Annotated in this window: 60 protein-coding genes, 1 other RNA gene and 2 pseudogenes (2 of these 63 cut by a window edge); 32 read left to right on the forward strand and 31 right to left on the reverse strand. The window is 72.5% G+C overall.

Going from position 1 to position 55,822, the window contains the following annotated elements; translation table 11 throughout:
* On the reverse strand, positions 1 to 1,009 hold the 5' portion of the coding sequence (locus tag EV386_RS09535) for a substrate-binding domain-containing protein (RefSeq protein WP_130414444.1). 83 nt of this gene lie to the left of the window's left edge; the window shows 1,009 of its 1,092 coding nt (coding positions 1-1,009); its start codon is at positions 1,007 to 1,009; its stop codon lies beyond the left edge, outside the window.
* A 291-nt stretch (positions 1,010 to 1,300) separates the two neighbouring features.
* On the opposite strand from EV386_RS09535, the gene EV386_RS09540 reads away from it, so the two are divergent.
* Genes EV386_RS09540 through EV386_RS09550 form a run of 3 tightly spaced genes read left to right on the forward strand, consistent with a single transcriptional unit; the run spans position 1,301 to position 4,381 of the window.
* A complete protein-coding gene (locus EV386_RS09540) occupies positions 1,301 to 2,575 on the forward strand; it encodes an ABC transporter substrate-binding protein (protein ID WP_165399885.1) in 1,275 nt (424 codons plus the stop codon).
* Between the two features lie 6 nt (positions 2,576 to 2,581).
* Complete coding sequence (locus tag EV386_RS09545; protein ID WP_130414448.1) at positions 2,582 to 3,478, forward strand: carbohydrate ABC transporter permease; 897 nt, start codon at positions 2,582 to 2,584, stop codon at positions 3,476 to 3,478.
* Positions 3,479 to 3,496: 18 nt separating this feature from the next.
* A complete protein-coding gene (locus tag EV386_RS09550; protein ID WP_130414450.1) occupies positions 3,497 to 4,381 on the forward strand; it encodes a carbohydrate ABC transporter permease in 885 nt (294 codons plus the stop codon).
* A gap of 9 nt (positions 4,382 to 4,390) precedes the next feature.
* Here EV386_RS09550 and trxA read toward each other — a convergent pair whose 3' ends face one another.
* Positions 4,391 to 4,762, reverse strand: coding sequence for a thioredoxin (gene trxA, locus EV386_RS09555; protein WP_130414452.1), 372 nt, complete (start codon positions 4,760 to 4,762; stop codon positions 4,391 to 4,393).
* A 77-nt stretch (positions 4,763 to 4,839) separates the two neighbouring features.
* Here trxA and EV386_RS09560 point away from each other — a divergent pair, with 77 nt between their 5' ends.
* Positions 4,840 to 5,412, forward strand: coding sequence for an NUDIX hydrolase family protein (locus EV386_RS09560; protein ID WP_130414454.1), 573 nt, complete (start codon positions 4,840 to 4,842; stop codon positions 5,410 to 5,412).
* A gap of 12 nt (positions 5,413 to 5,424) precedes the next feature.
* On the opposite strand, the gene EV386_RS09565 is transcribed toward EV386_RS09560, so the two are convergent.
* Positions 5,425 to 7,224, reverse strand: a complete 1,800-nt coding sequence (locus EV386_RS09565) for an ATP-binding cassette domain-containing protein (protein WP_130414456.1) — start codon at positions 7,222 to 7,224, stop codon at positions 5,425 to 5,427.
* A 40-nt stretch (positions 7,225 to 7,264) separates the two neighbouring features.
* Here EV386_RS09565 and rph point away from each other — a divergent pair, with 40 nt between their 5' ends.
* A complete protein-coding gene (rph, locus tag EV386_RS09570; protein WP_130414458.1) occupies positions 7,265 to 8,038 on the forward strand; it encodes a ribonuclease PH in 774 nt (257 codons plus the stop codon).
* Positions 8,035 to 8,706 (forward strand): RdgB/HAM1 family non-canonical purine NTP pyrophosphatase, encoded by a 672-nt coding sequence (gene rdgB / locus EV386_RS09575; RefSeq protein ID WP_130414460.1) that lies wholly within the window; start codon positions 8,035 to 8,037, stop codon positions 8,704 to 8,706. The genes rph and rdgB overlap by 4 nt, the downstream gene beginning before the upstream one ends.
* A gap of 609 nt (positions 8,707 to 9,315) precedes the next feature.
* Here rdgB and EV386_RS09580 read toward each other — a convergent pair.
* The 5 genes from EV386_RS09580 to clpS are packed head-to-tail and all read right to left on the reverse strand — an operon-like array spanning position 9,316 to position 12,489.
* Positions 9,316 to 9,720: a DUF3054 domain-containing protein gene (locus tag EV386_RS09580; RefSeq protein WP_130414462.1), complete on the reverse strand. Its 405-nt coding sequence runs from the start codon at positions 9,718 to 9,720 to the stop codon at positions 9,316 to 9,318.
* Complete coding sequence (locus EV386_RS09585; RefSeq protein ID WP_130414464.1) at positions 9,720 to 10,574, reverse strand: MBL fold metallo-hydrolase; 855 nt, start codon at positions 10,572 to 10,574, stop codon at positions 9,720 to 9,722. Before EV386_RS09585 ends, EV386_RS09580 begins: the two co-directional genes overlap by 1 nt.
* On the reverse strand, positions 10,571 to 11,392 hold the full coding sequence (gene murI / locus EV386_RS09590) for a glutamate racemase (protein ID WP_130414466.1): 822 nt from the start codon (positions 11,390 to 11,392) through the stop codon (positions 10,571 to 10,573). Before murI ends, EV386_RS09585 begins: the two co-directional genes overlap by 4 nt.
* 9 nt (positions 11,393 to 11,401) lie before the next feature.
* The gene (locus tag EV386_RS09595) at positions 11,402 to 12,175 is read right to left on the reverse strand and encodes a DUF2017 family protein (protein ID WP_130414468.1); all 774 of its coding nucleotides are present in this window, start codon (positions 12,173 to 12,175) and stop codon (positions 11,402 to 11,404) included.
* On the reverse strand, positions 12,172 to 12,489 hold the full coding sequence (gene clpS / locus EV386_RS09600) for an ATP-dependent Clp protease adapter ClpS (protein WP_130414470.1): 318 nt from the start codon (positions 12,487 to 12,489) through the stop codon (positions 12,172 to 12,174). Before clpS ends, EV386_RS09595 begins: the two co-directional genes overlap by 4 nt.
* Positions 12,490 to 12,574: 85 nt before the next feature.
* Between clpS and EV386_RS09605 the strand changes: the two genes are divergently transcribed.
* The 3 genes from EV386_RS09605 to EV386_RS09615 all read left to right on the forward strand — a co-directional run bounded on the left by EV386_RS09605 (position 12,575) and on the right by EV386_RS09615 (position 18,737).
* Complete coding sequence (locus EV386_RS09605; protein WP_130414472.1) at positions 12,575 to 14,776, forward strand: NTP transferase domain-containing protein; 2,202 nt, start codon at positions 12,575 to 12,577, stop codon at positions 14,774 to 14,776.
* Positions 14,773 to 17,241 (forward strand): glycoside hydrolase family 94 protein, encoded by a 2,469-nt coding sequence (locus EV386_RS09610; protein WP_130414474.1) that lies wholly within the window; start codon positions 14,773 to 14,775, stop codon positions 17,239 to 17,241. The genes EV386_RS09605 and EV386_RS09610 overlap by 4 nt, the downstream gene beginning before the upstream one ends.
* A 98-nt stretch (positions 17,242 to 17,339) precedes the next feature.
* Entirely contained in the window at positions 17,340 to 18,737 is a 1,398-nt protein-coding gene (locus EV386_RS09615) for a nicotinate phosphoribosyltransferase (protein WP_130414476.1), read from the forward strand.
* A 19-nt stretch (positions 18,738 to 18,756) separates the two neighbouring features.
* Here EV386_RS09615 and EV386_RS09620 read toward each other — a convergent pair whose 3' ends face one another.
* The 8 genes from EV386_RS09620 to EV386_RS09655 all read right to left on the reverse strand — a co-directional run bounded on the left by EV386_RS09620 (position 18,757) and on the right by EV386_RS09655 (position 27,349).
* On the reverse strand, positions 18,757 to 20,646 hold the full coding sequence (locus tag EV386_RS09620; protein ID WP_423218970.1) for a DEAD/DEAH box helicase: 1,890 nt from the start codon (positions 20,644 to 20,646) through the stop codon (positions 18,757 to 18,759).
* Positions 20,643 to 20,954, reverse strand: a complete 312-nt coding sequence (locus EV386_RS09625; protein WP_130414478.1) for a DUF3039 domain-containing protein — start codon at positions 20,952 to 20,954, stop codon at positions 20,643 to 20,645. Before EV386_RS09625 ends, EV386_RS09620 begins: the two co-directional genes overlap by 4 nt.
* Before the next feature lie 49 nt (positions 20,955 to 21,003).
* A complete protein-coding gene (gene nagB, locus EV386_RS09630) occupies positions 21,004 to 21,786 on the reverse strand; it encodes a glucosamine-6-phosphate deaminase (RefSeq protein ID WP_130414480.1) in 783 nt (260 codons plus the stop codon).
* 43 nt (positions 21,787 to 21,829) lie between these two features.
* Positions 21,830 to 22,864: an ROK family protein gene (locus tag EV386_RS09635; protein WP_130414481.1), complete on the reverse strand. Its 1,035-nt coding sequence runs from the start codon at positions 22,862 to 22,864 to the stop codon at positions 21,830 to 21,832.
* Between the two features lies 1 nt (position 22,865).
* On the reverse strand, positions 22,866 to 23,777 hold the full coding sequence (locus EV386_RS09640; protein WP_130414483.1) for a carbohydrate ABC transporter permease: 912 nt from the start codon (positions 23,775 to 23,777) through the stop codon (positions 22,866 to 22,868).
* Positions 23,774 to 24,697 carry a carbohydrate ABC transporter permease gene (locus EV386_RS09645; protein WP_130414485.1) on the reverse strand — a complete coding sequence of 308 codons (924 nt, stop codon included), beginning with the start codon at positions 24,695 to 24,697 and terminating at the stop codon, positions 23,774 to 23,776. The genes EV386_RS09640 and EV386_RS09645 overlap by 4 nt, the downstream gene beginning before the upstream one ends.
* Before the next feature lie 74 nt (positions 24,698 to 24,771).
* Entirely contained in the window at positions 24,772 to 26,055 is a 1,284-nt protein-coding gene (locus tag EV386_RS09650) for an extracellular solute-binding protein (protein ID WP_130414487.1), read from the reverse strand.
* 139 nt (positions 26,056 to 26,194) lie between these two features.
* Complete coding sequence (locus tag EV386_RS09655) at positions 26,195 to 27,349, reverse strand: ROK family transcriptional regulator (RefSeq protein WP_130414489.1); 1,155 nt, start codon at positions 27,347 to 27,349, stop codon at positions 26,195 to 26,197.
* A 296-nt stretch (positions 27,350 to 27,645) separates the two neighbouring features.
* On the opposite strand from EV386_RS09655, the gene EV386_RS09660 reads away from it, so the two are divergent.
* The gene (locus tag EV386_RS09660) at positions 27,646 to 28,800 is read left to right on the forward strand and encodes a hypothetical protein (RefSeq protein WP_130414491.1); all 1,155 of its coding nucleotides are present in this window, start codon (positions 27,646 to 27,648) and stop codon (positions 28,798 to 28,800) included.
* Between the two features lie 79 nt (positions 28,801 to 28,879).
* On the opposite strand, the gene ssrA is transcribed toward EV386_RS09660, so the two are convergent.
* The 15 genes and pseudogenes from ssrA to EV386_RS09735 form a co-directional block, all read right to left on the reverse strand.
* Positions 28,880 to 29,248: a transfer-messenger RNA gene (gene ssrA / locus EV386_RS09665) on the reverse strand.
* Between the two features lie 126 nt (positions 29,249 to 29,374).
* Entirely contained in the window at positions 29,375 to 29,881 is a 507-nt protein-coding gene (gene smpB, locus EV386_RS09670; RefSeq protein ID WP_207216608.1) for an SsrA-binding protein SmpB, read from the reverse strand.
* Between the two features lie 115 nt (positions 29,882 to 29,996).
* Positions 29,997 to 31,418 carry a M23 family metallopeptidase gene (locus EV386_RS09675; protein ID WP_242607902.1) on the reverse strand — a complete coding sequence of 474 codons (1,422 nt, stop codon included), beginning with the start codon at positions 31,416 to 31,418 and terminating at the stop codon, positions 29,997 to 29,999.
* Between the two features lies 1 nt (position 31,419).
* Positions 31,420 to 32,331 carry a permease-like cell division protein FtsX gene (ftsX, locus tag EV386_RS09680; protein ID WP_130414493.1) on the reverse strand — a complete coding sequence of 304 codons (912 nt, stop codon included), beginning with the start codon at positions 32,329 to 32,331 and terminating at the stop codon, positions 31,420 to 31,422.
* A 684-nt stretch (positions 32,332 to 33,015) separates the two neighbouring features.
* Positions 33,016 to 33,693 (reverse strand): annotated as a pseudogene (ftsE, locus tag EV386_RS09685) (cell division ATP-binding protein FtsE); the annotation flags it as partial.
* A gap of 95 nt (positions 33,694 to 33,788) precedes the next feature.
* Positions 33,789 to 34,316, reverse strand: a complete 528-nt coding sequence (locus tag EV386_RS09690; protein WP_130414503.1) for a pilus assembly protein TadG-related protein — start codon at positions 34,314 to 34,316, stop codon at positions 33,789 to 33,791.
* Positions 34,313 to 34,798: a pilus assembly protein gene (locus tag EV386_RS09695; RefSeq protein WP_130414505.1), complete on the reverse strand. Its 486-nt coding sequence runs from the start codon at positions 34,796 to 34,798 to the stop codon at positions 34,313 to 34,315. Before EV386_RS09695 ends, EV386_RS09690 begins: the two co-directional genes overlap by 4 nt.
* The gene (locus EV386_RS09700; RefSeq protein WP_242608082.1) at positions 34,795 to 35,145 is read right to left on the reverse strand and encodes a TadE/TadG family type IV pilus assembly protein; all 351 of its coding nucleotides are present in this window, start codon (positions 35,143 to 35,145) and stop codon (positions 34,795 to 34,797) included. The genes EV386_RS09695 and EV386_RS09700 overlap by 4 nt, the downstream gene beginning before the upstream one ends.
* Positions 35,146 to 35,228: 83 nt before the next feature.
* Positions 35,229 to 35,483, reverse strand: a complete 255-nt coding sequence (locus EV386_RS09705; protein ID WP_130414508.1) for a hypothetical protein — start codon at positions 35,481 to 35,483, stop codon at positions 35,229 to 35,231.
* 28 nt (positions 35,484 to 35,511) lie between these two features.
* The gene (locus EV386_RS09710; RefSeq protein ID WP_130416862.1) at positions 35,512 to 36,450 is read right to left on the reverse strand and encodes a type II secretion system F family protein; all 939 of its coding nucleotides are present in this window, start codon (positions 36,448 to 36,450) and stop codon (positions 35,512 to 35,514) included.
* 11 nt (positions 36,451 to 36,461) lie between these two features.
* Positions 36,462 to 37,319 carry a type II secretion system F family protein gene (locus tag EV386_RS09715; protein ID WP_130414510.1) on the reverse strand — a complete coding sequence of 286 codons (858 nt, stop codon included), beginning with the start codon at positions 37,317 to 37,319 and terminating at the stop codon, positions 36,462 to 36,464.
* 1 nt (position 37,320) lies between these two features.
* Positions 37,321 to 38,118, reverse strand: a pseudogene (locus EV386_RS09720) (TadA family conjugal transfer-associated ATPase); the annotation flags it as partial.
* Positions 38,119 to 38,143: 25 nt separating this feature from the next.
* A complete protein-coding gene (locus EV386_RS09725) occupies positions 38,144 to 39,637 on the reverse strand; it encodes a recombinase family protein (protein WP_130414512.1) in 1,494 nt (497 codons plus the stop codon).
* On the reverse strand, positions 39,637 to 40,065 hold the full coding sequence (locus EV386_RS09730) for an ImmA/IrrE family metallo-endopeptidase (RefSeq protein ID WP_130414514.1): 429 nt from the start codon (positions 40,063 to 40,065) through the stop codon (positions 39,637 to 39,639). The genes EV386_RS09725 and EV386_RS09730 overlap by 1 nt, the downstream gene beginning before the upstream one ends.
* Entirely contained in the window at positions 40,062 to 40,448 is a 387-nt protein-coding gene (locus tag EV386_RS09735) for a hypothetical protein (protein ID WP_130414516.1), read from the reverse strand. The genes EV386_RS09730 and EV386_RS09735 overlap by 4 nt, the downstream gene beginning before the upstream one ends.
* A 96-nt stretch (positions 40,449 to 40,544) precedes the next feature.
* On the opposite strand from EV386_RS09735, the gene EV386_RS09740 reads away from it, so the two are divergent.
* The 22 genes from EV386_RS09740 to EV386_RS09840 all read left to right on the forward strand — a co-directional run.
* Positions 40,545 to 40,793, forward strand: a complete 249-nt coding sequence (locus tag EV386_RS09740) for a hypothetical protein (protein ID WP_130414518.1) — start codon at positions 40,545 to 40,547, stop codon at positions 40,791 to 40,793.
* Complete coding sequence (locus EV386_RS09745; protein ID WP_130414520.1) at positions 40,793 to 40,984, forward strand: hypothetical protein; 192 nt, start codon at positions 40,793 to 40,795, stop codon at positions 40,982 to 40,984. Before EV386_RS09740 ends, EV386_RS09745 begins: the two co-directional genes overlap by 1 nt.
* A 79-nt stretch (positions 40,985 to 41,063) precedes the next feature.
* Positions 41,064 to 41,279 (forward strand): hypothetical protein, encoded by a 216-nt coding sequence (locus tag EV386_RS09750; protein ID WP_130414522.1) that lies wholly within the window; start codon positions 41,064 to 41,066, stop codon positions 41,277 to 41,279.
* On the forward strand, positions 41,279 to 41,569 hold the full coding sequence (locus EV386_RS09755) for a hypothetical protein (RefSeq protein WP_207216508.1): 291 nt from the start codon (positions 41,279 to 41,281) through the stop codon (positions 41,567 to 41,569). The genes EV386_RS09750 and EV386_RS09755 overlap by 1 nt, the downstream gene beginning before the upstream one ends.
* A gap of 3 nt (positions 41,570 to 41,572) precedes the next feature.
* Entirely contained in the window at positions 41,573 to 41,953 is a 381-nt protein-coding gene (locus tag EV386_RS09760) for a hypothetical protein (protein WP_130414526.1), read from the forward strand.
* Positions 41,950 to 42,186, forward strand: coding sequence for a hypothetical protein (locus EV386_RS09765; RefSeq protein WP_130414528.1), 237 nt, complete (start codon positions 41,950 to 41,952; stop codon positions 42,184 to 42,186). Before EV386_RS09760 ends, EV386_RS09765 begins: the two co-directional genes overlap by 4 nt.
* On the forward strand, positions 42,186 to 42,437 hold the full coding sequence (locus tag EV386_RS09770) for a hypothetical protein (protein ID WP_130414530.1): 252 nt from the start codon (positions 42,186 to 42,188) through the stop codon (positions 42,435 to 42,437). Before EV386_RS09765 ends, EV386_RS09770 begins: the two co-directional genes overlap by 1 nt.
* On the forward strand, positions 42,434 to 43,396 hold the full coding sequence (locus EV386_RS09775; protein ID WP_130414532.1) for a hypothetical protein: 963 nt from the start codon (positions 42,434 to 42,436) through the stop codon (positions 43,394 to 43,396). The genes EV386_RS09770 and EV386_RS09775 overlap by 4 nt, the downstream gene beginning before the upstream one ends.
* Before the next feature lie 40 nt (positions 43,397 to 43,436).
* A complete protein-coding gene (locus EV386_RS09780) occupies positions 43,437 to 44,240 on the forward strand; it encodes a hypothetical protein (RefSeq protein WP_130414533.1) in 804 nt (267 codons plus the stop codon).
* Positions 44,241 to 44,339: 99 nt separating this feature from the next.
* Entirely contained in the window at positions 44,340 to 44,486 is a 147-nt protein-coding gene (locus EV386_RS18295; protein WP_165399886.1) for a hypothetical protein, read from the forward strand.
* Positions 44,483 to 45,082 carry a hypothetical protein gene (locus tag EV386_RS09785; RefSeq protein WP_130414535.1) on the forward strand — a complete coding sequence of 200 codons (600 nt, stop codon included), beginning with the start codon at positions 44,483 to 44,485 and terminating at the stop codon, positions 45,080 to 45,082. Before EV386_RS18295 ends, EV386_RS09785 begins: the two co-directional genes overlap by 4 nt.
* A complete protein-coding gene (locus EV386_RS09790) occupies positions 45,079 to 45,525 on the forward strand; it encodes a hypothetical protein (RefSeq protein WP_130414537.1) in 447 nt (148 codons plus the stop codon). The genes EV386_RS09785 and EV386_RS09790 overlap by 4 nt, the downstream gene beginning before the upstream one ends.
* Before the next feature lie 225 nt (positions 45,526 to 45,750).
* Complete coding sequence (locus EV386_RS09795) at positions 45,751 to 45,975, forward strand: hypothetical protein (RefSeq protein ID WP_130414539.1); 225 nt, start codon at positions 45,751 to 45,753, stop codon at positions 45,973 to 45,975.
* A complete protein-coding gene (locus EV386_RS09800) occupies positions 45,972 to 47,069 on the forward strand; it encodes a hypothetical protein (protein WP_130414542.1) in 1,098 nt (365 codons plus the stop codon). Before EV386_RS09795 ends, EV386_RS09800 begins: the two co-directional genes overlap by 4 nt.
* A complete protein-coding gene (locus tag EV386_RS09805; RefSeq protein ID WP_130414544.1) occupies positions 47,066 to 47,422 on the forward strand; it encodes a hypothetical protein in 357 nt (118 codons plus the stop codon). Before EV386_RS09800 ends, EV386_RS09805 begins: the two co-directional genes overlap by 4 nt.
* Positions 47,419 to 49,968 carry a phage/plasmid primase, P4 family gene (locus tag EV386_RS09810; protein ID WP_130414546.1) on the forward strand — a complete coding sequence of 850 codons (2,550 nt, stop codon included), beginning with the start codon at positions 47,419 to 47,421 and terminating at the stop codon, positions 49,966 to 49,968. The genes EV386_RS09805 and EV386_RS09810 overlap by 4 nt, the downstream gene beginning before the upstream one ends.
* A gap of 302 nt (positions 49,969 to 50,270) precedes the next feature.
* Positions 50,271 to 50,732, forward strand: coding sequence for a hypothetical protein (locus EV386_RS09815; RefSeq protein ID WP_130414548.1), 462 nt, complete (start codon positions 50,271 to 50,273; stop codon positions 50,730 to 50,732).
* Positions 50,732 to 51,226: a hypothetical protein gene (locus EV386_RS09820; RefSeq protein ID WP_130414550.1), complete on the forward strand. Its 495-nt coding sequence runs from the start codon at positions 50,732 to 50,734 to the stop codon at positions 51,224 to 51,226. Before EV386_RS09815 ends, EV386_RS09820 begins: the two co-directional genes overlap by 1 nt.
* Before the next feature lie 15 nt (positions 51,227 to 51,241).
* Positions 51,242 to 51,982, forward strand: a complete 741-nt coding sequence (locus EV386_RS09825; protein WP_130414552.1) for a hypothetical protein — start codon at positions 51,242 to 51,244, stop codon at positions 51,980 to 51,982.
* A gap of 521 nt (positions 51,983 to 52,503) precedes the next feature.
* Positions 52,504 to 53,028 (forward strand): helix-turn-helix domain-containing protein, encoded by a 525-nt coding sequence (locus EV386_RS09830; RefSeq protein ID WP_130414554.1) that lies wholly within the window; start codon positions 52,504 to 52,506, stop codon positions 53,026 to 53,028.
* A 2-nt stretch (positions 53,029 to 53,030) separates the two neighbouring features.
* Positions 53,031 to 54,293 carry a PBSX family phage terminase large subunit gene (locus EV386_RS09835; protein WP_207216509.1) on the forward strand — a complete coding sequence of 421 codons (1,263 nt, stop codon included), beginning with the start codon at positions 53,031 to 53,033 and terminating at the stop codon, positions 54,291 to 54,293.
* Positions 54,293 to 55,822, forward strand: the 5' portion of a protein-coding gene (locus EV386_RS09840) for a phage portal protein (protein ID WP_130414558.1). 12 nt of this gene lie beyond the right edge of the window; 1,530 of the gene's 1,542 nt are visible here — the first part of the coding sequence; the start codon lies at positions 54,293 to 54,295; its stop codon lies beyond the right edge, outside the window. The genes EV386_RS09835 and EV386_RS09840 overlap by 1 nt, the downstream gene beginning before the upstream one ends.

The following is a 55,822-nucleotide window of genomic DNA, read 5'->3' on the forward strand; positions in this document are numbered from 1 at the left end:
CTCGGATGCGGTCGAAGCACATGCGCGCGGCGCGGTGGCCGAGCTCCCACTTGGGCGGGGCGATCGCGGTGAGCGGCACGCGTGCGAGCGAGGCGATCTCGTCGTCGTAAGCCACGACGCTGACGTCGTCGGGCACCGAGAGACCGCGCTCGGCGGCCAGGTCGGCGAACGTGACAGCGTCGGCGTCGGTGTGCACGATGACGGCGTGCACGTCGTCCTCGACGCAGCGCTCGACGAGCCTCGCGAGCGCCTCGACGGCCTCGGTCGTGCCGACGGGCGGGTTGGGCAGGGACAGGTACTCGCCCTCCACGCGCCCACCCATGCGGCTGACGGCGCGCGACCACCCGTCCTTGAGCCACGGCGCCGTCGGGCTCTCGCGCGCGGCCAGCACGACGCGACGGTGCCCCAGGTCGTGCAGGTGCTGGACGGCGATGTCGGCGCCGTGCGCGTGGTCGGTGCGCACCGACTCGATGGGCGACTTGGCGAACTGCAGCTCCGAGATGCTGCGCTCCACGACGACGACCGGCACCTTGGCCGCCAACAGCACGCGGTGCAGCGGCGAGCCCTCCTCGATCGCGGCGCTCGGTGTGATCAGCAGCCCGTCGACGCCCCCGCCCAGCAGTCGCTCGGCCTGGCGGACCTCCTCGCTGGGCGAGTAGTTGGTCGTGCCGAGCACGAGCCGGACGTTGTTCTCGCGTGCGGACTGCTCGGCGCCGCGGATCACCGCGGGGAAGTAGTAGGTCGCCGAGGGCGCGATCATCCCGATCGTGGCCACGACCCTGCGCCCGGACGTGGGGCGGTCTGGGGTGCGGGATCGCTCGGCCGCCACACCCAGGGAGATCGCACCGCCGTGCACGCGCACGAGCAGGCCCTCCTTCTCCAACCGAAGCAGGTCGCGACGCACCGTCATGGGTGAGACCGAATGACGCTCGGCGAACCGAGTCACGATCAAGCTGCCATGCAGCTCCAACTCCCGCAGGATCGCGTCCTGCCTGCCTTCGGCGACCATCAGTTCCTCTCCTCGCCGGGTCGCGATGCCTCGGTGATGTGCGCAATTGTTTGAAAGTGCCAATTGTTGCTGAACGCACATCTCAGCCTCCAGAGCGACCGGGAAGCCTTTGCGAGACGGTTCAGATGCCTCACAATTCCTTGAAATCCGCGTCCGCGCTAGTAGCACGTTCACATGTGTTCGAATGATCGCTTTGGGCTTGTGATCCTTTGGCGCGGGCCTGTTCTCTTGGTTCGCCGGCCCCGGCGACCATCGCCGGGGCCGGCCGCCAACGACAAGGAGGTCCCCCGCATGCGCAACACCACCCCCGCGGCCGCCCTGGCGGGCTGCGCCGTCGCCGCCCTGGCCCTGGCCGGGTGTGCGAGCCCCGCCAGCGCCGACGACGACGCCTCGTTCACCTACTGGTCGATGTGGAACAAGAACGAGCCGCAGGCCAAGATCCTCGCCGACGCCATCGCCCAGTTCACCGCCGACACCGGCATCGAGGTCGACGTCGAGTGGCAGGGCCGCGAGGTCGTGACCAAGCTGCTGCCCACGCTGCGGTCGGGCGCCGCCGCCGACCTCGTCGACGGCTCGGTCAACGCGCTCGGCCCCGTCGTCGTCAACGACCAGCACCGCGACCTGACGGCCGCATACGCGCTGACGGCCCCCGGCGACGACCAGCCGCTGTCCGAGGTCATCCCGGCGGCCTACATCAAGGCGGTGTCCGACGACGAGGGCCGCCCGTCGATGGTCCCGTATGAGGTCATGAGCGAGGGCGTGTGGTTCGACGCCGCGCAGCACCCCGAACTGGCGCAGGCCACGGGCTCGTGGGACGAGTTCGTCGAGGCCCTGCGCCAGATCGACGCGTCCGGCACCCCCGCGATCGCCATCCCGAGCAACGACGCCTACTGGGTCACGCTCCTGCTCGAACGCGCCCTCGGCGTCGAGGGCGTGCGCGCCCTGGCCACCGACAAGACGGGCGACGCGTGGAAGGCGCCGGGCGTCGCGACGGCGCTGCGCGCGTTCGACGAGCTGCGCCCGTTCTTCCCCGACGGGTACGAGGCCAACCAGGGCTCCGATGCGCAGAACCTCTGGGCCTCGGGCAAGGCCGCCGCCTACCTGTCGGGCACATGGGTGCCCAGCGAGGCCGCGCCCAACGCGGCCGACGGGTTCACCTTCCAGTCCGTGCAGCTGCCCGCGCTCACCCCGGGCGGCGACGCCGCCGTCGGCGCCAACTTCATCGGGTTCGCCGTCCCGGCCACGGCCGCGCACGCGACGGCCGCCGAGCAGTTCATCGCCTACTTCGCCCAGCAGCGGTACGCCGAGCGTCTGGCGAGCGAGGCGCTGCAGATCACCCCCCGCGCCGACGTCAGCGTCCCCGACGAGCTGGCCACCATCGCCGAGGCCCTGACCACCGGCGAGGTCTACCCGGACCAGGCCGGCCTCGCGCGCGACTTCCCCGACTGGTACTCGACCATCTACCGCACGACGGTCACCAGCTTCGTCACGGGCGAGTACGACGCCCAGCGGTTCGTCGCCGAGTCTCAGCGCCAGACGGTCGACTACCTGGCCGCGGCCGGCTGACCGTCCATGGCGACATCCGCGTTCGCCCGCAAGCGGCGCCAGCTCACGATCCCGTACGTGATCGGGGCGCTGGTCCTGTACACCGCGCTGTTCATCGCCCCGTCGGCGTACTCGGTGTACGCGAGCCTGACCGACTGGAACGGCATCGACAGCCCCCGGTGGGTGGGCCTGCGCAACTACGTGACGCTCTGGAGCGACCCCGTCTTCCAGCGCTCGATCCTCAACACCGCCACCATCACGCTCGGGGTCGGGGTCACGCTGTTCGTGCTGAGCTTCGTCGTCATCCTCGTGATCCGCGAACTGCGCTTCGCGCGGTTCGTGCGCGGGGCGCTGTTCCTGCCCCACCTGGTCTCGACCATCGTGCTGGCCATCTTCTGGGGCGCGCTGTTCCGCTACGACGGGCTCGTCAACGGCCTGCTGGACGTGCTGGGCGTCGGGCCGGTCACCTGGATGGGGCCGGACTCAGCCTTCGCGCTCGTGCTGCTCGGGCTGGTCTGGATCCACCTCGGGTACTACGTGACGATCCTCCTGGCCGGCGTCGACGCCATCCCGGCGCACTTCTACGAGGCCGCCTTCCTCGACGGCGCGGGCCCCTGGCAGCGGTTCCGGCACGTGACCCTGCCGCTGGCCTGGGACGTCGTGGGGGTCGCGGCGATCCTGTGGACCATCAGCTCGGTCAAGATCTTCGAGTTCATCTTGGCGTTCTCGGGTGGGCAGGGGGCCCTGCCGCACGTCAACCAGTGGAACACCGCGCTGTTCGTCTACGGCAAGACGCTCGGCGGGACCGCGGCGGCGTTCACCTTCGGCTACGCCGCCGCGGGCGCCGTCGTCACGCTCGCCTTCGTCGCCGTCCTCGTGATCGTGGTGCGCCGCCTCATGCGCCGCGAGTCGATCCAGTTCTGAGCCCGCACAAGGAGTCCCATGCGCTACGCCCGTCCCGCGCCCCGCACGCTGCGCCGCAGTGCGATCAGCCGCCTCGACCGCAGCCCTTTGCACCGCCTGGTCACCGTGGGCGTGTGGGCCGTGGTCCTGTTCAGCGCCGCAGCGCTCGCGTTCATCGTGCTCAGCGCGTTCAAGTCGTCGGCGGCGATCGTGGCGGCGCCGTGGGCGCCGCCCGACGGCCTCCACCTGGAGAACTGGCGCACCGCCTGGGTCGACGGCAACCTCGGCCGCGGCTTCGGCAACTCGGCGCTCCTGGTCGCCACCGTGGCGCTGGCCACCGTGGCGATCGCCGCGCCCGCGTCGTACGCGCTGGCCCGCCGCTCGGGTTGGGCGGTCAACGCGACCGTCGTCTACTTCGTGCTGGGCCTGGGCATCCCGATGCAGATCATCGTGCTGCCCCTGTATGCGCTCATGCTGCGGCTCGGGCTCATCAGCACGCTGTCGGGACTGTTCGTGATGTACGTCGTGGTGAACCTGCCGTTCACCGTGTTCCTGCTGACGGGGTTCTTCGGCTCGCTGCCCTCGGAGCTGGAGGACGCCGCGGCGCTCGACGGCCTGAGCCCCAACCGCACGTTCTGGTCGATCATGCTGCCGCTCGCGCGCGGCGGGCTGACGACGGCGATGCTGCTGACCGGCGTCAACGTGTGGAACGAGACGTTCCTGGCGTTGATGTTCATCCAGACGGGCGACAGGTACACGCTGCCCCTGTCGATCCTCAACTACTACCAACAGCAGCAGTACTCGGGCAGCGACTACGGGGCGCTGTTCGCGGCGGCCGCCATCAGTGTGCTGCCGATGGTCGGCCTGTACGCCTGGTGTGGGCGCCGGCTGACCATCGGCATCACGAGCGGTGCGCTCAAGTAGCCCGCAGGCTCACTCCTGCGGCGCCGCCTGGGCTGCCACGGCCTTGCGCACCTCGTCCATGTCGAGGCCCTTGACGGCGTCGACGACCTGCTGGAGCGCTGGCGCGGGCAGCGCGCCCGCCTGGTTGAACACCAGCACACCCTCGCGGAACGCCATGAGCGTCGGGATCGCCGTGATCCCCGCGGCCGCCGCGATGCGCTGCTGCGCCTCGGTGTCGAGCTTGGCGTGCACGATGTCGGTGTTGACCTGCGACGACTTCTCGAAGATCGGCGCGAACTGCCGGCACGGGCCGCACCACGAGGCCCAGAAGTCGACCAGCACGATGTCGTTGTCGGTCACGGTCTGCTCGAACGTGTCGTCGGTGAGCTCGACGGTTGCCATGGTGTTCCTCTCCTCGGTACGCAACCCGTAGCGCACCGCGGGCGCCGAGTATTCCCGGCGCGTGGTTGGATCGCTCTGTGACCGCCTCCGCAGAGCTGCCGCCCCCGCCTGACGACTGGGAGCCGCCGGCCGCCCGCCCGTCCGGGTGGCTGACGCCTGAGGACCTGGCGGTAGTGCGCGCGCAGCTGCCGCTCGTGTACGTCGACGCCGTGCCGGTGCGGGTCGACGAGTCGGGCGACGTCGTCTCGGTCGGGCTGCTGCTGCGCATGGGCGCGCGCGGACTGGCGCGCTCCCTCGTCTCGGGCCGCGTGCTGTACCACGAGCGCGTGCGCGACGCGCTGCTGCGGCACATCGAGAAGGACCTGGGCCCGGTCGCGCTGCCGCAGGTCCCGGCCTCACCGCAGCCCTTCACGGTCGCCGAGTACTTCCCCACCCCGGGGATCACCTCGTTCCACGACCCCCGCCAGCACGCCGTCTCGCTCGCCTATGTGGTGCCAGTGACGGGCGACTGCCGCCCGCAGCAGGACGCGCTCGACATCGACTGGCTCACGCCCGAGGAGGCGTGCGCCGACGCGGTCCAGGCCGAGTTCACCGGCGGGCAGGGCGCGCTGGTCAGGCAGGCGATGGGCTGGGTGGGCCGGCTGGCCTGACCGGGCGCCGCGTCACAGCGTGAGCGTCGGCCAGTCCCCCAAGTCCTCGCGCATGCGCCGGTCGTGCGTCGCGACGACGACGGCGGCGCCCGTGCGCGCGAGCGCGCGCGTGAGCTCGTCGACCAGGTCGATCGACAGGTGGTTGGTCGGCTCGTCGAGGATGAGCAGGTGCGGCGCCGCGAGCAGGGTGCGCGCCAGCTCGAACCGCCGCCGCTGCCCGGCCGACAGCTCCACCAGGGGTCGCTCCAGATCCTCCTCGGCGAGCAGCCCGAGCGCCGCGACGGGCACCACATGCTCGGGGTCGAGCAACCCGCGCGTCAGCAGCGCCAACGCCTCGTTGGCGGCGGCGTCGAACCCGGTCAGCGTGCGCGGGTCGTCCTGCCCACGCCCCACGACCGGCGCGTTCTCCTGCCCGACGACGCCGACGCGCACGCCGTCGGCGACGGTGCGCGTCCCGCGGGCCAGCGGCAGGCTCCCTGACAGCGCGCCGAGCAGCGTCGACTTGCCGCTGCCGTTGGGCCCGACGACCAGCAGGCGACCGGCGGGCGCGACGGCCACGCGCACCCCGGGCAGATCGAGCCGCACGCGGGGGGCGCCGTCGTCGCCCGGGTCGCCGTCGACGCGCGGGTTGCGCAGCTCGACGAGCGGCTGCGACGGGTCCCAGCCCGGCGAGAGCGACGGCAGGTCGGGGAACACGAGCTCCAGCGGCGGCACGGGCACCTCGACGGCCTCGGCCTCCAAGCGCTGGACGAGCCGGTCGGCGGCCTTGACGTGGATGCGGGCGCGTGTGGACCGGCGGTGGCGCTGCGAGCCCTTGGGCGGGCGCCACTCGTCCGAGAGGCCCTCATAGGAGGCGTCAAGTCGCTCGGCGAGCTGTTGCGCGCGCTTGCGCTCGGCGCGGTAGCGCTGACGCCAGCGGCGCAGCGCCTGCGACTTGGCGAACCGGTAGGCCAGGTACCCGGGCTGCCCGTACAGCGTCGGTCGCCCGTCCATCGACGGGTCGAGGTCCAGGATCGCGGTCGCGACGTCGTCGAGCAGTTGGCGGTCGTGGGTGACCATGACCAGGCCGCCGCGCCACGTGTGGAGTTGTTCGGTCAGGAACCCGATGGCCTCGTCGTCGAGGTGGTTGGTGGGCTCGTCCAGGAGCAGGAAGTCGCTGCGCTCGGCGAGCCGGCAGGCCAGCCGCACGCGGTAGCGCTGGCCGACGCTCAGCGTCTCGACCGTCCGGTCCAGGTCGCGTGGCGCTCCCAGGCGCGTGAGCGCGACATCGACGCGCCGGTCGGCGTCCCACGCCGCGAGGTGGTCGGCGCGGGCCAGCAGCGCGGCGAGCGCGTCGAGGGCGGCGGCGTCGGGGTCGGCCTGCGCGGCGAACGCGGCGGCCGCGGCGTCGAGCTCGGCGGCCACGCGCCGCACCCCGGCCAGGGCCGTGCGCACCACGTCGCCCACCGTCTCGCCTGGGACCTCAACGAGCTCCTGCTCGACGACGGCGACCGAACCCTCGCGCCGCACCCGCCCCGCGGTGGGCGTCAGCGTCCCGGCCAGCAGCCGGATCAGCGTGGACTTGCCCGACCCGTTCTCGCCGACCACGCCCAGACGTGTGCCGGCGGCGACGCGCACGCTGACCCCAGAAAGCACCTCGGCGCGCGCGGCGCGCGGGCCGCTGACCGTCGTCTGCCCGCCCGCCAACCCCACGGGGCGGCGCGTCCCGGCGCCTGAGACGATGGCGCGGCCCTCGTCGGCGAGCACCGCGGCGCCGCTGCCGGCGCCGGCGCCCGGGTAGGCGAACGAGACGTCCGACGCGATGAGATGCACAGGCCCACGGTAGCCGGGGGCCGCGGTTAGGGTTTCCGGTATGGCCTCCCCCACTTCCGCCGATGTCCGCCCTGCCCCCGTCCGCGCTGACGGCCGCGCCCCCGACCAGTTGCGCCCCGTGAGGATCACGCGCGGCTGGCTCGACTCCGCCGAGGGGTCGGTGCTGGTCGAGTTCGGCGCCACCCGCGTGCTGTGCGCCGCGTCGTTCACCGACGGCGTGCCGCGCTGGAAGAAGGGCTCGGGCGAGGGTTGGGTGACCGCCGAGTACGCGATGCTGCCGCGCGCGACCAACACGCGCTCGGACCGCGAGTCGGTCAAGGGCCGCGTGGGCGGGCGCACGCACGAGATCTCGCGCCTGATCGGGCGCTCGCTGCGCGCGATCATCGACGTGGCGGCGCTCGGCGAGAACACCATCGTGCTCGACTGCGACGTGCTGCAGGCCGACGGCGGCACGCGCACCGCGGCGATCACCGGGGCCTACGTGGCGCTCGCCGACGCCGTTGCCTGGGGCCGGCGCCACGGGCACATCACGGGCGGGCGGCAGGTGCTGACCGACTCGGTGAGCGCGGTGAGCGTCGGCATCGTCGACGGCGTGCCGGTGCTCGACCTGCCCTACGTCGAGGACGTGCGCGCGGGCACCGACATGAACGTCGTGGTCACCGGCTCGGGCACGTTCGTCGAGGTGCAGGGCACGGCCGAGCACGGCGCGTTCGACCGCGCCGAGCTCGACGCCCTGCTCGACCTGGCCGTCGCGGGCAACGCCGAGCTGGCGCAGGTCCAGCGCGCGGCGCTCGCCGAGGAGCTGGCGCGGTGAGCGTCGCCGTTCCCGACGGCGCCCGGCTGGTCCTGGCCACGCACAACCGCAAGAAGCTCGTCGAGCTGGTCGCGATCCTGCGCGCCCAGCCGGGCCTGGACACCCTGCCTGACGGCGCCGTCGTCACCGCGGGCGACCTGGGCGCGCCCGAGCCCGTCGAGGACGGCGTGACGTTCGAGGAGAACGCGCTCATCAAGGCGCGGGCGCTGGCCCGGGCCGCGGGTCTGCCGGCCGTCGCCGACGACTCGGGCCTCGCCGTCGACGTGCTCGGCGGCGCGCCGGGCATCTTCTCGGCCCGGTGGGCGGGGCGGCACGGCGACGACCAGGCCAACCTCGACCTGCTGCTGGCACAGCTCGGCGCGATCGAGCGCCCCGAGCACCGCCGCGCGGGCTTTGTGTGCGCCGCCGCCTTGGTGACGCCGGACGGCGCCGAGACGGTGTGCCGCGGTGAGATGCGCGGCGTGCTGGTCGCCGCGCCGCGGGGCGCGAACGGCTTCGGCTACGACCCGATCCTCGTGCCCGACGACCAGCCCCCGGCACCTGACGGCACGCCTGGCGCCCGCACGAGCGCGGAACTGGACCCGCAGGAGAAGAACGCCATCAGCCACCGCGGCCACGCCTTCCGCGCCCTGGCCCCCGCCATCGCCGCGGCCCTCACCCGCTCGTAAGCCCCTCCACTCGGCAGTTCGTCGTCGATCAGGGCTCAGTCCTCGGTGGAGGACCTGTCCCGCGTGCGACTCAAAGACCCCATCGTGAAGGACATGACGAAATGTGGGAGCCAGAGAACGGCGGCCATGCGCAACCGCGCCGGTCCGAACATCTGGGAGCTGGGCTCCCCGAACAGCGCAGTCGCCTCGATCCCCAGGATTCCCATCCCGAGAAAGGCGACCACCCGCAGCGCCCTCCACACACCGAGCGGAATCCGGCCGCGATCCACGAACCCCGAGTGGGTAAAGAACCCGGCGAGAGTCGACGAGAGAGCGGCGCACAGCACTAGCACGGGAACCGCCTTCCTGATCGAATCGCCATCTGCTATCCGACCTCCTTGGATATCTCCCAGCCTGGTCTGCGGGCCTGAGCAGCAGGCTTCCGTGCGTCCTCATGTCGGAACGTGGCTTGCGTGAGCGAGCCTGGTCCCGGCTCCTTGTCCGGGCAACAAAAACCGACACTTTGGACAGTGATCGATCACGTCGGTGGTGCGGCGGTGCGCGGCGACTGGACCAAGACCGCCGACGAAGTCCTCGCGAAGGCCAACCGTCAGCAGACTCCACAGACCACTAGGACTTGCGGCGGGGCGGGCGGGCTAGGGCTCGCCAGCCGAGGAGGGTGACACCCAGGAATCCGGTGGTGATCAGCAGGAAGCCGGGCTCGAAGCCGGCGTCCGGGATCAGCAGGCCGCGCAGCACCACGCCGACCACCACGGTGGTCAGCCAGATGATGACGCCGGTCGGCCACAGCCGGGCCGGGGCGCGCCACGCGCGGGACAGGGCCCAGCCCGCGGCGAGTCCGGCGAAGAACGTCGCGCCGAGCGCCACCAGGTGGCCCGTCCCGCGATCCGCCGACCCGTGGGCCGCGGACCCGAACATCAAGAACACCACGAGCACGACGACGTCGTAGGCGCCCGCGCGCCCGAGCGTGACCGTGAACCCCGCGCCCGCGCCTGTCCCGGATGACTCGCTCATCACACCTCCACCACACCATCGGGCTCGGCCAGGTCGACCGGCCCGTCGTACTGTCCGCGCGCCTCGGCGAGCGCCCCGACCGGGTCGGTCCAGGACGGCAGGTGCGTCAGCACCAGGCGCCCGACCCCGGCCTCGGCGGCCACGCGCCCGGCGCGCGCCCCCGTCAGATGGATGCCCGGCACGACGTCGTCGTCTCGACCCTCGGCGAACGCCGACTCGGCGAGCAGCAGGTCGGCCGCACGCGCGACCTCGACCACGTTCTCGCAGTAGTCGGTGTCGCCCGTGTAGGCGAGCACGGCGCGCTCGCCGGGCCGCAGTGACGACGGGCCGGTGATGCGCATGCCGTACGCCTCGACGGGGTGGAACACGGTGCGCACGGTGATGTCGAGCGGTCCGACGCGCACCGTGGCGCCGTCGGCCCATGGACGGAAGTCGTAGACGCCGTCCATCGACTCCCCCGCGCCCGACCCGAACATCGCCGCGGCGCGCTCGGCGACGTCGGCGGGTCCGTACACCGGCAGGTGGGGCTGCACGCCGGTGCGCATCGACCCGCGCAGGGGGTGGTAGCGCAGGTGCACGTACATGCCCGACAGGTCGGCGCAGTGGTCGGGGTGCAGGTGGCTGAGCAGGACGGCGTCGAGGTCGTGCGGCTCGACGTGCCGCTGCACGTACCCGAACCCGCCGTTGCCCAGGTCGACGACGACGTTCCAGTCGCGCGCCTCGACTCCCGGCGGCACAGCGCCCGACGCGAGGCCTGCGGCGACGACGTCGGCCGGGACCTGGACCAGGTACGTCGACGCGGGCGAGTCCGGCCGAGGGGTCGAGCCCGCGACGCCCAGGGTGCGCAGCCTCATCGCGCGGCCTCCACGAGACGGACCTCGGGGCCGAGGAACCGGCGCGCGAGGTGCTCGAACGACTCGGTGTCCCCGGTCGACAGGAACCGGTGGCGCGGCTCGCCGGCCTCGGGCGAACGCTCCAGTCCGCGCGCGACCAGCACCCGGTAGACGTCCTTGGCGGTCTCCTCGGCGCTTGAGACGAGCGTGACGTCCTCGCCCATGGCGTAGGCGATGGCGCCGGCGAGCAGCGGGTAGTGCGTGCAGCCCAGCACGAGCGTGTCGACGCCGGCGTCGCGCACCGGGTCGAGGTAGCGGTGCGCCGCCGCGAGGATCTCGGGGCCCGAGGTGATGCCGCGCTCGACGAGCGGCACGAACTCGGGGCACGCCTGCGTGGTGATGGTCAGGCCAGGGGTGACGTGGAACGCATCCTCGTAGGCGCGCGAGTCGATGGTGGCCTTGGTGCCGATGACGCCGATGCGGCCGCTGCGCGAGGTGACGACGGCTCGGCGCGCGGCCGGGCGGATGACCTCGACGACGGGGATGCCGCGGCGCACCTCGTAGCGCTCGCGCGCGTCGGGCAGCGCGACCGCCGCGGCCGAGTTGCAGGCGATGACGAGCATCTTGACGCCCTCGTCGACGAGCTGGTCCATGACCGACAGCGCCATGGCGCGCACAGCCGCGAGCGGCTTGGGCCCATACGGCGCGTTGGCGGTGTCGCCCAGGTAGAGGACCTGCTCGTGCGGGAGTTGGTCGAGGATCGAGCGCGCGACGGTCAGCCCGCCCACGCCGGAGTCGAAGACGCCGATCGGGGCGTCGTTCGCTGGGTCTCGGTGCACCGCTGAAGCCTACCCGCGCCGCTCCCGCAGGTCGTCGAGCATGGCCGAGACCAGTGACTCCTGGGCGAACCCGGAGGCCACGAAGACTCCACCCCAATAGCGGCGCACTTGCGCGTCCAGGCCGCTGCCGACGTCGTCTCCGACGGCGTCGGCGAGCACCTCGTCGTGCAACGCCTCGACGTCGTCATCGGTCGCCAGGCCCAACCGCTGGGCCACGACGAGGCGCACGTCGGTGAGCGCGGCGGCGACCGTGTTGGCCTCGTCACGCCCGATCAGGACGACGGCGCGGTCGGCCGCGTCCTCGTCGAAGGCCTCGTCGTCGAAGGCCTCGTCGTCGAGGGCCTCGTCGTCGAAAGCCTCGTCTTCGAAGGCGTCGTCGCGGGCGTCGTCGTCGCGGGCGCCGTCGAACGCCTCGTCGAGCGCGTCGTCGAGCCTCGCGTCCCCCGGAGGGTCGAGCAGGTCCGCGAAGCGCTCAAGCCCGCGCACCTTGGCCACGGCGAGGTCGTTCTGGGTCAGGTGGCGGAACTCGGCCGCGACCTCGGCGTCGTCGCGCGAGGCGTCGGGCAGCAGCCGGCGCGCGGCCGCGTCGTCGGGCACGCGCGGGGTGCCGGTGGTCTGCATGGACGCCGCGAGCGACTCCAGCGGGTCGTCGCCCGGCTCGGGCAGCCCCGCCTGTTCGCGCAGCATCGCGGAGACCTCGCGCGCGACGATGGCGAGCACGCGCCGCTCGGCCTCCTCCCAGTACGCCTCATACCCCTCGGGCGTGGCGGCGAACGGGGTCACGCGGACGCACCGCCGTCGCCCTCGGAGGCGCGCTGCATCGTGGCCCACAGCCCGAAACCGTGCATGGCCTGCACGTCCACCTCCATGCGCTCGCGCGGACCGGTCGACACGACCGCACGCCCGGAGCGGTGCACCTGCAGCATGAGGGTGCGGGCGCGGGCCGGCGGATAGCCGAAGTAGCTCTCGAAGACGTAGGTGACGTAGGTCATGAGGTTGACCGGGTCGTTCCACACGATCGTCACCCAGGGGTCGGCGAGCGCGGCCACGGTCTCCTCGGAGGTCCGCGCGTCGGTTCCCGGCGTCACGACAGTCACGGTCACAGCCTACGGAGGGCGATCGGTGTGCGCCGACTTCGGCGCTCATCGTGTATTTGGAAGGAACCTATCGTAATGTGGCGCCATGGCCCTCGCCCCCGCATTGCCCACCGCCGCCGTCGTCCTGGCCGCCGGCCATGACGACCTGTCGCGCGCCCTGCTCACCCAACCTCTCGGCGACACCACGGTGGTCGAGGCCGCCGTGGCCACCGTGTCGCGCGTCGTGGCGCCCAAGCGCGTCGTGGTGGTCGTCGCGCCCGGTGACACCGCGGTGCGCGAGGCGCTGGGCGACGCCTACCTGTACGTCGAGCAGGAGGCGCCGCTGGGCACCGGCGACGCCGTGCTCGCCGCGCGCAAGGCCGTCGAGTCCCTCGACGTACAGCGCGTGCTGGTCACCTACGCCGACACCCCGCTGCTGCGCCCCGACTCACTGCTGGGTCTGCTGCACCGGTTCACGCTCAAGAGGGCCGACCTGACCATCCTGACCGCCGTCGTCGACGACGCCGCGGCCTACGGCGAGTACGGCGAGGTCGTGCGCGAGGCGACGTCGTCGGGCACGGCGCCCATCATCGAGATCCGCGACCACGCCGAGCGGCGCGAGCAGGCCGTCGGCGGCCGCGAGCTCAACGTGGGCGCCTACGTCGCCGCGCCGGCCCTGCTGTTCGGCGAGCTCGAGGCCATGGCCACCGACGGCGAGCACCGGCTCACCGAACTCGCGCGGCGCATCATCGGGCGCGGACGGTCGATCCACTCCTACCAGATCTACGACACCAGCGAGGTGCGCGGGATCAACACCCCGGAGCAGCTCGCACAGGCCGCCGACATCGTGCTGGCCCGCCTGTTCCGACCCGTCAAGAACACCGACACCAAGATCGTCTTCGGCACGGGCGGGTGGCGCGCCCTCATCGGTGAGGGCTACACGCTCGCCAACGTGCGCCGCCTGTGCCAGGCCATCGCCAACGAGGTCACGCGCAAGGGCGTCGAGCACCAGGGCGTCGTCATCGGAGGCGACCGCCGCTTCCTGTCGCGCGAGTCGGCCGAGGCCGCCGCCGAGGTCTTCGCGGGCAACAACATCCCCGTCACGCTGCTGCGCGACGACGTGCCGACCCCGCTGGTCACCTTCGCCGCCCCGCACCTGGGCGCCGCGTACGGCGTGATCATCACCTCGAGCCACAACCCGCCCCAGTGGAACGGCATGAAGGTGTTCCGCTCCGACGGCTCGCTCCCGCTCGACGAGGAGACCAACCGCTACCAGGACGAGGCCAACGCGCTGCGGGTCTCGGACGTCGTCACGCTCGACCTGTCGCGCGCCCGCGAGGCGGGCGTGGTCGTCGACGCCGACCTCGACGAGCCCTACATCGACGCGATCGAGCGGATCGTCGACGTCGACGCGGTGCGCGGCTCGGGCCTGCGCGTCATCGTCGACGCGATGTACGGCACCAGCCAGGGCACGCTCGGCACGATCCTGACCGACATGCGCGTGCGCGCCGAGTTCATCCACGGCCAGCACAACCCGCTGTTCGGCGGCATCGCCCCCGCGCCCGACCTGCAGCGCCTGTCGACGCTCATCGGCCTGATCAAGGCCGGCGACGGGCGCTACAGCCTCGGCATGGCGACCGACGGCGACTCCGACCGCATCGGCATCGTCGACGAGAAGGGCGAGTACGTCGACGCCAACGACCTGCTGCTGCTGCTGTACTGGTACCTGCACGAGGTGCGCGGCGAGCGCGGCGGCGTGGTGCGCAACCTGGCCACCACTCACCTGCTCGACCGCCTCGCGGCCCACTTCGGCGAGGAGTCGCGCGAGGTGCGCGTCGGCTTCAAGCACGTGACCGCGGGCATGGACGAGATCGGCGCCGTGCTGGGCGGCGAGTCCTCAGGCGGCCTGACGGTGCGCGGCTGGATCCTCGGCAAGGACGGCATCTTCGCGTGCGCCCTGGTCGCCGAGATGCTCGCGCGCACGGGCAAGACCATCTCGCAGCTGCGCCAGCAGATCTGGGAGATCACCGGACGCCTGTACACCGCCGAGGCCGATGTGCCCGCCACGCCCGAGATGCGCGTCGAGGTGCCCCGTCGCCTGGCCGCCGAGCCGCTGACCCACCTGGGCGCCCACCGGGTGGCGAGCGTCTCGCACCTGGACGGGACCAAGATCCTGCTGGAGGACGGCGGGTGGGCGCTGCTGCGCTTCTCGGGCACCGAGCCCGTGCTGCGCATGGTCGCCGAGGCCGACTCACCCGCGAAGGCGCACGAGCTGTGCGACTGGCTGAAGGGATTCGTGACCGCATGAGATACGGCCGCTTCGACGACGCCGCGCACGAGTATGTGATCGAGCGCCCCGACGTCCCGGTCTCGTGGACCAACTACCTCGGGGGCAAGGACTTCTGCACCGTCATCGCCCACCACGGCGGCGGCTACTCGTACTACAAGTCCGCCCAGACGGGCCGCGTCACGCGATTCCGGCAGAACGGCGTGCCGCTCGACCGGCCGGGCAAGTACGTGTACCTGCGCGAGGAGGAGGCGAACAGCGGCGCGGGCGACTACTGGTCGGTGTCCTGGCAGCCGGTCGGCAAGCCGTTCCTGGCCGACCCTGACGCGGCCGTGCCGCTCGACGGCTCGGCCGGGCGCTGGCGCAGCGCGCACGGGACCGGGTACTCGCGCTTCGAGTCGGCCTACCGCGGGATCGAGGCCAGCCAGACGGTGTTCGTGCCCCTGGATGACGACCTTGAGGTCTGGGACGTGCGGCTGACCAACACGACCGACCGACCGCGCACGCTGACCGTGACCGGGTACGTGGAGTTCTCGTTCCACACCATCACGGTCGACAACCAGAACCTGCAGATGTCGCTGTACTCGCAGGGCGCCTCCTACGCCGACGGCGTCGTCGAGGTCGACGCCTACTACGAGCCGTGGACGTTCCACTACTTCGCCTCGGCGGGGCCCGACGGCGCGGCGGCCGACTCGTTCGACGCCATGCGCGACGCGTTCATCGGCTCCTACCGCGACGAGCGCAACCCGCTCGCCGTCTCGGTGGGCCGTGGCTCGGGCTCGCAGGGCACCACGCAGAACCACTGTGGCGCGCTGACCCACCGCGTCACGATCGCGCCCGGCGAGACCGTGCGCCTGGCGTTCCTGCTCGGCTACGGCTCACGCGAGGCCGCGGGGGCGCCCATGCGGGCCAAGTACGCCGACCCCGCCGTCGTCGACCGCGAGTACACGGCCCTGGTCGGCCACTGGCGCGCCAAGCAGTCGCGCCAGCTCGTGTCGACGCCGCACGCGGGCATGAACGCGATGCTCAACACGTGGACGCTGCTGCAGGCCGAGACATGCGTGGTGTGGTCGCGCTTCGCGTCGTTCGTCGAGGTCGGTGGGCGCACCGGGCTGGGCTACCGCGACACGGCCCAGGACTGCATGAGCGTCATCCACTCCAACCCGGCCAAGTCGCGCCAGCGCATCGTCGAACTGCTGCGCGCCCAGACCGAGGAGGGCTACGGGCTGCACCTGTTCGACCCGGCCGACTTCGACCCCGACGCGCCGACGCTGCCCGACATCCCCTCCCCCACCATCGTGCCGCGCACCGACCGCGCGGCGCTCATCCACGGGCTCGAGGACACCTGCTCGGACGACCATCTGTGGCTCGTGCCGACCATCTGCGAGTACGTCAAGGAGACCGGCGACACCGCGTTCCTCGACCAGGAGTTCACCTACGCGCAGGGCTCACGCGGCAGCGTGTGGGAGCACCTGGAGCGGGCGCTCGACTTCACCTCACGCCAGGTCGGGGCCAACGGCGTCGCGCTCGGCCTGCGGGCCGACTGGAACGACGGCATCAACCTGGGCGGCGGGCAGACCGCGCTGGTCACGTTCCTGCACGCGTGGGCCATCCGCGCCTACCTGGAGCTCGCCGGCCCCCTCGGGCGCACCCACGCCGTCGAGCGGTACGAGGCCGAGCTGACCCGGCTCGCCGAGGTCACCGACCGCGAGCTGTGGGACGGGCGCTGGTGGCGGCGCGGCATCACGCGCGACGGCGTCCTGATCGGCTCGCAGGCCAACGCCGAGGGCCGGATCTTCCTGGAGCACCAGCCGTGGCCCGTCATCGGCGGTCTGACCACGCGCGAGCGTGGCCTGGCCGCGATGGACGCCGTCCACGAGCTGCTGGCGTCCGAGTACGGCACGCACCTGAACTGGCCGGCGTTCACGCAGGTGGACGACACCGTCGGGTTCCTCACGCGCGTCTACCCGGGCATCAAGGAGAACGCCGCGATCTTCTCCCACCCCAACGCCTGGCCCGTCATCGCCGAGGCGCTGCTGGGCCGCGGGGGACGGGCCATGGAGTACTACGACGCGATCCTCCCCTACCGCCAGAACGACCAGATCGAGGTGCGCGAGGCCGAGCCGTACGCGTACGTGCAGTTCGTCTACGGCCGCGACCACGAGCGCTTCGGGCTCGGGCAGAACCCGTGGCTGACCGGCTCGGCGGGGTGGATGTACACCGCGGCGACCAAGTACATCCTCGGCGTGCGCCCCGGCCTGGACGCCCTCGTGGTCGATCCGGCGATCCCCGCGGACTGGGACGGGTTCGAGGTGCGGCGCGAGTGGCGCGGGGCCGTCTACGAGATCACGGTGCGCAACCCCGACCACGTCGAGCACGGCGTGCGCTCGTTCGTCGTCGACGGCGTCACCCAGCCGGCGGGCACGACGGCGGCGCCCGTCGCGGCCGCGGGGGCGACGGTGCGGGTGGAGGTCACGCTCGGCTGAAGTTCACCCATTGGACTTTTTTCCGCCTCGGCCTGCTAGGAACCCCGCTCGGCGTTTAGCCTGGTCCCAACGTCCCTCCGAGGAGCTGGGAAGGCCCGATGACCGAGCCCGTGCGGGGCGGCGCTGCCCCGACCAACGGCGTCCTGCCCGCCGCGCTACCCCCGACCGCACGCGCGACGACGGCGCTGCTGACGGACAAGTACGAGTTGACGATGCTGCAGGCCGCCCTGGCCAACGGCACCGCCCACCGGCACTGCGTGTTCGAGGTGTTCACGCGCCGCCTGCCCGCCGGGCGTCGCTACGGCGTGCTCGCGGGCACCGGCCGGGTGCTGGAGTCGCTGCCGCACTTCCGCTTCGAGGACGCCGACCTGGCGTTCCTCGAGGAGACCGGGGTGGTCGACGCGCGCACCATCGACTTCCTGTCCGGCTACCGGTTCACCGGGTCGATCCTGGGATACGCCGAGGGCGAGACGTTCTTCGCCGGCTCACCCGTGCTGCAGGTCGAGGGCACCTTCGCTGAGGCGGTGCTGCTCGAGACCCTCATCCTGTCGATCCTCAACTTCGACTCGGCGGTCGCGTCGGCCGCCTCGCGGATGACCAGCGCGGCGGTCGGGCGCCCCTGCCTGGAGATGGGCGCCCGGCGCACGCACGAGCAGGCCGCCGTCGCGGCGGCGCGCGCCGCCGTCGTCGGCGGGTTCGCGGGCACCTCCAACCTTGAGGCGGGCTACCGCTACGGGTTGGAGACCATCGGCACCGCGGCGCACGCGTTCACGCTGCTGCACGACGACGAGCTGGGCGCCTTCAAGGCGCAGGTCGCGGCGCTCGGCACGGGCACGACGCTGCTGGTCGACACCTACGACGTGCGCCAGGGCGTGATCAACGCGATCGAGGCCGCGGGCACGGGGCTGGGCGCCATCCGGCTCGACTCGGGCGACCTGGGCGGGCTCGCCGTCGAGGTGCGTCACCAGCTCGACGAGCTCGGCGCCACCGGCACCAAGATCACCGTGACCAGCGACCTGGACGAGCACGCGATCGCCGCGCTCGCCGCGGTGCCGGTGGACTCCTACGGCGTGGGCACCTCGCTCGTGACCGGCTCGGGGGCGCCGACGTGCGGCATGGTCTACAAGCTCGTCGCCCGCGCCGACTCGACCGGCGTGCTGCAGCCCGTGGCCAAGGCGTCACCCGGCAAGCCCAGCCAGGGCGGGCGCAAGAGCGCCGCACGCCGCCTCGGCCACGACGGGCGGGCCGTCGAGGAGGTGCTGGTCACGGGCGACGACGAGGCGGTGGCCCGCTGGTCGCCCGACTCGGACGACCTGCGCCCGCTGCTGGTGCCGCTCGTCATGGACGGCGCGGTCGACTCCCGCTGGGTCGGACCGCACGGTGTCGAGAACGCGGTGCGCGCGCACCAGGCCTCACGCTCCGAGTTGCCGCGCGGGGCGCGGCGCCTGTCGGCGGGCGACCCGGCGATCCCGACGGTGAGCCTCACACTGCCCTGAGGGCCGCGGGTCCGCTCGGCTACCGCCCCGAGACGAACCAGCCGCGGACCATCGCGATCCGGGCGTCGAGCTGCGCGCTCGTGGCCAGCGGCACCTCCGGGCCGCCGCAGCGGCGGCGCAGCTCGGTGTGCACCGATCCGTGCGGCCGTCCGCTCTTGCGCGCCCACGCCGAGACCAGCTTGGACAGCTCCTTGCGCGCCGCGGCGGCCCTGCGGTGCTCCTGCTCCGCCTCGGCGGCCGTGAGCTCGCGCTCGCCCGCACCGCGCCCGCGCAACTGGTCGGCCTGGCGCTGACGCAGCAGCGTCGCCACCTGGTCGGGCTCGAGCAGACCCGGCAGGCCGAGGAAGTCGAGCTCCTCGGCCGAGCCGACGTCGCCGCCGGTCCCGAACTGGCCGCCGTCGAACAGCACGCCGTCGAACGAGGCCTGCGACTCCATGGCCTCGAACGCGCCGAGCAGGTCGCCCGAGGCCCGCTCCTCGCGGTTGGCGGCGGCCAGCAGCGCGGCCTCGGGGTCGTACTCGATGCCCTGCTCCTCGGCGGTGGCCGGCCGGTCGAGCGCGTGGTCGCGCTCGACCTCCATGCCACCGGCCAGGTCGAGCAGCGGCGCGACCGAGGGCAGGAACACCGAGGCCGTCTCGCCGCGGGTGCGCGCGCGCACGAAGCGTCCGACGGCCTGGGCGAAGAACAGCGGAGTCGAGGTCGAGGTCGCGTAGACGCCCACGGCCAGCCGCGGCACGTCGACGCCCTCGGAGACCATGCGCACCGCGACCATCCAGCGCGCGTCGCTCTGGGAGAACTCGTCGATGCGGGCCGAGGCGCCGTCGTCGTCGGACAGCACCACCGTGGGGCTCTGACCGGTGATGCGGGCCAGGTGCCCGGCGTAGGCGCGCGCGGCGGTCTGGTCGGTCGCGATGACCAGCCCCCCGGCGTCGGGCACCGAGCGGCGCACCTGCGTCAGGCGCTGGTCGGCGGCCGCGAGCACCGACGGGATCCACTCGCCGTTCGGGTCGAGCGCGGTGCGCCACGCCTGCTGCGTGAGGTCCTTGGTCATGGCCTCGCCCAGGCGCGCCGAGACCTCGTCTCCCGCCTTGGTGCGCCAGCGCATATTGCCCGAGTAGGTCATGAACAGCACGGGGCGCACGACCTTGTCGCGCAGCGCGTCGCCGTAGCCGTAGGTGTAGTCGGCCTTGGAGCGGCGGATGCCGTCGCGGTCGGCCTCGTAGGTGACGAACGGGATGGGCGCGGTGTCCGAGCGGAAGGGCGTGCCCGTCAGGGCGAGGCGCCGCGTGGCGTCCTCGAACGCCTCGCGCACGGCGTCTCCCCAGCTCAGCGCGTCACCGCCGTGGTGCACCTCGTCGAGGATGACGAGCGTGCGCGCCGCCTGCGTGCGCGCGCGGTGCAGCGCCGGGTTGGCGGCGACCTGCGCGTAGGTGAGCGCGACGCCGTCATAGTGCGCGCCGTGGCGGCCTTGGGAGTTCTTGAACGACGGGTCCAGGCGGACCCCGACGCGCGCGGCGGCGTCGGCCCACTGGTGCTTGAGGTGCTCGGTGGGCGCGACGACCGTCACGCGCCGCACGACGCCGCGCTCGATGAGGTCGGTCGCCACGCGCAGCGCGAACGTCGTCTTGCCCGCGCCGGGCGTGGCCACCGCGAGGAAATCGCGCGGCTGCCGGGCGCGGTAGAGGTCGAGCGCCTCGGCCTGCCAGGCGCGCAGGTTCGACGCGGTGCCCCACGGCGCCCGACGGGGGAACGCGGGGCTCAGCACGGAGGCTGCGGCCGACGACGGCGTCTGCGGCACGGCACGGCGCGCGGACTCGGCCCGCTCGGGTGAGAGGGGCTCGGTCTCCGGCTCGGCCGCCGCGGCGAACAGATCGAAGGGGTCGGATTCAGGCAGCGGCAGGGCGCTCACTTGCTGGAGTCGCTCCCGCCGTCCGCAGGCTCACGCAGCCCGTCGAAGATCGCCTTGCACGCCGGGCAGACCGGGAACTTGTTGGGGTCCCGTCCCGGGACCCACACCTTGCCGCACAGCGCGATCACGGGCTTGCCCGTCATCGCGGACTCCATGATCTTCTCTTTGCGCACGTAGTGCGCGAAGCGCTCGTGGTCGCCCGGCTCGACCTCCTGCCGGGTCTCCTCGCGCTCCAGCAGGTCGGTGCCGGCGCCCGGATCGGACGGGGCCGCGGGCTGGGCGTGCGGAGACGAGAGGGGATCGCTCATGCCGGGCAGTCTACGTCGCAGCGCCGACACGCCGGGGCCCCCACCGTGGTTACAGGCCCTGCCAGGCGGGCTTGCTCGCGAACGTCTGGCGGTAGTAGCCGCCGAGCTGCAGACGCGAGGCCGCGGCGTCGTCGACCAGCACGGTCGCGTGCGGGTGCATCTGCATGATGGTGCCCGGCCACATGGCCGAGATCGGTCCCTCGACGAGCTGGTGCACGGCCTCGGCCTTCTGCTTGCCCGTCGCGAGCAGCACCAGGTGGCGCGCGGCCATGATGGTGCCGAGCCCCTGCGTGAGGCAGTGGCGCGGCACCTGCTCGACGTCGCCGTCGAAGAACCGCGCGTTGTCCTCGCGCGTCTGCTTGGTCAGCGTCTTGATGCGGGTGCGCGAGGCGAGCGAGGAGCCCGGCTCGTTGAACGCGATGTGCCCGTCGGTGCCGATGCCGAGCAGTTGCAGGTCGACGCCGCCCGCGGCGTCGATGGCCGCCTCGTACGCCGCGCACGCGGCCGGCAGGTCCGCGGCGAGGCCGTCGGGGCCCTGGACGCGGTCGGGCGCCCATGCGACGCGCGAGGCGATCTCGCGCTCGATGACGTTGCGGTAGCGCTCGGGGTGCTCGGGCGGCAGGCCGACGTACTCGTCGAGCATGAAGCCGCGCGCCTGGGCGAACGACAAGCCCTCCTCGGCGTGGCGGCGGGCCAGCTCGTCGTAGACCTTGAGCGGGCTCGATCCCGTCGCCAGGCCGATCACGGCCTCGGGCTTGCGGCGCAGCAGCGCGTCGATGGCCGCGGCGGCCAGCACGGCCAGCTCGTCGGCGGGGGCGATCACGACTTCCATGTGCGGGCCTCCTGGTCCGGCTTGGGTCTTGCTTGGATCTTGCCTAGGGGGTCGGGGCCGCCGGCGCGGGCGGCGGCGTGGTGCGCGCAAGCACCGCAGCGCCCACGGCGGCCACGGGCACGTGCCCGGGCGCGAGCAGCACCCGCTCGGGCAGGGCGAGCGAGGCGAGGAACGGCGAGGCCTTCGCCTGCCGGATGAGCGCGTCACGCACCGCGGCGAGCAGCGGCTCACCGAGCTGGGCGACGCCGCCGCCCAGCACCACGCCGCGCACGTCGACGCTCAGCACGAGCATCCGCACGGCCGCGGCGACGGCGTCGGCGTAGGACTCCTGCGCGGCGATCGCCGCCGGGTCCCCCGCCGCGGCCGCCTCGAAGAGCTCGACCGGAGCGGGCCGGCCAGTGCGCGCCGGCCACAGCCGCTCGACCGCGGTGCCCGAGGCGTACAGCTCCAGGCACCCGCGCTGCCCGCACGCGCACACCGGCCCCGCGGGGTCGACGGGCACGTGCCCGATCTCGCCCGCGGCGCCCGACCCGCGCCGGATGACGCCGTCGAGCACCAGCCCGGCGGCCAGGCCCGTGCCGAGCGCGAGGAACGCGAGGTCGACCGGGCGCCGCCCGGCGCCCGGGGCGAGGTGCGCCGCGCCGAGCGCGGCGACGTTGAGGTCGTTGTCGACGACGACGCCGACGCCGAGCTCAGCGGCCAGCCGGAACGCCAGCGGCAGCGTCGCGGCCTCCAGGCCGAGGTTGACCGCGTGCCGCACCGTGCCGGTCTCGTGGTCGACGAGGCCCGGCACCCCGACGCCGACGGCGTCGAGGTCGGCCACGTCGACGCCGGCCTGGCGCACCACGCCCCGCACCGCGCGCACGGCCCCGTCCACGACGGCGTCGGGGCCGCGCTCGGTCGAGATGCGGGTCTGGGCCAGCACCGCGCCGTCCGGGGCGAGCAGCGCCGCCAGGGTCTTGGTGCCGCCGATGTCGAGGCCGACCGTCGGACGGGCGCCGAGCGCGCTCGCCGCAGGCCGCGCGCTGGGCGCGTCCGGGGAGGGCCGGCCGCCCGCCGGCCCCACGTCGCCGCCCATCTCAGCCCTTGACCGCGCCGGAGACGAGGCCGCTGGTCATCCGCCCCTGCACGAACAGGAAGAAGATGATCACCGGCACCGCGATGAGCGTCGAGGCCGCCATGACCTGCGCCCAGTCGATGCCGCGGCTGGCCGAGGCCGAGATGAACCCGCGCAGCCACAGCGGCAGCGTCTGGGCCGACTGACCCGGCAGCGCGACCAGCGCGATGGTGAACTCGTTCCACGCCTGGAGGAACGCGTACACGCCCGAGGCGACCAGGCCCGGCGCCAGCAGTGGCAGCGTGATCCGGATGAACGCCTGGGTGCGCGAGAGGCCGTCGACCATGGCGGCCTCCTCGAGCTCGGCCGGGACGCCCGCGACGAAGCCGCGCAGCATCCAGATGGTGAACGGGATGACGGCCGCGGTGTAGAGCACCGAGACGCCCAGCACGTTGTTGAGCAGGCCCGCGCTCGACAGCATCTTGTACTGCGCGATGAACAGGCCCTCGGCCGGCAGCATCTGGATGAACAGCACCGCCAGGATGAACGACTTGCGGCCGCGGAACTTGAACCGGCTGATCGCCAGCGCTCCGAGGAACGCGAAGACCAGCACGAGCACCACGGTCAGCGTGGTGATCGACAGGCTCATGCGCAGGGCGGTCCAGAACCCGCTGTCGCCGCTCAGCAGCCGTTGGAAGCTGCTGAGCGTGGCGTGCGTCGGCAGGAACTGCGGCGTCGTCGCGCGCAGCCGGGCGTTGGGCGTGAACGCCGACAGGATCATCCAGTAGACCGGGAACGCCCACGCGACGGCCACGACGAGGCCGAGCAGGGACAGCAGCCACTTGCCGACCCGGCGGGTGGACACCCGGGGGCGGCGCGGGGCGCCGGCGGTGACGACCTTGCGCGCGGGCGCGGCCGTCGTGACGGCGGTCATGAGGCGTCCTCCTTCATGAGGCTGCGCACGTAGGGCGCGGACAGCACGATGGTCAGCAGCAGGACGAAGATCGACACCGCTGCGGCGCCACCGAAGTTGTTGCGGGCCATGCCGAGCTCATAGATGAAGTTGCCCAGCAGGTTGGTCTCGGCGACCGGGGCGCCGGCGTCCTGCAGCAGCCGGATCTGCGCGAAGACGCGCAGGTCCCAGATGATCTGCAGCAGCAGCACGATGGCGAGCACGGGCCGCACGAGCGGCATGATGATGCTCCACAGGATCTGGCGGCCGTTGGCGCCGTCGATGCGGGCCGCCTCGAGCAGCTCGTCGTTGACCTGGGTGAGCCCGGCGAACAGTGACAGCGCGACGAACGGCACCGACATCCACACGATGATGAGCGACGCGATGAAGAAGAACGATATCGGCGTCGTCAGCCAGCCGTGGCCGCGGAACCCCTCGAAGCCAAGTTGGACCAACAGCCAGTTGACCACGCCCGTGCGGGCGTCGAACAGCCAGCGGAACACCGTCACGGCGGCGATGACGGGAGTCGCCCAGGCGAGCAGCATCGAGATCTGGACGACGATCTTGACCCAGCCGTGCACGGCGCGCATGAGCAGCGCGACGGCGAGGCCGATCAGGACGGTGAGCGCCGCGTTGACGAGGCAGAAGGCGATGGACCGCAGGACGACGGCGAACGCGGCGTCGTCGGAGAAGATCCGGGCGTAGTTCTCCAGCCCGGCGAACTCGGGCGGCTGCCCGAACTGCTGGGCGAGCCCGAATCGCTGGAACGAGGTGACGATCTGCCAGTAGACCGGGTAGCCGAGGCCGAGGGCCAGCGCGGCGACCGCGGGGATGAGCAGCAGGTAGGGGGTGGGGTGGCGGCGTCGCTGCCGCGTGGGCGCACCGAGCGCGGTGGTGGCCATGGGAACTCCTTCGCGGGGGTGCGGGGATTCGGTGTGGGGGCGGCGGGGGCCGCCGCCCCCACACCGATCGTCTGTCAGGACTCGCCGTTGAGCATCGGCGTCAGCTTGGCGTCGTACTCCTTGGCGAGCGCGGTGACGTCCCCGCCCTCAGCGATCTCCTTGAAGAGGTCCTCGTAGACGAAGGCGCCCTCGACGGCGGCCCAGCCCGGCGCGGCCGGGGTGAGCTTGGATGCCTTCGCGGTCTCGATCATGGTCTCGGCGAACTTGTCCGTGCCGAGCGAGTCCATGTACTGCGCGTTGGCCGGGCCAAGACCCGCGCCGCCCAGCTGCTTCTGGAAGTCGGCGGAGAAGATGATCCGCAGCAGGTTCTCGGCGAGCTCCGGGTGCTTCGACTTGGCCGAGATCGCCACGTTCGAGCCACCGGCGAACACCGGGGCCACGCCGCCGTCGACGCCCGGCAGGGCGAAGATGTCGAACCGCGTCTCGTCGGCCATGCCGTCGCGCACCTCGTCACCGGCGTCGTTCTTGGTCAGGTCACCGATCGACCAACGGGCCCAGCCCGGCGCCATGATGGTCGCCGCCGCGGGGGCCTCACCGTCCGTGCCATCGTTCAGGAAGTCCCAGTAGGCGACGTCGCGGTCGGTGCTCGGCAGCAGCGAGGCGCCCTGGTAGACGTCCTGCCACTCCTCGAGGCCCTTGATGGTGTTGGGGTCGGACAGCGTCGAGGTCCACGTGGTGCCGTCGACGGTGGCGAGCTCGCCGCCGTTCGCGAAGACCCACGAGATGCCGTTGCGCCAGTCCTGGCCGCCCATCGCGAAGCCCGACTGCGTGTCGGTCTTGAGCGCCTTGACCGACTCGGCGAACTCGGCGAGCGTCGTGGGCACCTCAAGGCCGGCGGCCGACCAGATGTCCTTGCGGTAGAACATGTAGCGCGAGCCGAAGTAGTACGGCAGCGCGTAGTGGCGCCCGTCGAAGTCGCCGGCCTCCACGAAGGACGGCAGCAGGTCGTCGCCGCCCAGCTCCTCGAAGAACTCCGGCGAGATCTCGCGGAACGCGCCGACGGCGCTGAAGGTCGGGGCCTGGGTGTTGCCGATCTCGACGACGTCGGGGGTGTTGTCGGCGTCGGCGAGCGCGGTGGTCAGCTTGGTGACCAGGCCGTCCCAGGTCTGCTCCTCGATGGTGAGCGTCGAGCCCGGGTTCTCGGCCTCGAAGGTGGTCTTGAGGTAGTCGCGCAGGTCCTGCGGCGTGTCGGCGCCGTTGACCCAGAGCGTGATGTTGGCCGCTTCGGGCGAGCCGTCGGCCGACGTGTCGCCGCTGTCGCCGCTGCCGCAGGCGCTCAGCGCGAGCGCCAAGGTCATGGTCGAAGCCACAGAGGTGGCAACGAGACGGTTCCGCTTCACTGAGGTCTTTCCTCTCGTTGGTGCATCGGCGGTCGTGCCGCCGCTGGGGGCATTTCTTCGGTTCGCGCCTGACTCGCAGGCGGGTCGGCGCCCGGGGTCACGAGACCCCCAGTTGCGCGCCGAGGACGAGCACGGCGGCGCCCGCGAGCACCACGTCCTCGTCCAAGGTGGCCATCCGCAGCCGCAGCCCTGAGCTCACGGCCGGCATGGTGCGCTCGACGACGGTGACCTGTGCGGTCTCGCGCAGGGCGCCGTCGAGCAGGTCGGCGGGGCCTGCGAGCAGGACCTCACCGAGATTGAGGGTCGAGATCACGGGGGCGAGCGTGATCCCGAGGAGGCGGCCGACGCCGGCGAGCACCGCGTCGGCGGCCTCACGGTCCAGGCCGGCGATCGCGCGGCGCAGGGCCGGCGCGGACAGCACGGTCTCCAGGCAGCCGCGGCGTCCGCAGGCGCACAGCTCGCCGTCGTCGACGACGGTGACGTGCCCGATCTCGCCCGCGGCGCCGTGCACGCCGTGCACGCGGGCGCCGTCGACGACGAGGCCCGCGCCGACGCCCTGGCCGACCGTCACCACGAGCATGGAGTCCGACGCGCCGCCGTAGGTGTACTCCCCCAGCGCGGCGGTGTCGGCGTCGTTGGCGACCTGGACGGGCAGGCCGAGGCGCTCGGTCAGGATCGCGGCGAGGGGCAGGTCGGCCCACTGGCGGTTGGGCGCCTCGATGACGCTTCCGTCCTGGTCGACGACGCCCGGCGAGCCGATGCCGACGCCGATCACGGGCTGGGTCGCGGCGGCGACCAGGCGCCGGGCGAACCGCTCGACGAGCGAGACGAGCTCGTCGCCCATGCGGTCGTCGGCGGCGAGCGAGCGGCGCACGACCGCCTCGCCCGTGAGCGTCAGGACCGCGCCGCGCATGACAGTGTCGTCGGACAGGTCGACCGCGACGATCTGGTAGGCGTCCGTGCGCATCCCGACGAGGATCGCGGGCTTGCCCACTCCCCGGCCGCGCTGGACGCCCAGCTCCTCGACCAGTCCCTCGGCGAGCAGGCCGTTGATCAGGTCGGAGACGGTGACTCGGGTCAGGGCCGTCGCTCGCGCGAGGTCGGCCCGGGAGGTGGGGCCCTCGTGGAAGAGGTGCTGGAGCACCAGCGCGCGGTTGTGCGCCCGGGTGTGCTCGGGGAGCACCTTGGCCGTGGCGCGCAGCCCGGACCCGAGGGCCCGCCTGGCCGCCTTGGCTCCGCTTGTCGAGGACATGTTTGTTAGTAAAGCGTCCTAACGGTCGCTCGTCCACGGCTCCGGCGCGGCCTGATCGAATCGTGACCGCTTCGCAACCTTCGGCACGGCCGCTGACGCCGGACCTCCCGTCGCGGCCTCGCTGGCCTCTCGCCGGGTGAAGTCCGCCAGGTCACCTCGACCCAGGACCGCGGAATGCCGCCGTTTTCGACGCTCCTTCCGGCAGCGGACGGAATCCCCGGACCGCGACCACGGCGCGCGACGCACGCCGCGTCCCCCACGATGGCGACCACCCGCGCCCGAACGAAGGACCGCCCATGCCACCTGTTCCGCCCGCGCCGCCCACGAAGACCACGGCAACCGGGGACGCCACGATCCCGTCGATCACCGCGGACCACACGCTGCACGAGGCGCCCGTCGCCGACGCCTTCGCCACCTCGGCGCACGACCGGATCCTCACCTCGCTGCGCGACCTCGAGGCGATGGGCTTCCATGGCGACGCCGACGTCATCCACGCCCTGTCGCGCAAGCGCCTGAGCGCGATCGACCAGACCAACCCCGCGACCCGCGAGCTCATCGCACGCGTCCCGGGCGTCGAGCACTGGCTCGCGCTCGTCCCCACGCCACGGGCCCTGAGCCCGCTCTACGACCCGTCGGCCCGGGCCCTGCCCGGCGGGCATGTGATCGGCGACGAGCTGCGCCGCTGGATGGTCGCGATCGCCGACGCGCGCGGCCTGCGCCACCGCGCGCAGATGGTGACCGACCTCCTGACGCGGCGCCCGAGCGCATCGGGCCCCTCCACCCCGCCGCGATGGCTCTCCGTCGCCTCCGGTGCGGCTCAGCCGGTCCTGCGGGCCGCCGACGCCGTCCGCGACCGCACCGGGCAGACCCCCGAGATGACCTTGGTCGACCTCAGCCCGCAGGCGCTGCGGGACGCGTGGGACCTCGCGGCACGCCTGCGGCTCGCGGACCGCCTGCGGCTCATGCGCCGCAACGTGCTCGACCGGCGGGGGCTGGACGTGCGCGCGGGCCTGGGCGCATCCGCGCTCCAGTGGTTGGCCGCCCCGGACCCAACGGTCCCCCTCTCGCGCGCGGCCCTCGACCGCGACGGCTACGACGTCGTCGAGGCCGTCGGCATCCTCGAGTACGTCAACCCCGACGACTGGTCCTACCGCCACCGCGGCGTCGCGGGCCTGCGCACCACCCAGGCCGGCGCGAGGACGTTCCTGCGCGCCATGTTCCGCCTGGTCAAGCCCGGTGGCGACCTCATCGTCGGCAATATGCTCGACGCCCATCCCCAACTGGGGTTCACCCTCAACGTCATTCAGTGGCCGCACATCCAGCCGCGCTCAATCGAGCAGATGATGCGCCTGATCGACGCCGCCGGACTCGACGCCGAGCGCCACGTCTACGTGCCGTCCGACGCCGACAACCGCGTGTACGCGCTCTACCGGCTCCACAAGCCGGCGTGACCCACAACGCATGAGGGGCGGTCCGACCGGACCGCCCCTCATGGGTGACAACGCGACAACTGGCTCCCAACGGAGCGGATGGTGGAGCTGCAGGGAATCGAACCCTGGTCCGGTGACGCTTTTCCAGGACTTCTCCGGGCGCAGTCTGCTGTGGATTTTCTCGGCCCCCGCGCTTGCGCAGACTCATTCGCGGACGGGCCCAGTCGCCTAAAAGTCCCGCCAACCCCGACGACGAGGGTCAGCAGCAGTGGCTCTCTAGATGACGCGAGCTACCGGGTCGAGAGCGATCCCGGGCTCACGGACTTCGAGGCTCGCTCAGGCGGCGAGGGCGAAGTCGTTGCGCGTGTTATCGGCAACTATAGGTTCGCAGGCATCGTTAACGAGATAAGCCTGCGTCCTCGGCCCGCTTCTCCTTGAAGCACGACCACCGTCGAAACCGATCAGCCCCATGGCAGTTGTCACTGTGGTGTTGTCAACGTGTTCCCCGGCGAACCCGGGAGGCCTCAGCCTACCGGAGCAACCTCGCCCGCCGCGACGGTATTCCCGCCGCTGGCGCGCGCGGGCCGCCGGGCGCTCAGCTGAGCAGCTCGCGCTGGCGCATGGCCCGCTGGGCCTCGCGCATGTCCTGCTGCTCGCGCAGCGTCTGGCGCTTGTCGTACTCCTTCTTGCCGCGCGCGAGCGCGATCTCGACCTTCGCGCGCCCGTCGAGGAAGTACAGGGACAGCGGGACGATCGTGTGCCCCTTCTCCTGGACCTTCTGGCCGAGGCGCACGATCTCGTCCTTGTGCAGCAGCAGCTTGCGCTTGCGCCGCGGGGCGTGGTTGTTCCAGGTGCCCTGGAAGTACTCGGGGATGTGCACACCCTCCAGCCACGCCTCACCGCGGTCGACGAGCACGAACCCGTCGACCAACGACGCCCGGCCCATGCGCAGCGCCTTGACCTCGGTGCCGGACAGCACGATGCCCGCCTCGAGGACGTCCTCGATCACGTAGTCGTGGCGCGCCTTCTTGTTGTTCGCCACGACCGCGCGCACCGGCCCCTGCGGCGCCTTCGCCTTGGGCTTCGGCTGTGCCTGCGGCACCTGCTTGGGCGCACCCTTCGCCACGATGGCTCCTTCTTCCAGTCGGCTCCCCAGGATACGGGGCCGACGGCGTCCGGTCTGCGGCTTTTCGGCGCGCGGAGCGCGCGGGTGGGCGCTAGCGGGGCAGGCGCGTCATCGGGTCGACCGTCGAGCCGTTGACGTAGACCTCGAAGTGCAGGTGGCATGCGGTCGAGGTGCCCGTGGTGCCCGACAGGCCGATCTGCTGCCCCTTGGAGACCCATTGCCCGGCGCCCACGGAGAACCTCGACAGGTGCATGTACCGGGTCATGATGCTCTGCCCGTTGTCGCGGCCGTGGTCGATGATGATGTTGTTGCCGGCGCCGGCGTCGAAGTAGGCCTTGAGGACGTACCCCGACTGCGAGGCGTAGATCGGCGTCCCGCAGTAGGCGCGGAAGTCGGTGCCCGCGTGCAGGCGCCAGATCTGCAGCACCGGGTGGAAGCGCCACCCGTAGTTGCTCGTGACGTGGGGCACCGCGGTCGGCCAGCCGAGAAACGTGCCGCTCACGGGCGGCGCCACGGCGCCCCCGCCCCCGGATGAGGAGCCTCCGGACGAGCCGCCCGAGGATCCGCCGTTGTTGCCGTTGTTGGCCTTGGCCGCCTCGGCGGCCTTGCGCTCCTCCTCCTTGCGGCGCTCCTCGGCGATCCGCGCGTCGCGGTCCGACTGCTCCTTGATGATCGACTTGAGCTCGGACTCGAGCGCCTTCTGGTCGGCCTCGTTCGCGCTGATCTCGGCCAGCGCCGCGGCCCGCTCGCCCTCGATCTCAGCCTTGAGCTTCTTCTGCTGGGCGATGAGCCGCTCGACCTCGTCCTTGCGGTCGGCGGCGGCCTGCTCGGCGGCCGCGGCCGTCACGACGTTGGCGTCAGCGGCCTCCTTGAGCTGCGTGATCGTCTCGCGGATCGCCTGGAGTCGGGCCTCCTGATTGCGGGCCACAGCCTCCGCGTCCTGCAGTTGCGTGAGCGTGCGGGCCTGCGACCGCGCCGCGGACGAGGAGACGGCGTACGTCTGGAGGAAGTCCTCGGTCGACTGGGCGCCGGTCACCAGGCCGAGCGCCGACACCTTGCCCTGTCCGCGCGCGGCCTCACGCGCCATCTGCGCGATGTCCGCGCGCGCGGCGTCAACCTGGCCGGAGCCCTGCGCGATCTGCGCGGTGACCGCCGCCTCCTGCTCACGGGCGTCCTGCAGGCGCTGGGCGAGGATCTCAGCCTCGCGCTGCGCCTTCTCCAGATCGGCCTGCGCCCGCGCCAGCTCGGCCTGAGCGACCGGCAGCCGGCCCTCGACGGCGTTGAGGTCGAGCGCCGCCTGGGCCAGCTTGTCGCTGGTCTCGTCCAGGTCCTCCTGGAGCTGGGCGCGCTCGGCCTTCTTCTCCTTGGCGTGCTGCTCGGCCGCGGCGCGGCGGTCGTCGATGTCGTCGGCCGACGCCGAGGCCGCGGCCCCGAGACCCAGTGCGAGCGCCAGCAGCGCCGCCGTCACCGCGCGCGAGGCGCGCGTCGTGGCCATCCCTGAGGTGCTCTTCATCTCATACCCTCGTGTATCGGTTCAGTGTCACGACGGACGACACGACAGCCAACGCGACCGCGATGCCGATCAGCAGCGGCGCGATCTGCAGCACCTCTCCGGTGCCCACATACGCGACCCAGTCCACCGACTTCTCCAGCCAGTCCGTGACCAGGTAACGCACCCCGAGCCACAGCCCGCCGACGGCGAGCAGCGACCCCACCACGGCCGCGATCGCGCCTTCGAGCAGGAACGGCAGTTGGACGAACAGGTTCGAGGCGCCCACCAGCCGCATGATGCCGGTCTCGCGGCGGCGCGAGACCGCCGAGAGCCGGATCGTCGTCGTGATCAGGAGCACCGCGGCCAGCAGCATGACGACGGCGAGGCCCGCCGCGAGCATCGACAGGCGGTTGAGCGCGAGGAACAACGGCTCGAAGACGGCGCGCTGGTCCTCGACCGCCTCGACGCCGTCACGACCCTGCAGGACGTCGGCGACCACCTGGTAGTGGCTCGGGTCGGTCAGTTTGAGGCGGAACGACGCCTGCATGTCGGCCTCGGTCAGCTGTGTGCCCTGGTAGCCGTCCGGGTAGCGCTCCTGGAAGGCGGAGAACGCCTCAGCCTTGGACTCGAAGTAGAGCTTCTTGACCTCGGGGCCGAGCTCGTTCTCGATGACGGCCCGCAGCGAGTCGATCTGCTCCTGCGACGCCTCACCCGCCGCGCACGTGGGCGCCGTGGACCCGTCGGGGCACAGGAAGACGGACACCTCGACGAGGTTGTACCAGTCGTCCTGGAGCTTGTGCACCTGGGACTGGATGAGTGCGGCCGAGCCGACGAACGCGAGCGAGATGAAGGTGACGAGCACGACCGACACGACCATCGACAGGTTGCGCCGCAGGCCGTGCAGCACCTCGGTGAGGACGAACTGAAGTCGCACGGATCAGCCCTCCCTGGTGGTGCGCACGGCGCGCTCACGCAGCACCTGTTGGACGACGTCGTCAGCCTCGGACGGCGGTCGCGGCGGCTCCACCCGTCGTGCGGACTCATATGGGGCCGGGACGGAATAGGTGAACGGCGCCGGGGACGGCGCGGCCACGTCGGCGGGCGGCACGGCGCCGGGCACGTCGTCGGCGGGCACGGTGTCGGCGGGCACGGTGTCGGCGGGCACGGTGCCTGCGGGCGTGACGTCCGCACCCGTGGCATCGGCGGGGTTGGCGTCGGCGACGCCCGGGCGGACTGCGCCTGCCCCGGCGCCCACGTCGGCCGCGACGGGCGCGAGCGGCGCGCCGTCGGGCGTGTCGCTACCGGCGAGGGTCGCGACGGGCTCGGCCTCAGTGTCGCGCGCGGCGTCGTCGGCGCCGGCCTGGCCGTGGGACCCGGCCGCGCGCGCGGTCGCGGCGGCACGTCGCTCGGCGCGCCGCACACGGCGCGGACGGCTCTCGGCGGTGCTCGCCGCCGCCGCTCGGGCGGCCGCGGCCTGCGCCGCCGCCTCCGCGGCGGCCTCCGCCTCCAGGTCTCCGGCCTCGGGAGTCACGGCGACGCGCGGCGCCGGCCGCTCCCCCTGGCCGGGGGCGTCGAGCACGGGCGAGGCGGCGACGTCGGGCAGGATGCGCTCGCGCTCGCCGTACACACCGGCGGCCTCGTCGCGGATCACCATGCCTGCCGAGAGCTCGACGACGCGCTTGCGCATCTCGTTGACGATCTCGTCGTCGTGGGTCGCCATGACCACCGTGGTGCCGGTGCGGTTGATGCGCTCCAGCAGCCGCATGATGCCCAGCGACGTCGTCGGGTCGAGGTTGCCGGTCGGCTCGTCGGCCAGCAGGATCGGCGGCCGGTTGACGAACGCGCGCGCGATCGCCACGCGCTGCTGCTCGCCACCGGACAACTCGTGCGGGCGGCGCTTCTCCTTGCCGTCCAGGCCCACCATCTCCAGGACCTCGGGCACCGTGGTCTTGATGACGTGGCGCGGGCGCCCGATCACCTCGAGCGCGAACGCCACGTTCTCGTAGACCGTCTTGTTGGGCAGCAGGCGGAAGTCCTGGAACACCATGCCGATGCTGCGGCGCAGGCTCGGCACCTTCCACCCGCTCATCCGGGACAGGTCGCGCCCGGCGACGTAGATGCGCCCGCGCGTCGGGCGCTCCTCGCGAAGCGCGAGGCGCAGGAAGGTGGACTTGCCCGAGCCGGACGCGCCGACCAGGAACACGAACTCTCCTCGGGCGACATCGACGGAGACGTCGTCGAGGGCCGGCCTCGCTCCTCGCGAGTAGACCTTCGAGACGCTCTCGAATCGGATCACGGTGGTGGGCTCCCGTGCTCGGTGGACGCTGCGTGCGGGGGCGTGCCCGGACTCCCGAGCCGACGCCTCCGCGCTCGACCATCGCACGACGGATCTCACCCGCCAGGCAGTGACACGCCGCCAATGGCCGAACCGGTCTCGGCGCGTGCGGTCGAGGTCGCGGTCAGGTCGAAGCCATGGCCGAGGGTTCGGGTGAACCAGGCCAGCAGGGGCGGATGGGAGGTCGTCGTGAGGGTCACGCGGGCCGTGCGGCCGTCCGGCGAGTCCGCCCGCAGGACGGCGAGGTCGTCGGGCAGTTGCTCGGGGAAGGGGTGGGCGGCCAGGTCCTCGGCGACCTGGCGGGCGACGTCGGCGCTGGTGAGCGTGAGACCGGCGCTGTCGGCGGTCAGCAGACGCTGGCCCGGGCGGGCGGCGTCGGCCGCGCTCACGGCCAGCAGGTCGGCCAGGTTGTAGAGCCGCTTGTGGTCGAGGTGGACGGCGGTGGCCGAGACGACCATGCCCACGAGCATGAGGCCGAGCACCACCAGGCCGAGCGTCAGCAGCAGGATCCGCCCGTCGTCGCCGTGCGCGGCGCGCGGGCGGGGCGCGGCGGGGTCGGGCGCGGCGGGGTCGGGCGCGCTCATCGCGTCTCGCTGAACTGGTCGACGCTCGCGCGGTAACGCGACTCGACAGGAGCCTCGAGGGGCACCCATGAGCGCAGCGCCTGCGGAACGAACGGCAGTGGCACCACGACCCGCACCGTCGCGGTCACCGAGGCGCCGGGCGTCAGGCATGGATCGGCGTCGCAGACCACCTCGACCGCCTCACCGCTCAGCGCGGGTCCGGGGTCGAAGCCCTGGTCCTCCAGCGCGATCGCGACGGCCAGGCGGGCGCGCACGGCCGCGGCGTCGGACGACGGCGCTGTCACCACGGCGCGGGCGGCCTCGCGGGCCGCGCCGTCGGCGGCGAACGCTCCCGCCTGCACGCGCCCCACGGTCACGACCAGGTAGATGAGCGGGATCAGCAGCAGGACCGTGGCGCCCATGAACTCCACAAGAGCCGAGCCGCGCTCGCCGCGCGCGACCGACTCGCGCCCGGGGGGCGACGCGGATGCGGGCGAGCTCATCCGCCCTCCACCAGTGCGTGGCCCGACACGACCATCGTGCCCGACGGCCCGAGCAGGCCGACCAGCGGGAGCGGCGCCCGCACGGTCACCTCGACCACCGCCATCCCCTCGCGCGTCGTGGCCCGGGCCGCGACGTCGTCGGCATACCGCGCCGAGAGCGACCGGGTGATCAGCGCGCGCGTGCGCGCGACGCCGTCCTCAGGCCGGCGGTCGGCGCGCGCCGCCCACCGCGCGCCCTCGGCGGCGGCGTCGATGAGCAGCGCGTGCGCGTGCTGCGCGAGCGCGACCTGCACGACGCCGAGGAACAGCGCGAGCACGAGAGCGGCGACGAGTACGAACTCGGCGATGGCCGAGCCGCGCTCGGCGGGGGAGGTCGAACGGCGGCGAGCGGCGGCGCCCCGGAGGGCGTGCGGCGCCGCGCGGGGCGCGCTCACCGGCCCGTGACGCTCGAGATCGCCTGCGTGAACGCGTCCTCAAGCAGCGGGCCCGCGATCGCCCACAGGGCGACGACCAGCCCCGCGGTCATGAGTGTCACCAGCACCCAGCCCGGCACGTCGCCGCGCTCGGGGTCGAGCGCGGGGTCGATCCCGGGCTCGCGCCCGGGGTCGAGCGCGGCGGGGTCGGCGTGCGGTCGTTCGCCGCGAGCCGTCGTGGCGGGCTCGGCGGCGGGGAGGTCGTCGAACATGGGGGTCACCTCTCGGTTCGTTGGGGCGCTACAGGCCGATGCGGAGCGTGGCCAGGGATGGGAAGACGGCGAAGACGACCGTGATGGGCAGGATGAGGAAGACGACGGGCACGAGCATCGCCACCTCCTTGCGCCCGCCCGCCTCCATGAGCGCGCGGCGGCCCTCCTCGCGCACGTCCTGAGCCTGGGCGCGCAGGACCTCGGCGAGCGGGGTGCCGCGTTCGAGCGCGACCGCGACGCCCTCGGCGAACCGCGTCAGCGACGGCAGCCCGGTCCGGTCGGCCATGTCGGTCATCGCGACCCCGATGGCCGCCCCGGTGCGCACGTCGGCGAGCATGCGGCGGATCTCGGTCGACAGCTCTCCCTGGGCGGTGGCGGCGACGCGCTCCAGGGCGGAGACGGGCGCCTCACCCGCCGTCACCGCGAGCGCGAGCAGCTCGGCGATGGTCGGGAACTCGGCGACCATGCGCTCCTCGCGCCGGGCGATCTGCCGCGAGAGCAGTTGGTCGCACGCGGCGAACCCGCACGCCCCGCAGATGGCCACGAGCAGCGCGAGCGGGAGCGGGGCGAACCCCCGCGCGGCGCCGATGAGCAGCGCGAGCGCCAGGCCGGCGCCCAGCCCGGCGACGGTCCACACCACCTGCCGGGCCCGGAACTGGTCGACGCTCTCGGCCAAGCCCGCACGGTCGAGCCGGCGGCGCACCTCGGCGCGCGGAGAGCCGAGGCGCTCGGCCCAGCGCGCGACGTCGGCGAGCCACGGCGCGAGCAGGCGTTCGACCACGGGGAACGGCGTGCGCGCCGGCTGCTCGCGCAGCAGCCCACTGGTCGCGTCGCGCGGCCGCAGCGCCGGGGCGAGCCGCTCGGCGAGCGTGATCCGCCGCCGCCGCAGGCCCGCGGCGACCAGGACGAGCCCGACCCCGCCCAACAACCCGAACAGCGCGCCCTCGGGTGACACCCAATCGCCCAGCCCGGGCGCGCTCACCGCAGCACCCGGCCTTCCTCGGGCAACCGCCCGATGCGGACCATGAGCCGATAGGCGACGACAGAGCACGCGGCCCCGCCCGCGAGCACCGCCACGCCCGCCGGAGTGTCATAGGCGCGGGCGGTCTCAGGCCGCGTCGCGAGGAAGGCGAGCACGACCCACGGCCCCGCCGCGGCCAAACGCGCGCCGCTCACGGTCCACGATTGACGGGCCTCGAGCTCGCCGCGCGTGCGCTGGTCCTCGCGCAAGAACGTCGACAGCGTCCGCAGCAGCCGCCCCAGGTCGGAGCCGCCGACCTCGCGCGTCAGTCGCAGCGCCTCGATGATCCGGTCGGCGACCGGGTCGGCGAGCCGCGCCTTGAGCAGGTCGAGGCTCTCGGCGAACCACCCGGTCGCACGGTAGTCGGCGGCGAACCGAGCGAACGGCTCGCGCAGCTCGACGGGTCCGCGCTCGCCGAGTTGGCCGACGGCCTCGGGCAGCGACAGCCCGGCGCGCACCCCGGACGCGAGGTGGTCGACGACCTCGGGCCACACCTCGCGCAGCCCCCGGCGCCGTTTGCGCGCCCGCGCCGTGACCAGGGCCGACGGCGCGGCGGCGGCCATCGCGGCGAAGCACAGGCCGATCGCGGGCGAGCGCGTGCTTGCGAGCACGGTCAGCAGCACGACGGCGGCGAGTGCGGCGCTCGCCCCGTACAGCGCGCCGGGGGTGACCGAGGCCGCGCCCGCCTGGACCAGCAGGTCCTGCGTGCGCGCTCGCCGAGCCGAGACGCGCCGAGGGCGGGTGTCGGGCGCCCAGAACGACCACCACACGCAATACAGGCCCAGGCCGAGCACGAGGCCCACGAGCACGCCCATGTCACAGGTCCTCGCGGGCCAGCATGGCGCGCACGTCGACCCCGACGCGCGCGAAGCGCTCCTCGCCGGGCGGGAATCCGTCGCCGCGCACGAGCCGGCCGCCCGCCGCGGCGGGCTGGCGGTGGAAGAGCCCGGCCGTCTCGACGCGCCCCTCCTCGACCCGGCCCGTCACGGCCACGATCTCGCGGACCTGGCGCTCGCCGTCGGGCGTGACGCCCAGGTGCACGACGACGTCGACGGCGCTGGCCACGGTCGGGACCACGAAGTGGTGGGTCACGTTCTCTCCGGCGAGCAGCGGCAGCGTGCACAGTTTGGTGACCGCCTCACGCGCCGAGTTGGCGTGGATGGTGCACATGCCGGGAATGCCGCTGTTGAGTGCGACGAGCAGGTCGAAGCTCTCGGCCTCGCGCACCTCCCCGACCACGATGCGGTCGGGTCGCATGCGCAGCGCCTCCTTGACCAGGCGGCGCAGCGGTATCTCTCCGGTGCCCTCGAGCGACGGCTGGCGGCACTGCATCGCGACGAGGTCGCGCACGTCGAGGCGCAGCTCGAACACCTCCTCGGCCGTGATGACGCGTTGGGCGGCGGGGATCGATCCCGACAGGGCGTTGAGCATGGTCGTCTTGCCCGACTGTGTGGCGCCGGCGACGAGGATGTTGAGGCCCGCGCGCACCGCCGCGTCGAGGAACTCGGCGGCCAGCGGCGTGAGCGAGCCCAGTCGCACCAGGTGCTCCAGCCGGCTCGCGCGCACCACGTGCTTGCGGATGTTGACGGCGAGGTGCTCGCGGGTCACGTCGGGAAACCCGCGCAGGGTATAACCCCACTCACCAGGGGCGACGTGTCTCCCAGACCGGCCACACGCTCGCCGACCGCGCCCCGTAGTCCACCACCACACCCCGCACCAACCGTCGCACCACCTGCCTCACCTGCTCGAGCGGAAGCTCGTCCCACTCCGTCAGCAGGCCCGCGGCGATCCCGGCCGGATCATCCGGGACCGACACCGCAGCCCGCTCGAGCGCGCGCACCTCGGCGTCGAGCTGCGCGCGCCGGCCGACCATCTGGTCACGCGCTGACGCGTACGCCCCGTCCGGGTAGGTGCCCAGCGCGTGCTGCACCGTCAGGTTCGTCAGCGCGAGGTCGATCCGATCCCGCTCCGCGCGCAGGGTCCGCGCCTGCGCCGCTGCGACGTCCGCCGACTGCGCCGCCTTCGGTGCGCGGTTCTCGACGTCGGCAGCCACCTGCCCGAGCCAGTCCGTGAGCGCGCCCTCGACGATCCGCGCCGTCATCGACCACGACCCATGCCCCGGCGTGCGCCCGAGCGTCACGCACCGGTATGACACGAACCGGCGCGGCGTTCCGCCCCGCGCCCGCGATGCCTTCGTGACCGTGAACCCGTTCATCGGCGTGCCCGCGTCCGTGCACGGACACATCGCGATTCCAGACAGCAGGTACCTGCGTTTGACCTCCCGCTCCCCCGCCCGGCGCTCCCGCTCGACCCGGTACGCCTCCCACGTCGCGACGTCGACAAGCCCCTCGTGCGCGCCCGGCCACGCCTGCCCGCGGTAAGACACCATGCCCGCGTGGACCGGGGAGTCCAGGCACTGCGTGATCGTCTCGTGCGCCCACACGGCGGCGTGCATCGGGCGCACCCCGGAGTCGTTGAGCCACCGCGCCAGGTCACGGGCTCCGGCACCGGCCAGGTACCGGCGGTACGCCTCGACGACATACGGGCCCTTGTCCGGGTCCGCCTCAACCGCCCCGCCGTCGTCGGCCCACCGCCACCCCCACGGCAGCTTGCCGCCCGGGGGTAGGCCGTTGCGGACCCTGTTGGCCTGGACCTGCTGCCAGCCCTCCCCGATCGCCTCAGCCTTGTAGGCGTGCATCTCAGCCAGGACGCCGCGTTGGAAGCGTCCGGCAGCGGTGGTGACGTCGACGGGCTCGGTCGCGGACTCGAGGTTGCCGCCGGCGGCTTCGACGCGGTCGAGGGCGACCGCCCAGCGCAGCCGGTTGCGGGCGTGGCGGGAGAACTCCCACGCGACGATGACGTCGACCTCGCCCGCCTCGACGCGCTCGATCTGCGCATCCAGGCGGGGCCACCACGCGGACTTGGCGCGTGACCCGGACTCGTCGATGGCTTCGACCCAGTCGACGACGTCGATGCCGTGGCGGTTGGCGTGCTCGACGATGGCCGCGCGCTGGATCTGCGGGGAGGCGAGCTTGTCGCCGCGGCCGCCCTCGCGGGAGACGCGGATGACGCCGACGCCGCGGCGTCGTGCGGCGGGGTCGGCGACCGCGCGCAGTTTGCTCGCGGCGCGCATCAGACGGCCCGCAGGTGCTGCCGCGCTGCTCTGGGCAGGGCGGGAGTCGCGCCGCGGCGCAGGAGCCGCTGCCACGCCTCGACGACGTACACGGCGACGTCAAGCTCGCGGGCGATCGCGCCGGTGTGCTGTCCGTGCAGTCGTTCGGCGAGTGCGTACTCGACCGGGGAGACCAGGAGGCGGGCGGCGTACTCGTCGGCGAGGCGCTCGCGCGCGGCGAGTTCGCGCGGGTCGTCCGTCCACTCGTCGCCGCGGTGCGCGTGACCGAGCTCGTGCGCGAGTGTGGAGCGTTGCAGCACCCCGGACATGTGCGGGTTGAGGACGATGAGGCGGGGCCCGTGCCGGTACTCGCCGCGCCGGCGGCCGAGGTTGCCGTACTTCACGTCCACCCCGCGCTCACGCGCGTAGACGACCAGGTCATCGATCAAGACTGCTCCTCACGCCCCGCGTCTTCGTCCTCGTGCGAGATCCCGCCCGCGTCGTCGGCGGCATCGGCCAGTCGGGGCAGGTCCTCGAGGTCCAGATACTCGACCGAGGCACCGACAGGGCGACGCAGGGTGACGACGTTGCCGCGGTCGCGCGAGCTGCGGGCGAGGATCTGCTCGGCGTGCTCGATGAGTTCGTGCGGGTAGACGCCGAGTGCTGCGGCGAGGTCGGCGACCTGGTTGACCTTGATGTCGCGTTCGGCTCCGAGGACGCGCATGAGTGAGCGTGCGGGAATGCCGGAGGCGTCCGAGAGCTGCTTGACGGTCATCTCCGCAATGGAGCGCTCTGCCCCGATGGCCTTGGCGACTGCGCCGTTCATGTCCATATGGGCACACTACATCCCACTCCGGGCAGCAGCAATGCCGAAATTGGTGCGCGTGTCGCGTGCATGCCTGCCCGTTTGGGCATTACCGTTGCCCACATGGACAGCACCAGCTACGCGGCGGCAGTGGCCGCCAACGTCGAGAGGGCGATCCTCGGCGCGGGCCTGACGGTGCCAGGAGTCGCCCGCGTCACGGGGATCCCCCGCACCACTTTCGCCCGACGCCTGGCATCCGACGGGTTCTCGCCATTCAGCGTCGCCGAGGTCAAGGCGATCGCCAACGCCGTCGGCACAACCGCCGCGGCGCTCACCACCGTCTACACCGAGCCGGTTGCGGCGGTCGCCTGATGGTCACCCGTGACGAGGCCATCACCGCCGCGGCCGCCGCCTTCGCCGAGGGGCGCCGCATCCGCGACTCCCTGCCCGTGGCCGAGGCCGCACGCCGCGCACACCACGCGACCGGCCCGTCGATCCCTGAGCTCGAGGCCCGCATCGCGGCCCGCCGGGCTCGCACCACCCAGACCGCCGCGGCGGCCTGACCCCCGCACACGACGAAGGCCGGCCCCTGGCGCCAACCCGGACCGGCCTCGTCGATCTCACGACAGGAGTAAGCATCCCATGACCCGCAGCACCTACGTCGCCCGCCATCGCGGCCGCGTCGACACCACCGACTGGAAGAGCGAGACGCGTGAGCGCGTCGCCAAGCAGCTCGCCTACGGCGCCGTCGACAACGTCACGCTCGCCGCCCGCGGCCTGCACGCCGCCTACGACCGCTACCAGCCCGCCCGCGCCGAGGCCCGCCAGCCCCTCGCCGACCACAAGGCCGCAGCGTGATGCGCCGCATCCTGGCCCGCCTGCGAGCCCACCTGATCGGCGACGACCCCACCCCCGCCCCGTCCTGGCTCGACGTCGCAGACGGCGTCGGCCGTGCCGTCGACGACGCGTGGAAGCCCGAGCACGACCAGCCCGTCGACTGGTGGCCGGTCGCCCCCGCCGCCCTGCCGGCGGGCCTGCTGCCGCAGCCCGGCACCGCGCAGATCGCCTACGACCCGCACACCGGCGCGCTCGTGCGCGTCCCCGCCGGCGCCCGCACCCCCGACCACCTGACCCCCGTGGAGGACTGACCCATGAGCACCACACCTGAGACCCCCGACGACGCCACCGAGGTCACCGACCTCGACGACACCGTCGCGCTCGAGCAGCTCGTCCTCGAGGACGCCAAGCTCGCCGAGGCCGAGGCCGCCATCAAGGAGCGGCGCACGCAGATCCGCGCCGTCCTCGCCACGAGGTTCGACGTCGGCACGCACGACCTGGCCGGGCGCAAGGTCGTCGTCACCCGCCCGGGCCGCCTGGACGCCAAGGCGGTCGAGGCGGACTTCCCGGTGGCGGCGTACCCGCAGCTGTACGCGGCCGCCCTGGACACGAAGGCGGTGCGGGCGAACCTCGCGCCCGCGCTCATCGACGAGAAGTACACGGCGCGCGGCGCGAAGACGGTGACCATCAAGTGAGCGCGCCGAAGTTCACCGCCACGCACACGCGCGTGGGCGTCAACATGGGCGACCACGCCCAGGACGTCACCAACGGGATCGACGTCACGCCCGACACGACGCTCGGCGACCTCGCGGCGATGCTCCACGAGACGCGGTATGTCGCCTACGACACGCCTATGGAGACCGTCGCGCGCGACGGCGACTACATCACCATCCGCATCGCGCAGCCGATCCCCGACGAGGTGCTGTGATGAGCAACCACCGCATCGCCGAGCCGGTCCTCGCGCCGGTCCCGCGCCCGCGCGTCCCGGTCAAGTGGGACGACGAGACCAAGCGGGCGGTGACCGCTCGCTGCCACCACTGCGACTACGCCAAGCACGGCCGGTTCCCCGCCGAGCTCGACCTCGACGCCCAACACCACCGCACCCAGCACCGCGCCGGAACCATCCCCGTCACCCGCGGCCCGGCCACGGCTGTCGACTGGCAGGCGGTGCAGTCGTGACCACCGTCCTCGACTCGGCTCGCGCGCTCGCGGACGCGGTCGGCGCGGCGACGATCACCGTCCTCGAAATGCCGCGCGCGACCACCATCCCCGCCGGCATCCGCCCGACCCCGTTCGACCCGGACGCCTACGACTACAGCGACCTGCCCCCGCGCACGGTCGCGTTCGACGGCACCAGCCCCGAGCAGGCCATCGCACAGGTGCGCGGCGTCATCGAGTACGCCGCCATCAACTCCCCCCGGTCCCTGCAGAAGCGGATCGGTCCCAGCGAGATCGGCAACCCGTGCGACCACTGCCTCGCCGCCAAGTTGGCGGGCTGGGCGGAGACCGAGGACGGCATCGCGTGGTTGCCGTTCGTCGGCACCGCGGTGCACGCCGAGCTCGAGCGCATCGTCAACGCGTACGAGACCTCCCGCAACGCGATGCACACCACCGGGCGCCGCTGGCTGTGCGAGCAGCGCGTCACCGTGGGGCAGATCGGCGGCGTCGACATCACGGGCAGCACGGACCTGTTCGACGTCGCGGCGGGGATGCCCGTGGACCACAAGATCGTCGGCCCGACCAAGATCAAGAAGGTCAAGAGCCACGGCCCCGGGCCCACGTACCGGGTGCAGGCGCACGCGTACGGGCGCGGCTGGGTCGCGGCCGGGTACGAGGTCCGCCACGTGGCGATCTGGTTCCTGCCCCGCAACGACATGCGCGGGTTCGACGGCGGCCTGTTGTGGCACGAGCCGTACCAGGAGCAGATCGCCGTGGACGCGCTCGCCCGCGCCAACCGCCTCCACGCGAACCTCACCGCCCTTGCCGCGCTGGGGACGGCGGCCCGGGACGCCTGGATCAGCAGCCTGCCGCGCGACCCCGACTGCTTCGACTGCGCTCGGTACCCCGACAGGCCCGCCGGCCTCGCCGCGCCCGGCCACCGACCCCAGTCGGACACCCTCGCCGGGCTCATCCCCTGACCCACCCCGCCAATCACGGCACGACACACAGGAGCACACGATGGCAACGACCCCCAACGCGAACGACGTCCTCATGGGCGGCGGCGGTGTCCCCTCCGCGAAGTTCGCCAACCCCGGCGACTCGATCTCCGGGCGCATCACCGCCCCGCCGCAGGCGTACCAGGTGCGCGACTACGACAAGAACAACCCCGGTGCGGGCGAGCTGAAGTTCTACCCGTCCGGTGACCCGATCATGGCGATCTACGTGGACGTGCAGACGGACCTGCGTGACCCGTCGATCGAGGACGACGACGGCACCCGCCGCGTCTACATCGAAGGCCGGTACATCAAGGAGGACGTCCGCAACGCGGTGCGTGCCGCGGGCGCTCCGGGGCTCGAGGTCGGCGGGGTCCTCACCCTGGCGTTCACGCACCGTGAGGACCCGGCGGACAAGCGGTCGCGGAAGTTCTGGCAGGCGCGGTATGTGCCTGCGGGGAACGCGGCACTGATGACCCCGGCCCCGGCCCCGGCGGTTGCGCCGGCGGACCCGTGGGCGCAGCCGGTCGCGTCGGCCCCGGCGTTCGCGCAGCCCGGGTACACCCACCCGCAGCAGGACGCGCACCCACAGCTCGCGCAAATGTTCCCGCAGGCGGTGGTGGGCGGGCAGCCCGCCCCCGCTGTGGCGCCCGTGTCGGCCCCGGCCCCGCAGCCGGTCTCCGCCCCCGCGCCCGCGCCCGCTCCGGCTGCGGATGACCCGGTGGCGAAGATCCGCCAGCTCATTTCGCTCGGTCTGTCCGACGAGCAGATCGCCGCACCGATGGGCCTTGACCCGACGGTCGTCGCGCAGTTCCGCAACGCCGCCTGACGAGCGGTAGCCCCGGCCCCCGCGATCTGGCGGGCACGGCTCGGACCCGAGCCGGGGCACCACACCCCCAACCCCCGCTGTAGTGGAAGGAGACCCCTGATGACCACGTTTGAGACCCACCTGGACTTGTGCAGGGAGGCCCGCGAGTCGCGCGAGTGCGTGATGTGCGGGCGCGTGTTCCACCTGTCCGAGCTCGTCGACGGGCACTGCCCGCAGTGCGACCGCATCGACGGGAGCGCGGCATGAGCGCCACCGACACCCTCGAACAGATCCGCGCCGTCCTCGTCGCCAGCGACGTCGACGACATCGCAGTACTCCGCGCCACCGTCATCGACGCACTCACCGTCGCCATCGTCGAGCGTAAGAAGCGCGGCGAACCCACCGACCGAACCCGACCGACCGTCGACCAGTCGGGGTCTCGTGCGCACGTGCAGGAGGCGACCGACCCCACCACCCCGACGCCGGTCGAGCGGCTTGTCGACGTGCTGCACCGGCACGTGACCACGACGGTCGCCACGATCGCGGCGGGCCTTCCGTCCGACCGCGCCTTGCGGGACGTCACCGGCGTCACCGCGTCGTGCGAGCAGGCCGTGCTGGGCGAGGTCGCCAACGGCGGGCCGCTGACCCGGCAGGGACTCGACGTCGCCGTGCGGCGCGCGCTCGCGAAGGCGCTCGACGTGGACGAGATCGCGCGGGTGCTAGCCCCTGATGACTGGCGCATGTCGGACGACCCCCGGTACGCCCACCTGCCCGATGAGGCCCGCGACTCCCTGCGCCGGCGCTCCCGCGAGCAGGCCGCCGCCGTGATCGCCCACCTGACCCGGACGGAGACGGCCCGATGAGCGGCGAGCGGATCGACCTGGACGCGATCCAGGCACGGGCGGAGAAGGGCCGCCGTGAGCCGTGGCGCCTCGACGGGAGCCACTATGCCGAGGACGTGTCTGCCCTGCTGGCCGAGCACCGCCGCCTGACCGACGCGCTGGGCGGGGCGCGAGAGGCGTACGACCAGGCTGGCGCGGCGTACGCGCGGGAGGCCGACGTGCTGCGCACCCGTGCCGAGCGCGCGGAGGCGACGCTGGCGTTGCGGCGCGAGTGGCGTGACGCCGCCCGGCAGTTCGCCGCCGAGCGCGACCTCCTCGCCGCGACGCTGGCCGAGGTCGCGGCGCTGGCGGACCGCTGGGAGCACGGCGCTCTGCGATGGGCCGACCCGCTACCCGTGCCGCCCGAGGTCGGGCAGGTCCGCGCGATCCTCGCCCGCGCCGACCGCGACGGGGCCGACCAGTGACCGCCACGCTCACCATCCTCGCGCTCGCCGCCGTGCTCGCCGTCTACGCCTGGCACGACCAGCACGGACAGCGATGACCGGCCGCCCCTGCGCCCACTGCGGACGCACCGACACCCGCCCCTACATGAACGCACCCCTCTGCCCCGACCACGCGCCGCCCGCGGTGCCCACCCCCGACCCCACCCGCACCCTCGCAGCCCTGCGCGCACGAAAGGAGCCCCGACCGTGAGCTCGCCAGCCGACTGGAACGTCCACGACCACATCACCTGGCACGAGGTGGCCCCCGCCCTCGGCGACGGCACGGACGACGGCGTGTGGACCGGCGTGTGCCGCTGCGGGTGGCGCTCCAAGGCGACCACCGACCCGCGCGCCGCGAAGCGTGCCACCGCCGCCCACCGACGCGCCGCCGAGCAGCGCGGGCACGTCGCGTTCGAGCGGAGGGCGTCATGAGCCAGGTCGCCAAGGCGTGGTGCTCGTGCGGCTGGCACGGCGAGTACGACACCCCCGCCCGCGCCGACTTCGCCCGTCGCCAGCACTCATGCGCCCTGTGGGAGGCCAAGCGCGCCTCCGCGCGCCGCGGCTTCGAGCGCCGCCGCGCCGTGGACCGCACCCCCAAGGAGTGCCGCCACAAGGTCGCCGACCACCAGCACGGCACCTACGCCATGTACACCCTCGACGGCTGCCGGTGCCGCCCCTGCGCCGCCGCCGCGTCCACCTACAACATCAGCCTCAAGCGGAACAACGCCTACGGGCGCTCCGCCTACGTCGACGCCGAACTTGTGCGCGCCCACGTCCGCGCCCTCGCCGCAGCGAACATCGGCCTCAAGACCATCGCCGCCCGCTCCGGCGTCTCGCACGGATCCCTGTGGAAGCTCATGTACGGGCGCACCCGGCCCGACGGCTCGCGCACCCCGTCCGCCCGCGTCACCAAGGCCAACGCCGACGCCATCCTCGCCGTGCGCCCCACCCTCGACACCAACGCCCCCGCGTCCACGGTGCCCGCCATCGGCGCCATGCGCCGGGTCCAAGCCCTCGCCGCCCAGGGCTGGTCCATCCCCACCGTGTGCGCCCACGCGGGCGTCGACCGCCAGGCCGTCGACCGCATCCTGCGCGACCCCGACAAGGCCGTGCACGCCGAGACCGCCCGCCGCATCCGCGGCGCCTACGACGCCCTGTGGGACCAGGCCCCGCCTGAGTCCAACCAACGCGAGCGGATAGCCGCGTCCCGCGCCCGCAACAGGGCTCGCCGTGAGGGCTGGGCTCCCCCGCTCGCCTGGGACGACGACACCATCGACCTCCCCGACGCCACGGCGAACCTCGGCGCGGCCGCCCCGGTCAAGGGCGGCGTCGCCGCAGACGACCGCCTCGACGACTGGACGCACCTCGTGCGCGCGGGCGAAGACCCCGAGCGCGCCGCCCGACGCGCCGGGTACTGCGGCACCAAGCCCCTGGGCTCCGTCGAACGCGCCGCCTACCGCCTCGGCCGCACCGACGTCCTCACCGTCCTCTACCCCGCCACCCACCGCCAGGGAGCCGCAGCGTGAACACGGCGAACCTCGGCCCCCACACAGCCACCCACCGGTGGGGGCACTGCCACCACGACCCAGCCCGCAACGGCCGCGACCTGTGCGCCGCCCCCGCCACCTGGCACCTGTGGATCGGCGCACCCGACGCCCCCGACGCCATCACCACCTACACCTGCGACACCCACCTACCCGACGCCCTCACTGCCCTCGACATCCACGACAAGCACCCCGTCGCCGCCACCTGCCTCGCCGGCGTCCAGCACGGCCACTACTGGCGGTTCTCCACCCCCACCGCCGAAGGGTTCTGCTACGACCCCCACGAGGACCTGGCAGCCCAGATCGCAACAACCCGCCAGGAGGCCGCAGCGTGACCAACCCGATCCTCGCCACCGCGCTGCAGCTCCTCGACGCCGGCTACTCCGTCCTGCCCATCCGCGACGACGGATCCAAGGCCCCCGCGATCAGCACGTGGAAGCAGTACATGACCGCCGCGCCCACCCGCGACGAGGTCACCGCATGGTTCGGCCCCGCCCGTTCCCCGTTCGGCCTCGGCGTCGTCACCGGGCACAACCACCACGAGATGACCGAGCTCGAAGGCCGCGCCGTCCACGCCCTGCCCGACCTCGCCGCCCTCGCCACCGACACCGGGCTCGGCGACCTGTGGCAGCGCGTCGCAGGCGGCTGGCTGGAACAGTCCCCGTCCGGTGGCATCCACTTCCACTACCGGATCACAGACGGCGACGTGCCGGGCAACCTCAAGCTCGCCCGCGACATGGCCGGGCTCGTCCTCGCCGAGACCCGCGGCGCCGGCGGGCAAACCGTCATCGCCCCCACCCCCGGCGCCATGCACCCGTCCGGCAAGCCGTGGGTGCGGCTCGCAGGCGGACCCGCCACCGCCGCCGTCCTGACGATGGCGGAGCGGGACGCCTTCCATGCCCTGCTGCGCACCCTCGACGAACAGCCCGATCAGGGTCCGACCACGGTCGGAGCCGTCACGCCGCACGACCCCACCGCCGGCGTCACCCCCGGCGACGACTACGAGAACCGCACCGACTGGGCCGACATCCTCACCCCGCACGGGTGGACCCTCGTGTCCGCCCGCGGCCGCACCCGCTACTGGCTGCGCCCCGGCAAAGCCAAGGGGCAGGGCATCAGCGCGACCACCGGGCACGCCGACGACCGCGACCGCCTGTACGTCTTCACCTCGAGCACGGACTTCGCGCCCGAGATCCCGTACACCAAGCTCGGCGCGTACGCCCTCCTCGAGCACGGCGGCGACCACACCGCCGCCGCCAAAGAGCTGCGCCGCCGAGGGTTCGGGCAGGCCGCCACCGCGCTCACACCCGCTGACGACCTCGCGGGACTCATCGCCCCCACGAACGGAGACACCTCATGGGCGACGACGCCTGCCCCCGCTGCGGACACGACCTCGAACACGACCACGTCTGGTGGAGAGACCGAACCCGGGGATGGTGCGTCACTGGAGGCTGCTCCTGTGCCGGGCCCCACCCCGACTACTGACGTCGCCGAGCGCGACGCCACCCCCGACCAGGACAACACCGCACTCCTCCTCGTCGACACCAACCACCACCTCCTGCGCCACGTCCCCGGCCGCGGATGGCTCGCCTGGGACACCTACCGGTGGACCCCCGGCGCCCACACCGCACAAGAAGCCGCACGCACCCTCGCCCGCCGCCTGCCCACCGGCGAAGGCTGGAACACCTACCGCAAAACCGCACTGTCCGCCCGCGGCGTCGACGGCGTCCTCAAACTCGCCGCCACCGACCCCCGCATCCACACCGACGCCAACAACCTCGACGCCCGCCCCTACGAGCTCAACACCCCCGCCGGCGCCTACAACCTCCGCACCGCCACCCTCCTACCCACCGACCCCGCAGCACTCCACACCCGCCACACCTCCGTCGCCCCCGACTTCGACGCACCCCACCCCCGCTGGGACCGATTTCTCGCCATGACGTTCGCCGGCGAGCCCGACATGATCGAGTACGTCCGCCTCGTCCTCGGCGTCACCATCATCGGCGCCGTCCTCGAGCAGATCCTCCTGTTCGCCCAAGGGCAGGGGAAGAACGGCAAGAGCACGCTCATGGAGACCGTGCAGCGCATCCTCGGCATCGGACCCTCCGGATACGCCGCGTCCGCCCCCTCCTCACTGCTCATCGCCACCCGCAACGAAGGCCACCCCACCGAGATCGCCCGCCTCGCAGGCGCCCGCATGGTCGTCACCTCCGAGATCGAAGAGGGGCAGCGGTTCGCCGAGGCCAAGGTCAAACTCCTCACAGGCTCCGACACCCTCACCGGCCGGTTCATGGGCAAGGACTTCTTCGACTTCCGACCCACGCACACCCTGTGGACCCTGTCGAACCCCATGCCCGAGGTCCGCACCGGCGGGCCCGCGTTCTGGCGGCGCGTGCGCCTGCTCAAGTTCCCCCACGAGGTCCCCGAAGAGCTGCGCATCCTCGACCTCGGCGACCAGCTCGTGCACGAGGAGGGGCCGGCGATCCTCGCGTGGATGATCCGCGGCGCCCGCGACTACCTCGCCCACGGGCTGCACACCCCCGCCGTCGTCACCTCCGCCACCGACGCCTACCAGCACGAGACCGACACCGTCGCCCGGTTCGTCGAGGAGCGGTGCGAGCTCGGCGACCCCAACGCCCAGCACATGACCGTCACCTCAGCGGCCGTCCGCGCCGCCTACGAAGCCTGGTGCCGCGTCGAGGGTGAGACCCCCGTGTCGCAGAAGGCGCTCGTGCAGCAGCTCATCGGACGGTTCGCGGTGCGGTCCGCGCGGTCGAACAACAGCCGCTACCTGTCCGGGATGCGCCTGACGGATGTGTCACCGGACGACGACGACGCGTCACGCGGAGAGCCGCCGACGCTGGCCGTGGACGGGTGGTGAACCGTCATGCTGACGCGCGCCCGATCCACTGTCACGAACCGTGACGGATGCGTGACGCTTCGTGACACATCCGCGCACCACATCCGTCACCGCGCAAACGTGACACATTCCGTCGCATCACCGCAGGTCGTGACGCATGTGACGGATGTTTCCAACCCTCGAAACCTGTCCGTTTTGACCGTTCGTGACACGAGTGACACGAGAATGCGACCCCTCAGCCCTATACGCGCGCACACACGCACAGGGGGCCGCGACCGCACACAATCCGTCACGCGTCACTTTCCCACCAGGAAAGTCACACCATGACCGGCGCGATCTTCGACCTCGACACCCCCACCCCATCCCCGCGACGCAACGACCGCCCCTGGTGGGCCGACGCCTACGAAACCCGCACAGGCTCCGAACTACGCCTCGCCGGCGACCGCCTCATCCCCGCCCGCCACGACTGCGGCCGCTGGATCCTCACCGGCTACGACGCCCCCACCCTCGCCACCGCCGTCAACCTCGACCCCAACCCCCTCACCGCCCTACTCGAAGCCGCCTGCGTCATCCTCGCCATCCCCACCTACCGCCTCTGGGGCAACCCCGGCCGCTGGTCCGTCACCCCCCGCCACGAACCCGGCCTCACCTACCTCGGCCGCGCCCCCAACGCCGACACCGTCACCGTCATCGCCGCACACGCCTGCAACCGACCCCCACTCACCAGCGCACAACTGCGCATGACCGCCACCACCCGCACACGACTCGAGGAGCCTCCGTACTGATGGTCAACAAGCCCAAGAGCATCGGCACCGCCGCCGAAACCGCCGTCGTGAGGTTCGCCCGCGCCAACGGCTTCCCGCTCGCCGAACGCCGCGCCCTCGCAGGCGCCTACGACATCGGCGACGTCCTGCTCACCGCGTTCACCATCGTCGAGGTCAAGGCGGGCAAGGCCGCCGAACACGCCTCCGACAACCAGATCCTCGCGTGGCTCGACGAGACCGAAACCGAACGCCGCAACGCCAACGCCGAGGCCGCCCTCCTCGTCACCAAGCGCGCCGGCAAGGGCCACGCCAACGCCGGCCAGTGGTGGACGCACTGGCGCCTGGGCCACCTCGCCCAGGTCCGCGGCTACCCCGTCGACCTCACCGACTCCATCGCCGACGACGCCGTCGTCCGCATGACGCTCGCCTCCGCGCTCGCCCAGCTGCGCGCAGGCGGCTACGGAGACCCCATGTCACTGACCGACGACACCACCACCAATGTCACCCAGCACTGACACCAGGAGGAACCGATGAGCCGGAGACGGAGCCGCGTTGACACTGGCGCTGGCGCGATTCAGCCTCGCGCGCACGCGCGGGAGCAGCCTCCCGAGCCGTGCCATCACGGGTGCAGGCTGACCGGCGCGCACTACCCGACCTGCGACGGTGGCCGGTGCAAGGGCTGCCTGCCTCGCCCGGCCGACGTCGGCAATCTGTGCCAGTGGTGCTTCAACGAGCTCGGCCGCGACATCGCCACCATCGGTGAGCGTCTGCCATGGCTCGACACGCTCGCCACTACCGCGCTCGACGCCTCGGCTGCGCCGCCGGACGAGATCGTGACCCGCGCCGGCGACCCGGCCGAGGGAACCGTCTTGCATCCTGCCGCGCTGGCCGCTGACGAGGCCCGCTCGATCCTGGTCTTCTACGTGCGTGTGGTGGCGGACGAGCGGGGGCTGCGTGACGTCGACGCGCACGACCCGGCCGCGTGGCTGGCGCCGCACCTGGACTGGCTCGCCGGGCAGGAGTTCGCGCACGACCTGCGCGCCGAGCTCGCCCACCTCGCCGGCGCTGTGTCCCGCTTCCACGGTCCTGGCGACGTCGAGCCTGCCCGCCCGCTCGACGAGCCGTGTCCGCGCTGCGACCAGATCGCGTTGTGGGTGACGCCGCCGCGGTGGGGTGGGCAGGAGGAGCGGGTGGAGTGCACCAACCCGGACTGTGCGCGCGTGTTCTCTGAGGGAGAGTGGGCGCGCTTTCAGGGGACGGCGGCGGCGTGAGCGTCAACCTCGTCGTCAGCGCCCCGCGAGGTGCTCGCACCTACTGGTCGGGATGGTGTGCGCACAGGCACCCGAGGTGGGCAGAACAGACGCGCGGCGTGTCCAAGGGCACGTTCGGGTGGCCGCCCACGACGCACCGAGACGGATCCCTCGCGGAGGTGCTCTCCTGGGCGACGGAGCATGCAGCGCTGCTCCATGGGGGGCGCTTCGAGATCGAATGGCGTCTATGAGCGACCAGTGGGCGTCCGTCCCTGACGCGTGCCGGCTCGTGCGAGTCACCCCCGGCACCGTGTACGTGTGGGTCCACCGCGGCAAGGTCGCGACCCGCCACGAATGCGGCCGGCTGCTGGTCAACGTCGCTGACCTGCGACGCGCCGAAGCGGCCTGGCGTGTCCGGCTACGCAGGCGCGCCGCAAAAGTGTAAGATCCGATGCCTGGAGGAGTATGTCCTCAACCAAGGCCCGGACGTCACCACGACGCCGGGCCTTCGGCATGCGCGGCGGGAGGGCGGTGACGCCCTCGTGGCAGAGAAGATCGTTCGCACCGCCGAGCAGGCGGACACGCTCCGGCAACTCGTCCAGCAGCCCGGCATGACCCAACGCAAGGCGGGCAAGGCGCTCGGAGTCTCACAGTCCACGATCGCCCGCTGGTCCGACGACCTCGGCATCCCATGGAATCGCGACCCTGTGAAGCCAGCCGTCGCCGCGAAGGTGTTCGACGCCAAGGCGAAACGCGCCCAGCTCGAGAAAGACCTCCTCGACGACGCCGCCCGGCTGCGCCAGCAAATATGGGAACCGCACGAGTACATCGACCACGGCGGCAAGAACTTCACCGAGGTCCGATGGACGCAGGCCGAACCATCCCCCGCGGACAAACTCAAACTCATGCAGGCCGCCACGGTCGCCGTGCGGCACTCCCTCGACATCGCCAAGCACGACAGCGAGGCAAACGAGTACACCGAGCAGCGCAACGTCGTCGATGAGCTCATGGACCGACTGCGCCGCACCGCGCCAACCGACGACGACGGCGAAGCCGTGGAGGGTTGACGTTGACCGACTTCCCGATCTCGACCAAACAGCACAAAGCGATCGTCGAGGCGGAGAAGCACCGCATTGCGCTCCTTGAGGGGGCCGTCCGCTCTGGCAAGACGTTCGCGGTCTGTCTCGCGTTCTTCGGCGCGGTCAGGAACGCCCCCCGCTCGGGGCTCATCCTCATCACGGGCCGCACCCTGCAGACCATCGAGCGCAACATCATCGAGCCGATGATGGACGGCGCACTGTTCGGGACGCTCGCCGCCGCAGTCGAGCACACCCGCGGATCGTCCACCGCACGAGTCCTCGGCCGCGAGGTCCACCTCGTCGGCGCAAACGACGCCCGCGCAGAGGAGAAGCTGCGCGGCCTGACCGCATGCCTGGCCATGTGCGACGAGGCAACCCTGCTGCCCGAGGCGTTCTGGGCGCAGCTCCTCGCCCGCCTGTCCGTGCCTGGCGCCCGCCTCATCGCGACGACGAACCCCGGATCGCCGCGGCACTGGCTCAAGACCAAGTACCTCGACCGGGCCGACAAGCTCGACATGGTGTCGTTCAAGTTCCGGCTCGATGACAACCCGTCGCTCACCGAGACGTACAAGAACAACCTCAAGGCCGAACAGACCGGGCTGTTCTACCGGCGCAACATCAACGGCGAATGGGTCGCGGCCGAGGGCAGCGTCTACCCGATGTTCGACCCCACCAAGCACGTGATGCCTCGCTCGAAGATGCCGCAGATGCATCGCGTGCTCGCGCTCGGCATCGACTACGGAGACACACACCGCACCGCGGGCATCCTGCTCGGCCTTGGCCCTGACCCGCGCGGCGCGGATCGTCTGTACGTCCTCGCCGAGTGGGCACCGCCGGCCGTGACCATCGGGGAGATGTCGAAGCACCTGCGTGACTGGATGGCAGGGCAGCCGGAGCCGGAGTGGATTCCTTACGACCATGCTGCGGCGGCGTTCGGCCACCAGTTGCGGACGGACGGCTTCTCCGGCGTCATGCGTGCACACAAGTCGGTCATGAGCGGCATCCGCGTCGTGGGAGCGCTTCTCGCCGCTGATCGGCTCGTGATCGCCGACGACGCGACGAACCTGCTCGACGAGGTTCCGTCATACACGTGGGATCCGAAAGCGACTGAGCGCGGCGAGGACTCTCCCGTGAAGGCAGACGACGACTTCGTGGACGCCGCCCGCTACGCCATCTTCTCGACGCTGATCCACTGGCGCGACGCCGTGCCGCTCACCGCGCCCGGCGCTGACACAGGAGAGGAGGACGACTGATGCCTTTGCCCGTCCGTGACCAGGCTTGGCCGCCCGCCGACCTGCAGCCCGTGCAGGCCAAGCTGCGCGAGTGGGACGCCTGGTGGACCGGCGACCCCAGCGCGCTCGAGCGCGCCTACCGTGGCACCGCGTCCCCGACCCCGGCCGACCGGCCCGCGCAGCGGCGCGGCGGTGTCGTCGGCGCGTTGGCCCGGTTCTGGTGGGGTCGCCCGATCAACGCGAACGGGCAGCGCCGCGACGACACGCATGTGCCGTTGGCGTCCGACATCGCCCGCGCCAGCGCCGACATGCTGTTCTCGCAGCCGCTGACCCTCACCGTCGACGACAAGGGCGCACAGGCCCGCCTTGACACGCTCCTGGCCGACCAGGCGTACGCGACGCTCACCGGGGCGGCCGAGCAGGCCGCCGCCCTGGGTGGCGTGTACGTCAAGGTGGCGTTCGACCGCGAGGTCGCCGACACCGCGTTCCTGGTGTCCGAGCCCGCCGACCGCGCCATCCCCGAGCTCGCGTTCGGGCGGCTGCGCGCGGTCACGTTCTGGCGGGTCGTCCGGTCGGAGGGGCAGCAGGTGTGGCGGCACCTTGAGCGGCACGAGGTCGACGCCGGCGGGTACGGCGTGACCCAGCACGGCCTGTACCAGGGCACACCCGACCGGCTCGGCCGGCCCGTCCCGCTCGCCGACGTCGACGCCCTCGCCCCGCTCGCCGGGTCGGTCAACGAGGACGGGTACGTCACCGAAGGCGCGACACCGGGCCTGGACGTCGTGTACGTCCCGAACGACGCCGCCGCTGCGGCGCGGGCGTGGCGGCACATCCCGACCGCTGACGGGTGGGGCGCGTCCGACTTCGACGGTGTTGAGGGGTTCCTCGACAACCTCGACGAGGCGTACGCGTCGTGGATGCGAGACATCCGCCTCGGCAAGGCCCGCCTGCTCCTCGCGCAGTACATGCTCGACAGCAACGGTCCCGGCCTGGGCGCCGCGTTCGACCTCGACCGGGACGTGTACACGCCGCTCAAGATGGCCGCCGTCGAGGACGGGGACGCCCCGATCACGCAGGTGCAGTTCGCGATCCGGTTCGCGGAGCACAAGGCGACCGTGGACCACTGGACCGACCAGATCATCACGTCGTCCGGGTACTCCCCCGCCACATTCGGGCGCGACAGCCGCGGGTCGGCGATGACGGCCACCGAGGTCGACGCCCGTGAGGCGCGGTCTGCGACCACGCGGGCGCGGAAGATCCGCACGTGGTCGCCTGCGCTGCGGCAGATCATCGCGAAGCTGCTCGAGGTCGACGCGGTCGTGTTCAACCGTGGGGCGACGCCGGCGGACGGGTTGCGGGTGCTGTTCCCTGACGCGGTGCAGCAGACCCCGGAGGATCGGGCGCAGGCCGCGCAACTGTTGAAGGCTGCGGGTGCGGCGTCGACGGACACGCTGGTGCGGATGGTGAATCCGGACTGGGACGACGTCACAGTGGGGGACGAGGTGGCGCGGATCCTCGCGGAGAACGCGGCCTTGCCTGACCCGTATTCG

It is taken from the genome of Xylanimonas ulmi (assembly GCF_004216535.1).
Lineage (GTDB): Bacteria > Actinomycetota > Actinomycetes > Actinomycetales > Cellulomonadaceae > Xylanimonas > Xylanimonas ulmi.

Coding starts and splice junctions, on each gene's coding strand:
- EV386_RS09540 (WP_165399885.1), top strand. CDS start 1,301: ATGCGCAACACCACCCCCGCGGCCGCCCTGGCGGGCTGCGCCGTCGCC.
- EV386_RS09545 (WP_130414448.1), top strand. CDS start 2,582: ATGGCGACATCCGCGTTCGCCCGCAAGCGGCGCCAGCTCACGATCCCG.
- EV386_RS09550 (WP_130414450.1), top strand. CDS start 3,497: ATGCGCTACGCCCGTCCCGCGCCCCGCACGCTGCGCCGCAGTGCGATC.
- trxA (WP_130414452.1), bottom strand. CDS start 4,762: ATGGCAACCGTCGAGCTCACCGACGACACGTTCGAGCAGACCGTGACC.
- rph (WP_130414458.1), top strand. CDS start 7,265: ATGGCCTCCCCCACTTCCGCCGATGTCCGCCCTGCCCCCGTCCGCGCT.
- EV386_RS09580 (WP_130414462.1), bottom strand. CDS start 9,720: ATGAGCGAGTCATCCGGGACAGGCGCGGGCGCGGGGTTCACGGTCACG.
- EV386_RS09585 (WP_130414464.1), bottom strand. CDS start 10,574: ATGAGGCTGCGCACCCTGGGCGTCGCGGGCTCGACCCCTCGGCCGGAC.
- EV386_RS09605 (WP_130414472.1), top strand. CDS start 12,575: ATGGCCCTCGCCCCCGCATTGCCCACCGCCGCCGTCGTCCTGGCCGCC.
- EV386_RS09610 (WP_130414474.1), top strand. CDS start 14,773: ATGAGATACGGCCGCTTCGACGACGCCGCGCACGAGTATGTGATCGAG.
- EV386_RS09615 (WP_130414476.1), top strand. CDS start 17,340: ATGACCGAGCCCGTGCGGGGCGGCGCTGCCCCGACCAACGGCGTCCTG.
- EV386_RS09625 (WP_130414478.1), bottom strand. CDS start 20,954: ATGAGCGATCCCCTCTCGTCTCCGCACGCCCAGCCCGCGGCCCCGTCC.
- nagB (WP_130414480.1), bottom strand. CDS start 21,786: ATGGAAGTCGTGATCGCCCCCGCCGACGAGCTGGCCGTGCTGGCCGCC.
- EV386_RS09635 (WP_130414481.1), bottom strand. CDS start 22,864: ATGGGCGGCGACGTGGGGCCGGCGGGCGGCCGGCCCTCCCCGGACGCG.
- EV386_RS09640 (WP_130414483.1), bottom strand. CDS start 23,777: ATGACCGCCGTCACGACGGCCGCGCCCGCGCGCAAGGTCGTCACCGCC.
- EV386_RS09645 (WP_130414485.1), bottom strand. CDS start 24,697: ATGGCCACCACCGCGCTCGGTGCGCCCACGCGGCAGCGACGCCGCCAC.
- EV386_RS09650 (WP_130414487.1), bottom strand. CDS start 26,055: ATGACCTTGGCGCTCGCGCTGAGCGCCTGCGGCAGCGGCGACAGCGGC.
- EV386_RS09655 (WP_130414489.1), bottom strand. CDS start 27,349: ATGTCCTCGACAAGCGGAGCCAAGGCGGCCAGGCGGGCCCTCGGGTCC.
- EV386_RS09660 (WP_130414491.1), top strand. CDS start 27,646: ATGCCACCTGTTCCGCCCGCGCCGCCCACGAAGACCACGGCAACCGGG.
- EV386_RS09675 (WP_242607902.1), bottom strand. CDS start 31,418: ATGAAGAGCACCTCAGGGATGGCCACGACGCGCGCCTCGCGCGCGGTG.
- EV386_RS09690 (WP_130414503.1), bottom strand. CDS start 34,316: ATGAGCGCGCCCGACCCCGCCGCGCCCGACCCCGCCGCGCCCCGCCCG.
- EV386_RS09695 (WP_130414505.1), bottom strand. CDS start 34,798: ATGAGCTCGCCCGCATCCGCGTCGCCCCCCGGGCGCGAGTCGGTCGCG.
- EV386_RS09705 (WP_130414508.1), bottom strand. CDS start 35,483: ATGTTCGACGACCTCCCCGCCGCCGAGCCCGCCACGACGGCTCGCGGC.
- EV386_RS09715 (WP_130414510.1), bottom strand. CDS start 37,319: ATGGGCGTGCTCGTGGGCCTCGTGCTCGGCCTGGGCCTGTATTGCGTG.
- EV386_RS09725 (WP_130414512.1), bottom strand. CDS start 39,637: ATGCGCGCCGCGAGCAAACTGCGCGCGGTCGCCGACCCCGCCGCACGA.
- EV386_RS09735 (WP_130414516.1), bottom strand. CDS start 40,448: ATGGACATGAACGGCGCAGTCGCCAAGGCCATCGGGGCAGAGCGCTCC.
- EV386_RS09740 (WP_130414518.1), top strand. CDS start 40,545: ATGGACAGCACCAGCTACGCGGCGGCAGTGGCCGCCAACGTCGAGAGG.
- EV386_RS09745 (WP_130414520.1), top strand. CDS start 40,793: ATGGTCACCCGTGACGAGGCCATCACCGCCGCGGCCGCCGCCTTCGCC.
- EV386_RS09750 (WP_130414522.1), top strand. CDS start 41,064: ATGACCCGCAGCACCTACGTCGCCCGCCATCGCGGCCGCGTCGACACC.
- EV386_RS09755 (WP_207216508.1), top strand. CDS start 41,279: ATGCGCCGCATCCTGGCCCGCCTGCGAGCCCACCTGATCGGCGACGAC.
- EV386_RS09760 (WP_130414526.1), top strand. CDS start 41,573: ATGAGCACCACACCTGAGACCCCCGACGACGCCACCGAGGTCACCGAC.
- EV386_RS09770 (WP_130414530.1), top strand. CDS start 42,186: ATGAGCAACCACCGCATCGCCGAGCCGGTCCTCGCGCCGGTCCCGCGC.
- EV386_RS09780 (WP_130414533.1), top strand. CDS start 43,437: ATGGCAACGACCCCCAACGCGAACGACGTCCTCATGGGCGGCGGCGGT.
- EV386_RS18295 (WP_165399886.1), top strand. CDS start 44,340: ATGACCACGTTTGAGACCCACCTGGACTTGTGCAGGGAGGCCCGCGAG.
- EV386_RS09785 (WP_130414535.1), top strand. CDS start 44,483: ATGAGCGCCACCGACACCCTCGAACAGATCCGCGCCGTCCTCGTCGCC.
- EV386_RS09790 (WP_130414537.1), top strand. CDS start 45,079: ATGAGCGGCGAGCGGATCGACCTGGACGCGATCCAGGCACGGGCGGAG.
- EV386_RS09800 (WP_130414542.1), top strand. CDS start 45,972: ATGAGCCAGGTCGCCAAGGCGTGGTGCTCGTGCGGCTGGCACGGCGAG.
- EV386_RS09815 (WP_130414548.1), top strand. CDS start 50,271: ATGACCGGCGCGATCTTCGACCTCGACACCCCCACCCCATCCCCGCGA.
- EV386_RS09820 (WP_130414550.1), top strand. CDS start 50,732: ATGGTCAACAAGCCCAAGAGCATCGGCACCGCCGCCGAAACCGCCGTC.
- EV386_RS09825 (WP_130414552.1), top strand. CDS start 51,242: ATGAGCCGGAGACGGAGCCGCGTTGACACTGGCGCTGGCGCGATTCAG.